Here is a 57,671-nt window from a genome sequence, read left to right on the forward strand (position 1 = left end):
GGGGAGGATGGGGAGGATGGGGAGGATGGGGAGGATGGGGAGGATGGGGAGGATGGGGAGGATGGGGAGGATGGGGGCGATGGGGAGGATGGGGGAGATGGGGAGGATGGGGGAGATGGGGAGGATGGGGAGGATGGGGAGGATGGGGAGGATGGCAGTCTACCCCTGAAATCCTTAATATTTTCTCTATTCGCAGTCACTCAAAATTGTGATTAAATCCAACCAGAGCTGTAGCGAAGACTCAGGAAACAAATTTTGTATCAATTGATACAAAATTTCCCCAAGTCAATCCCTAGGATGATTCAGGGATAACGCAACTGAATCTTGGAGCCTGACGAGCGATGGTGCTGTGCACCGGCTGACGTGCTGATGCACAAGCTGTTGCGATCGCCAACGCCATAAAGCAACAGAGGGATGCGCTACCAACTCAAGCAACAGAGGGGAATAATCATTGACCCTGCATTGTTCATGGCGATCGGCACCGACTTCGCCATCGAAATAGACCGATTGATCTGAATCCTTGAAGTTCGCGGGCGCAGACGAATGCCTCTCTTCCCAAACCTAACCCGGAAAGAGATCCGGCTAGATCTAGGTTCGTACCCAAACCGCTTTGACCTCCTGCCCCTTGTAAGCACGCTCGTTCCCTGACGTCGATTGACACTAACCTAGAACAGAGGAGATATTAATGTTCCAGACTCCACAAGAAGTTTTAAATTATATCCGCGAGCAAGACATCAAGATCATCGATCTCAAGTTCATCGATACGCCAGGAATCTGGCAGCACTGCTCGTTCTATCGCGATCTGATTGACGAAAGTGCTTTCGATGAAGGCGTCGCTTTCGATGGTTCCAGCATCCGGGGTTGGAAAGCCATCAATGAATCAGATATGTCGATGGTCCCCGACCCCACAACGGCCTGGATCGACCCCTTCATGGCTGAGAAAACTCTCAGCATGATTTGCAGCATCAAGGAACCCCGCACCGGCGAATGGTACAGCCGCGACCCCCGCACCATCGCTCAAAAATCCTTGGACTATCTGATTGCCACCGGGTTGGGCGATATGGCCTTTATCGGCCCTGAAGCTGAATTCTTCGTGTTTGATGATGTGCGCTTCGATCAAACTGAAAACACTGGCTATTACTACGTCGATTCCGTCGAAGGACGCTGGAACTCTGGTAAGCAAGAACCCGGTGGCAACCTCGGCTATAAACCCCGTTACAAGGAAGGGTATTTCCCCGTTGCACCAACGGATACTCTCCAAGATATGCGGACCGAAATGCTGCTGACGATGGCGGATTGCGGTGTTCCCATTGAAAAGCATCACCATGAAGTCGCCACGGGTGGACAAAATGAACTGGGGATTCGCTTTGCTCCCTTAGTCCAAGCGGCTGACTATTTGATGACCTACAAGTATGTCATCAAAAACGTTGCCAAGAAATATGGCAAGACCGTTACGTTCATGCCGAAGCCTTTGTTTAACGATAATGGCTCGGGGATGCACACCCACCAGTCCATCTGGCAAAATGGTCAACCCACTTTCGCTGGGAATGAGTATGCGAATTTGAGCAAGAGTGCACTGCATTACATTGGCGGTTTGCTCAAGCACGCACCGGCTTTGTTAGCCATTACGAACCCCACCACTAACTCTTATAAGCGGTTGGTTCCTGGTTTTGAAGCCCCGGTGAACTTGGCTTATTCCCAAGGTAACCGTTCTGCCTCCATCCGGATTCCCCTTTCTGGACCGAATCCGAAGGCGAAACGCATGGAGTTCCGTTGTCCCGATGCCACCTGTAATCCTTATTTGGCATTTGCGGCGATGCTCTGCGCTGGCATTGATGGGATTAAGAATCAAATTGATCCCGGTGATCCTTTAGATGTGGATATCTATGACCTCAGTCCTGAAGAGTTGGCGAAGGTCCCCTCTACTCCAGGGTCTCTGTTGGATGCACTGAAGGCTTTGGAAGCGGATCACGAGTTCCTGACGGCTGGCGGTGTGTTTACGGAAGATTTCATCACTAGCTGGATTGAGTACAAACTTGACAATGAAGTGAACCCGATGCGTCTGCGTCCTCACCCTTATGAGTTTGCGCTCTACTACGATTGTTAATCCCTTGGGTCAGATACCCTTTAGGAATTAATTAACTAGGGGCCATCCTAAGCGGGTGGCCCTTTTTCGTGAATTCACTGAAAACAAGCGGGTTAACTGAGGTTTTCGTTACAATTATTTATATAACAACATCATCGATCGCATTGATTTAGCCCTACCATGACGGATCATCTCACTAAAGTAGCCTACAAAACGGTTCAAAACAGCAAAACCTATTTTAGTCTGGCTCATAAATCCATCAGCACCCAGTTACTTAAAACCTTTGCACCTACCCGCGAATCTAAGACGAATCCTATCTCTCCCAAGCTTTTAATGCTGATTCGGGAACGACTCGATCGCCTGATTGAAACGGACTGGAAGGATGCAGAATCCGGTGTCTATCCGACGGATCTGCTTTTTGATCATCCCTGGGAAGATTTTTTGCGGCACTATCCGTTACTGTGTTTGGATATGCCCCAGGTCTGGATGCGATCGCAACAACACAAGCATCAGGAATTTGCCTCGGATATCGATACCACCAGCTATCCTGCCTACTACCTGCAAAACTTCCATCACCAAACCGATGGGTATTTAAGTGAAAATTCTGCGAACTTATATGATTTACAGGTAGAACTATTATTTAATGGATCTGCCGATGCCATGCGTCGCCGAATTTTAGCACCCTTAAAGCGATCGCTGAACAGTTGGAGTGGCCTTCCTCAAAATCAAGTCCGCATTTTAGATGTGGCCTGTGGCACTGGGCGCACCCTGAAATTCCTCCGAGGAATGCTCCCGAAAGCCTCGCTTTTTGGCATTGATTTATCCCCGGCTTATTTGCGAAAAGCTAATGAAATCCTGTCGCAAATTCCAGGGGAATTACCTCAACTCTCTCAGGCGAATGCAGAAGAAATGCCCTATCGGGATAATTATTTTCATGGGGTGACGAGCGTTTTCCTGTTTCATGAACTTCCGGCTAACACTCGACAAACTGTGATTAATGAATGTTTTCGCGTGCTGCAACCGGGGGGGAGTTTAACCCTTTGTGATTCAATTCAAGTGAGTGATTCTCCTGAATTGAAGGAGGTTATGGAGAACTTTCCTCAGATTTTTCATGAACCCTATTACCGGCATTATATCCAGGATGATTTAGTCCATCGGTTAGAAACAGCCGGGTTCACAGATATTCAAACCGAAACCCATTTCATGAGTAAATATTGGACCGCCCGGAAGCCTCACTTGAGTGAATAGATGGGGCGACTTTAACGGGGCGATCGCGTTCTGTAGAGGAGGCGATCGCCCCGTTTCAATCCCTGGCAACCCTAACTCATCCTTGAAAATATAGAAGCCAGCATTTTTGATGCTTCTATTTTGAAGGGGTAGCGGCTCAACTGGCGTTATGAGAATTATCCAGGCAACCGTAATATATCAATCCTTCGAGAGTAGACAGAAACGGCATGGATACGCTATACAAGGTTTAAGAAAAACCCAAACGATGCACCAGTAGGAACCTGATAATGACAACCGACTTAGAAACCCAATGCACTCCGATCCCTTCCACGGAAGAGTTATTAGAGGAGTCTTTAGAGACTACCCTCGTAGAGGAACTTGAAACCGTCATTGGCAGTTTGGCTCAGGACCAAAAGGTGATGTTCGCACTCAACGAATCGGGTCATCTTTGGAAATTCAAATACGGCAGCGTTGAAGTGTTCGTACAACTGACTGGAACCAGTGATGAGGATACCTTAACGGTTTGGTCCTTCGTCCTCCAACTTCCCGCGAAGAACGAACCGGAGTTAATGCGGAAGTTATTGGAAATGAACTGGTTGACCACTTATGAAGCCCACTTTGGCATTGTGGACGAACGAGTCACGGTCCTCTGTAGCCGCACCGTCATGGATCTCAATCCCAGCGAAATTTCGCGGTGTGTCACCATCGTAGCGGCGATCGCTGATGAAAATGATGAAAAACTGCTGGCGGAACACGGACAATAGGTGAAGAAGGAGGAAGGTCTTATGTCATTGGTCATTTGTCGTTTGTGGTTTGTTTGTCCAGAGTCTTCCAAAATCCAAAGGACAAATGACCAATGACATAAGACCCCTGACCCTCCCTTGTATGAATTACCAAATCGTCTGAATCGTCCTTAATGCCTGAATTTTCCGGTCACGGGTGATTAAGGGAAGATTTAAAGATAAAGCAGTGGCCGCAATAATCCGGTCTGGCATATCTGGCACGACATCTCGGGAAATCTGTCTTAAAGTTCGTGCCGTGATTAAATCCAGAGAAGCTACGGCTAAACCTGTTCCCGGATCGGATAGAGCATTAATCAATTGCCCAAATGCCTCCTCGGGTAAGCGATACCTTTCTACTAGATAGCTTACTTCTACCACAGAAATTGCAGACACATAAATTGGATACCCTTCGCCTAATGCCTTATCCAAAGCATTTATGGCTGATGGGGATAATAGAGCATTTTCACGCAAATACCAGATAATTGTATGAGTGTCGGCTACAACGGCTGTCATTAAATATCCTCTCTTGGAAAATTTCCCCACATTTCTTTTCGGGCTTGGGCAATGTCTTCTTCGGTAATATCAACTTTTAAATCAGCCCACAATCCTTTAACGCTCTTTAACGGTTGTTTAGGCGGGTTCTTTTGATGAAGAAATTCGGCAAAATCTAATACTTCTTGCTGCTTGTCAGGGGTTAATGTCCGAAACTTTTCTAAAACGGCCTGTTCTAAGTTCATGGGTTCAGTTGCTCCTCAATCCTGATCGGATAATTTTGACTCTTTGCTTAAATTAGTGTAACAAATGTTCCTTCCTCTGTTCCACTACCCATTCAAGGGGTTTCGGGGAGTTGTTCGCTTCAACAACAATAAGCCGTTAACCTTCACTCTGGAAGGAGTTGGATAAAGGGAGGTAAGATGTCCATGTTGTCCCAACGATCATGAGCCGGAACTCTCCCCTTTGTCTGTAGGCTCCTACCCTATCTTTGCACCCTTCACTCTTTACTAATGCACAGTCCCCTTTGGCGGTTGATTCCACCGATTCAGGTGAGCGGTTCCATGCAGATGGCAATCGATTTATGGTTACTAGATCAGTATGTTTCGGGAAATTATCCCCCGGTGTTGCGATTTTATACCTGGGACCCTGTGGCGATTTCTCTGGGTTACCATCAACGACGCTGGCCCCAACGGTGGGAGAATTTAATGTGGCAGGGAATGCCGATTGAGTTGGTCCGGCGTCCGACTGGGGGTCGGGCGGTGCTGCATCAAGGGGATTTGACTTATATGGTGGTGATGTCGGATCCGGATGCCGGGGGAGTAACAGGCTCGAAACGCTCTCCTGTGCCGGGATATGAGGCGATTTGTGAGTTTTTAATCGCGGGTTGGCGCAGTTTGGGGGTGCAGTTACAGTATGGTCGGGCGGGACGGGGATACCGTCAAACGGCGAATTGTTTTGCGACGGCAACGGGTGCGGATTTGGTGTTGCCTTCGGGGGAGAAGTTTATTGGCAGTGCTCAACTCCGGCGTAATGGGGCGGTTTTGCAGCAGGGTTCGATGCAGTTAAATCCCTCGCCGGAGATGTTTGCTGAGGTTTTTGGGACGGAAGGACGGTTACATTCGGGGTTGCCGGTTCTGTCTTTGCCGTTGGAGGTGCTCCGGGAACGGGCGATCGCCTCTTTGGTGGAATCTGCTGCCAGTTGTTTCGGGGTGCAGTTGATTGTTCAACCTCTTTCTGAAGGTGAATGGGAGGAAATCAACTGCTTGAAACACTCTAATCCGGTCTGTGGGGAAGAATTAAAGGAGGGTTATGAGGGGGGTTAACGACTAAATTCGTGACTACAAACATCGGATGAATGAGTTAAGTCTTAAGTTTGAATAGTGGAGTGGCTCACTTTTTGAGATGGCGTACCTCTTTTTCTGTAAAGGAGTTGGCGGTTGCTTTGGCGATCGCAGCAATCCCAAATCCTGCGGGATAACTTCCCTCTTCTTTAATCTGCTGAATTTGTTCGCGCTGGATTGGCAGATTCAATTTTTTCCCCACGGTTGCTACAATATCGCCGCGATCGATAATTCCGGAGACGGCACCGGCTGGGGAAAGCACGGTAATATACGGTAAATTGTCAATTTCCATCCGATTAATGACCTCGACCAAGGTGCTATTTTCCTGAACGGTAATAATCTCAGACAGGGGATGTACAATTTCTAACAAGGTTTGAGTTTGCCACTGACTCCGTTCGATTGAGCGTAAATCTTCTAGGGAAATCATGCCTCGATAACGGCCATCAGAGGCGGCAAAATAGGCGGCGTAACGCTGCTCTGTTTGCAGGTAGTCTGCGGCAAATTCATTTAAGGTCATTTTGGCATCAACGACCCGGAAGTGACGACTCATGGCATCTTGAGCTTGGAGTTGGAGTAGAGCCTGTTGTAAGGTAGCGAGGCGATCGTAGGCGTTGGCGTTGCGGACGGCAAACCAGCCCAGTAAGGCCATCCAAATGCCCCCTAAGCCATTGGCGAGTAACAAGATGGACAGTCCCAGGGCGATCGCCGTAAAACCGAGGGTTTTTCCCGCCTGGGCTGCCCAATGTACAGCTTGAAAGCGGTTCCCACTGATTTTCCAGATGATCGCTTTTAAAATTTGCCCACCATCAAGGGGGAGTCCGGGAAGCAGGTTAAATAATGCCAACAGGAGGTTAATGCCGGATAAATCCCGGGCGACGACGGCAACGGGTGAGGTCCCGGGTACGAGTCCGGCAATGACTCCGAGGAGGGCAAATAAGGTAAAACTCACGGCAGGTCCGGCGATCGCCACTTGAAAGGCTTCTTCTGGAGTCTTGGATTCCTGTTCGATGGCAGCTACACCGCCAAAAATAAACAGGGTAATCGAGTTGACCTTGATTCCTTGAGATTGAGCCACTAAACTGTGACCCAGTTCATGGAGTAATACAGAAGCAAACAATAAAAGGGCTAATCCTAACCCGGTTATCCAGGCGATCGCTGGCTCCCATTGTTGTTGTTCTGAATACTGCCCCGCATTTAATACCGTGACTAAAGAGAGGATAATCAACCATGAATAATCTATATAAAGCGGAATGCCAAATACCATCCCAACTCGCCAACCCGGTTGCATAAAATTTTCCTTAATTTTTAGTGATGTGGTTTGCCTTGCTCGGGCACATCGCGATCGAGCTAATCGGAGAATTCCATCCAGCTTTCTTCTATTCTACTAATTTTCAGGGCGCAACTGACGGGGAGGACGGGGTTACTGTGGAGCGGTTGCAGGGGAGAAGCTGGGAAAAAATCTAGGGCGCGATTCTTTTCTAATTTTTTGGAAAAGTATAGGTCAGTTTTTAGGGAGATGAACGATAATTTTTTTTAAGGAAAGCAGAAGCAATCCCAGAGTAGTTATTTCCTGGAGTTCCAGGGATGTTAGGGCGGTGGATTGCAGAGGAATGGAACCCTGGGGTTCCCCTAACCACTTTTCAGTTGTATTCGATGAAGCTTGCTATAGGTTTGTCTAAATCATGATGGCCATAAAATTCATCCGGGGGAGCATATTGCTCTCTTATCGGAGTACGGGGCACAGGCTGCTCCCCCTCCTTTGCCGAATTAGAATTGTCCAATTCCTACAGGAGGCGCTATAAATACTGAACTTCTGTCGGTGCGATCGCCTCAATCTGTATCCGAAAAACAAGAAGGACGCCCTAGGACTGGGTACAGGTTTAGATCAAAAGGATGCGGATTGCCCCAGTGCCAATCAGGCGATCGCCTGGTTCACACTGGGGCCCTCTCTGAATTTGAGGCACTTCTGGGCTGCACTGAGTCATCCCAGTTTTACGCATCAATGTTCCCTACAGAACTCCGGCATTGCTTAACCCTAAGATTAATCCGGTCCCTATAATGTGACCGAAACTGAGGGTAGCCAGCAGTTCAGGAAAACCAAATTTCTTGAGGAGGGGAGGAGTTCCCACGGGCAAACCTGGCCCTTTGCCTGGATTCTGGATGGCTCGGTAGCCAATGATGATGGCAAATAGATTAGCCAGGATCATCACCAGTCCAACCGATGGAGACCAGTTTGAGGTGGTTGATGCGTTCGTGCCAACTGCGAGTAAGGTTGTGTAAAGCAAGTTTGTATCTCCTTTGTGGATAAATGACTTCAATGACTGGAATTATAAGAATTTATCGGCAAAAAAGAAAATTTTGTATTAATCCTTTACAAAAGCTTACACTTTTGAAACAAATTGTAATAATTTGCAGGAGAAGAATCTGGGATGCGCGTTAAAATTTGCGGAATTACGAAACCCGAGCAGGGAGCGGCGATCGCCGATTTGGGAGCTACGGCGCTGGGTTTTATCTGTGTGCCGACTTCCCCTCGCTATGTCACCGATTTACAGATTCTGCGGGTGGTTCAGGCTCTTGAGGCTATGCCGGTCGATCGCATTGGTGTATTTGCTAACACCACAATTGAGATAATTTGTCAAACCGTTGAAGTAGGAAGATTAACCGGGGTGCAACTGCATGGCGGCGAATCCCTGGAATTTTGCGATCGCCTGCGGCAAGCGTTACCCGAAGTGGAAATCCTCAAAGCCATCCGCGTCAAAGCTGCAACGGACTTAAGTAAAGCCAGAGATTATCTCCCCGTTGTGGATACATTGCTGCTGGATGCCTACCATCCCGGACTTTTGGGGGGAACCGGGCAAACCTTGGACTGGAATCTGTTGAAACAGTTTAACCCCGGTTGCCCGTGGCTGTTGGCTGGGGGACTGACCCCGGAGAATATCCAAGGGGCGATCGCCCAAGTCAAACCCCCCGGTATCGACCTCTCCAGTGGAGTAGAGCGATCGCCGGGGGACAAAGACCTTGCCAAAGTGGCGGAATTGTTCTTCAAGCTCCAATTGACCGGCAGTTACCTACCCCAATCCGCTTGACAACTCATCCTTCACCCGGTATAATCCTTTTTTTAAAAGAAAGAGGGTTGATGACGAATCAGGTTGAGAAACTCTTCCCGAGTCTTTTGCTCTTCCTGGAATTGACCCACCATCGCACTCGTTACAGTCCAGGAACCTGGTTTTTGGACACCCCGCATGACCATACACATATGAGTCGCTTCCATGACTACTGCCACCCCTTTCGGCTCTAAAATGGTTTGAATGGCTTCGGCAACCTGGCGGGTGAGGCGCTCTTGCACCTGGAGTCGGCGGCTGTACATCTCGACAATGCGGGCGAGTTTGCTCAATCCCACAACTTTTTGATTAGGGATGTAGGCAACATGGGCGCGGCCCATAAACGGGAGCATATGGTGTTCGCAGAGGCTGAAGAAATTAATGTCTCGCACGAGTACCATCTCGTTATGCCCTTCGTCAAAGATGGCTCCATTCAACAACTCTTCTAACGATTGATTGTAACCACTCGTCAGAAAACGCATGGCATCTGCCGCCCGTTTGGGGGTCTTGAGCAACCCTTCCCGTTCTGGATCTTCGCCAACCCCCAGGAGCACTTCGCGGAACGCATCTTTCATCCGATCGGCGCTTTCTGCTGCGGGTTGATGGATGTTGGCTTGAGCACCATTTAAGGTATTGCGATCAGGCCGCGTCTGGATGTGGGGGGTTTTGTCTGAGGTTTGGGCGGATTTCATACCATTTCCGGTGTCGGGTGATTGGGATCCGTGGGAAGCAGCAATAGTCATAAAAGATGTATGAGAGTGAGAGAGGTTTACAGATACTTCAAGTCCAGACATTTACACTCATTTACACTATTGAGGTCGTCGGACATAGCACCACAAACAGTTAAACTGTTGGCGGAGGCTGTATCTCGCGGCGTTGATCAAGCGTGAAAATCAGTCCCAAAAGTGCCGGTGTCATCTCTAAGAAATCAACCTCGATGAGGAAGGACCTAGGGTCTGAGATTTCTCAGGAAATGGCTTGATCCTCTTTGCTGGATTAGTTCTTTCCCCTAGAAAAAACCGATAGGCGCATTTTTTCTTTCCAAGACAGAATCTGAGCGAGGGAATTTTGATCGCCGTTGGCGATCGCTGTATCGGATTAATCTTTGAATTTCAATCCCTGGCTTGATGTCGAGACGATCGCAGCCGGTTGAGTCGCGGTTTTCGTGACTCCCTAGGTTGCCGGAATAGCCAATCGTCCTGGGATAGTGATAAATCAGATAGCTCAAGGGGAGCAAAAAGAGTGAAGGTTAGCAAAGAAACAGGCTGAAATTTGGTGACTTAATTTCATTATGGATAGAGAACCAACCCCAGGGTTGATCTACATTTCTTGCTGAAAACTTGCCTAAGCAATGGCAGGAACGTCGGGATTGCCCGAACGTGGTATTTTCCCCTATAGCTTGGCGGGATTTATAGATGGAATTTCCCCTGAGTTTAGAGGGAAAGTTAAGGGCGTGGTTTGCCCAGGTAGAAGTAGAGGGAAGCGGTGAGTCCGTCATCTGGCATCTGGGGATGCACTGATGCGGTTAAGAGTCACCCTGATTACTCCTGGGTTAGCCGAGGTTAAAGTTTGAGAAATCCGCCCGGGTACTCTACCCAGTGAGTAAGGAATCATCGTCCAAGATAATTTGACTCAGAAAACTAACTAAACGTAAACTTTTGTTAGTGATGTAAAGTATATCATCCAACGGGATGGTTTGTTGATCACGCCCCAATTCTTTTCCAGTGGAAATTCAGAATTAGCAACCCGTAATGTAGGGGCGATCGCGCCGGTTCATGGGTGGAGTCAGGGTAACTGAAAAATGAACCAGGGACAAGGATTGACCCTAGTCCCTAGTCCATTGCCTGAGTTCTATAGTGCGATTTTTTTGAGCAATATAGAGTGAACTGATTGATCCGGCTTAGAAAAACGAATCGTCAATCGCCTCAATCTCCCAGTCCAAAATAGAGTTAACTTAGGCAGGCACTTCGGCAAAGACCCCGATCCGGCGAAACTTCTGATAGCGCAGTTCTCTGCGTTGCTGACTGGTCAAAGTGGACAGTGCATCTAAATTGCTTAATAACGCTTCCTTGAGACTTTCTGCGGCCTTCAGGGGATTGGAATGAGCGCCCCCCAAAGGTTCGGGTAGGATTTCATCGAGAATCCCCAGGTTTTTTAAATCCCAGGAGGTAATTTTCAGGGCTTCAGCGGCCCGGGGGGCCTTGGAGGCATCTTTCCAGAGAATTGCTGCACAGGCTTCGGGAGTGGCGACGGTGTAAACCGCGTGTTCAAACATCAAGAGGCGATCGCCCACCCCAATCCCCAACGCGCCACCGGAACCCCCTTCTCCAATCACGGTAGAAATAATGGGCACATCCAGACGGAACATTTCACGCAGATTGTAGGCGATCGCCTCTCCCTGACCTTGATGTTCTGCCTCTACCCCCGCCCAAGCGCCCGGGGTATCAATAAAGGTAAAAATTGGCATACCGAAGCGGTTAGCATGATCCATCAACCGCATCGCCTTGCGATAACCCCCAGGGGAAGCCATCCCAAAATTGCGCGTCACGTTATCTTTGGTATCCCGGCCTTTCTGATGACCCAGAATTACGACGGGGATGCCGCCAATGCGGGCCATTCCCCCCACTAAGGCTGGGTCATCATACCCCCCGCGATCGCCGTGAAGTTCCATCCATTCATCGGTAATTGCTTGAATGTAATCTAACGTACTGGGCCTACGGGGATGACGGGCTAACTGCAACCGCTGATACGGCGTTAACGTGGAAAAAATTTCCTGTCGCAGTTGGTTAGCGCGCGCCTCCAACTGGCGGATTTCCTCCGAGACATCCACCCCATTTTCTTCGGCGAGTTCTCGGATTTGTTGAATACGCCCTTCCAGTTCGGCTAGGGGCTTTTCAAAATCTAAAAGGAAAGTTCTGCGTTCGGGAGTTGCCATAACAGGTGAAGAGTTAGAGAGGTGGGGGAGATGGGGGAGATGGGGAGGTGGGGGGGATGGGGGAGGTGGGGGAGGTGGGGGGGATGGGGGAGATAGGGGAGATAGGGGAGATAGGGGAGGTGATGGGGGAGATAGGGGAGGATGGGGAGGTGAGGGATAGACGGGAGGTGAGGGAGATGGGGGAGAGGGAAACGACTTAAGTCGTGACGTTGAACATCCTCCCTATCTCCCCCATCCTCCCCATCCCCCCTATCTCCCCTATCCTCCCCATTCCCATCCTCCCCATTCCCATCCTAGAAACTAGCGAGGCTGAAGCAGCAGGGGTTGAAAGCCATGCTTAATCGACCATTCGCCGATCATTGCCATTTTCTGCACCGAAATTTGATTGCGTCCCCAGGAGAAATTCGTATAGATTTTTTCAAATTCCAGGAGCATAGACTCGGCAAAGCAAGCAAAAAGCTGACGTGCGGGGACATCCATACTGACGATTTGCATAATTCGCCAATCAATGTCGAGGGTATGTTCGACAATCCCGCCTTTGAGGACAGAAACCTCCGGGTGTTGAAACTGAGTTTCCAGGTTTTTCGGATACCCGCCATCAATGAGCAAACAAGGATGCTTTAAGGAATTGGCATCAATTTCGACCCCTTTGGGCATACTTGCCACCCAGACGACAATATCGGCTTGGGGGAGTGCTTCTTCCAAAGCCATAATTTTGCCGCGTCCTAAATCTTCTTGCAATAGCCGCAAGCGTTCGCGATCGCGGGCGATGAGCAGGAGTTCTGCAACATCCGTTCGACTGTTCAACCAGCGACAGACGGCACTCCCGATATCCCCCGTGGCTCCACAGACTGCCACTGTTGCTTTTGACAAGTTGATGCCAAGCTGTTTTGATGCCTGTTCTACCTGCTGACAGATAATATAGGCGGTGTGGGTGTTTCCTGTGGTAAAGCGTTCAAACTCTAGCTTGATATTGCGAACTTGCTCAAATTGCTGCAAGTTAAAGTTTTCAAAGATAATTGAGGAAAAACCCCCAAGTGCCGTGATGTTAATGCCATGTTTTTGGGCGTGAGCCATCGCGTTCAGGATTTTCCGCGTTGCCGCCTTGATCCGCCGGGAGGCGAGCATCTCTGGCAGAAAGCAGGATTCCACATACCGTCCTTCAATAGTCTGGCCGGTGGCACTGGTAACAGTGATGTTATCGACTATCTGCGGTGGGGCGGAACACCAAAAATCCAACCCTTGATCGGCATATTCCGGGTAACCCAGATCTCTAGCAACAGACTGGGCGTGAGCCAAACTGGTAAGGTGACCGATGAGACCAAACATTAAGCGTTTTAGGGTAGCCTTTGAATCAGGCGCAGTAGGGTTAAAGGAAAAGATTCATTAAGAATATCTTTAAATAGTACACCAAGACTGTACGGGAGTCCCCGACGGAAGTTGATTCCCTGGGGTTGATTCAGTCCCCCAAAGGAGACAGTTGTACCGGGTTGCGCGCAAAAAATAGCGATCGCCCTCAATTGCCGCAAAAACTTACAGATTCGAGGGCGATCGCCAGTGGGTTGAAGGGTTAAATTTAGGCTCCGGCTAGTCCATAAGCGGACATCCGCATGATATCGCGAGTGGTAAATCCAATCGTGCTGAGGGCTTCACCGTAAGCAATCATAAAGTCTTCCACGAGGGCTTCTTTTTCCATTTCCAGGACCTTAGCATCATCGGCTACCTGATTGAGCATTTTCCAAACGATGGGGAGGTTCTGGCGGTTGGCTTGCTCCAGTTCAGTTTTGGACTCCTCAAAATGGGCTTGCAGCCATTTTTCCCCAAAGTTGAGGTGGCTGTATTCGTCTTTGACGACGCCTTCGGTAATTTTCCGTGCAAAGGGGTCCGCTACGGGGATATAGATGTTATAGGCAGAGATGGCAAAGCTTTCGATAATCAAGGCTTGAATCAACAAACAGGTAACCACCTTACCTTCTGCTGCTGCGGTTTGGAAATTTTGGTGCAACCCGGAAAAAAATTCTCGGGCAAATTCCATGTCAGGCTCTACCTCTAAATTCCGCCCACAGGCTTGGAACCCTTTCTTGTGACGGAGCTCCATTTTGGCCAAGCCGAGCAATTCGTCTTTACAATCCGGCAGCATTTCAGCCAGTTTAATGTAGTTATCATTGGCTTCCTGTTCGCCTTCTATGACGATCGCATTAATTCGGCTGTAAGCGTCTTTATAGGTGGGGCTTTGGAAGTCAAGGGTTGCGCTGGTGGCCTCAAGCTGGGGCATAGCTCTGTTTTCTCCTGATGATATGGTTGCTGACGATCTTAGAACTGACCTTATTATTTGAGTTAAGGTAAAGAATAGACGGGTTAACACCATTTAAAGGTCTTTTATTTTACTTTACCGTTCGTCATATAACTTTACCATTTTTTCAGGGAATCGCCAACGAAGACAGACGCTGCTGGGGATCTAGCCCCAAGGGCTACAAAACTGAGGGGATGCTGCTGAAGGGGCGATCGCCACGGTTGCGCCTACTGCGGCTGAGAATCACTCAGAATTTGTAAGCGAATGGTGCGATCGCCCTCATCTCCCAGGGGAACCTCAATGACTTGACCCGCTAATCGGTCTAAACAAGTCAACAGCATTCGCAAATGGGGGGTACTTGCACCTGTATCCACATAGAGGCGATCGGTCAGACTCCCCAAACGCCGCCAAGTGGTATAAAGTTTGGCAACGGTTTGCTCAATTTGCGAGGCTTGTTTGACCAAATCTGCTGCGGTGTTCAGACAACCCATGCGCAGTGCTTCTTCTAAAGCCATTTCTACATCGATGGAACTGGCGGCGATCGCCTGAACCTGCGCCGCTGCATCTAAATATTTTGACAAACTCCGCGCATCGGAGGTCAGTTGCTTGACGGTATCCACATCCGGATTGATGGCTGCTTCCTCCCGAATCGAAACCTGGTGGGAGGGGGGGAGTTTCTCCATTTCTCGGACCAACGGTGCGAGATAACGCGGCGGCAGGGAACCGGCAGTAGCCTTTTCTTTCACCTCTTCCGGCAGCAATTCCGACGTCATGGCAGTCCATTCGTCCGAAAGTTGGCGCACTTCCCTGCGGGTGATGCGATCGCCATCTCGGGCCGCTTGGGTGACCATCTGCTGCACCTCGGGAGCAGATTTAGCCGTTTCCACAAAAGCCCGTTTGCTAAATTTATTAATGGTATCCGGGTCTAAATCCCCTTGTCTTAAGAGGGTATCGGCACTATTTGCTAGTTCAATGAGGGAATAAGCTTGACTTTTGCTGATTTCCCGGTCCTTGAGCCAGTTGAGAAACCCTCTGCCGCGTCCTTCTCCGCCAATTTTCTCGCGATCGCGCACGGCACTCAGGATCCGTCCACGCCAAATATCGGTTTGCAAATCAAAATGGTCGCAAACTTTCCAGGCATTATCTACCTGATGCTCGAAATCAGGCTCTGAAATGTCTTCATCTTCCGGGTCCGGAAGGTTAAAATTCAGGTCCGTGATGTTTTCTAAAACCGCAGCAAGTTCTTCCGGGGATTGGGGTCGTTCAGCCATTGACAGCAGCAATTTTGTTGGGCGACAGCCGACTTATTATGGCATGAGTTGGCTCTACTCCATGCATTGTTCTGGCGGAAGAAACCCCTGTGGGACCTTCAGTTGAGGCCCCGCTGAGTTCCGGGTCCCAGGGGCGATCGCCACCCTCTGTCCCTAATTGACGGATACGGAATCCGGCATTCCAAGGGCTATAAAAACCCGCAGGCTTCAGCCTGCGGGGTTTTTGGAGATTTTATTTTTTGGAGTTCTTTAATAGAAAAAACGGACTTTTGATACCCGGATTTGGTATGACCAACGTTTAAGAAGGGGCATAGAAGTCAGTTGGGACTTGAAACTCAAGACTATCCCGGTGTTTTTGATAGAGTGAGCGAGAATCCTTTGGCGGTTCAAGGTCATCAGTCCTGTCAAGGTTAAAAACCGGGTTTTTGGACAAAATCTCGGCCAAGAATGCCACAAAGTTGGATAGAAACCCGGTTTCTGGACTATTTGACTTAATCTCCGGGAGTCCTAGCGCGATTTCATTTCTGCTAACGCACCTCTGGCCATATCAGCGATCGCCCGGTCTGTGGCCTTGGGCAAACTATAATATCGACCCCCTGCCGCTTTGGCCAACTCTTTGGCAAATCCGGTGGAAACGAACTTATTCTCTGTATCAATCATCAACAACTGCATACCCACCCCGCGAATTTTTCCGGCAATTTCCAGCAATTCAGCCTTAATATCCGGTTTCTCACCTTCGATTTGCGGTTCACCCAAAGACCGAGATAAGGGAACATTCCCCCGTCCATCGGTAATGGCAACGATCGCCACCTGACCGATATCCCCGGATTGTTGAGCATTTAACCCCACCCGCACTGCGGTGGTTAACCCATGTGCTAAGGGAGATCCACCGCCACAGGGCAACCGTTCCAACCGTCTGCGGGCCGAAGTAATCGATCGCGTTGGAGGTAACAATACATCCGCTTGCTCTCCCCGAAACGGAATCAAAGCGATTTGGTCCCGGTTTTGATACGCTTCGGTCAGCAGTTGTAAGACAGCACCTTTGGCCGATTGCATCCGGTTGAGTGCCATCGAACCCGAGGCATCCACCACAAAGATAATTAAAGACCCGGCTTTTCTCGCCAAGCGCTTTGAGCGCAAGTCTCCTTGTTCTACAATCACCTTGCGGTCTGGTTGCCTTTCCCGACGGGCTTTTTGATAGGGTGCAGCAGCGCGTAATGTAGCATCGACTGCCACACGCTGTACCTTGCCCTTGGGTAACATGGGCTTAATATACCGTCCGCGATCGTCAGAAAAAATAATGCTGCGACTGCCGCTTTTGCCTTGCCGCTTCGCCATTTGTGCGAAATACAGCACACTTGGGTCCATGATCACCCCTTCAGGATCGAACAAAAACTCCTCGGGAATACTTTGTTCCTGTTCCGGTTGTTCCTGTTCTTCTTGTTCTTCCGGTTCTTCCTCGTCGGGTTCCTCTTGTTGCTGATCCGAGTTGTCTTGCGGCGGCGGTGGCGGTGGCGGTGGCGGTTGTTGCTCGTCTGGTGGGGTTTGGACAATGGTGGAACGGGGGACAATTACCAATTCCACCGCCCGACGCAGGTCCTCTGCATTCACTGTGGTTCGCCCATCCAGGGCCGCTGATGCCTTGGCGACGCGCAGGGCAAATAATTCGGCGCGATGACCCTGAACGCCGCCTCGAAGGGCTTCATTGACGAGATAGGCAATTTGGTCCGAGTTAATTTCCACATCCTTTAACCATTCTCGGGCGAGGAGAATTTGGGTTTTGAGGTTGTCGATGTCTTCGGTGTATTGGTGTAAGAACGCTTGGGGAGAGGCGGAGTAAGATAAGGCTTGTTCCACTGCTTCCACGCGCTGATCTAAGCCGAGGACCCCATCTGCTGAGAGGGTAATAGCAATGCGATCGAGCAGATGTTCGCGCAGGGACCCTTCCTCGGGGTTATAGGTGGCGATAAACAGGGGTTTGCAAGGATGTTGGAAGCTAATCCCTTCCCGTTCGATTTGGTTGCGTCCATCGGTGAGGACGCTTAAGAGCAGGTTGGCAATTTGGTCATCGAGGAGGTTGATTTCATCGATATAGAGCACTCCGCGATGGGCTTGGGCGAGTAAACCGGGTTGAAATATGGTGTCCCCTTGCTTGACCGACTGTTCCACATCCACGGACCCTAAAAGACGGTCTTCGGTGACTCCGAGGGGGATTTGGACGAAGGGGGCGGGAATGATTTGGGTGGGAACGCTGTCTGCAGTGGTGCCGTTGGTCCCGGAGTGGGGGTAGGCGTCTCGGGTGAGGTCGTCCCATTCATCGGGATTGGTGGGATTGCAGTTGGCGATCGAGTCTTTGACGACTTCAATGGGGGGCAACAGGGCGTGGATGGCACGCGCCATCACGGATTTGGCGGTTCCCCGACGACCGGCGATCGCCAGTCCTCCCAATCCGGGGTCTACTGCGGTTAACAGTAGGGCGAGTTTAATCGCCTCCTGACCGACAACCGCCGTCAGGGGAAATGCAGTGAGGGTAGAGGTGCTGGGCGCGGGCATGGTTTGAATAATTGCTAGTCCAATGGTTCAGAATATCAAAAAAGCGGGCGGGTCCGGGGATTTTTTACCGGGCAGGGGCAGTCACCTACCCTGAAATAGAGGCTCCTCTCGCCAATTGGAAGAGGTCATGGGCTATATTCCTAAAGGAAAGTCTATTATCTCCACGAGCAACACCTGTGAAATTTGGTCAATGGCTGGGGTTTGTTGCCATTCTGATTTCCCTTTATATTCTGTGGGAAATTCGGCAATTGTTGTTACTGTTATTTGTTGCAGTCGTTTTTGCCACTGCTCTCAATAGTATTGCCAAGCAGTTCCAGAAGCGATTACCTCTGAACCGCACGGTTGCTATTCTCATCACCCTGTGTCTGACAGTCTTGTTCAATGTGCTGTTTATTTGGCTGGTGGTTCCTCAGTTTCTGGAACAATCCCAACGGATGATTGAGCTATTGCCGCAAGTGTTTGTAGCGTTGCGGGTTTGGCTGCGATCGCTGGAAACTTGGTTGCCCCTTTGGTTACCTCAACCGCCGAGTCTGGCTGAGTTGATTGTGCAATTGCAGCCGTTCGTTCTGCAATCGGTGACGAATTTTTTAGATTTTTTCTCTAATTCCTTTAGAATTGCCCTTCAGCTTCTGTTTGTCCTGGTTCTGACTTTGATGCTGTTAGCCAATCCCCGGGAATATCAGGAGGCGTTTGTGCGGCTATTTCCCTCTTTTTATCGCCGCCGCGCCAAGGAGATTTTAGCCGAGTGCGAAATTGGGTTAGGGAACTGGTTTGCTGGAATTGCGATTAATTGTATTTTTATTGGGAGTTTGAGTGGAATCGGACTCTGGATATTACAAGTTGATTTGGTTTTAGTTCATGCGTTAATGGCTGGATTATTTAATTTTATTCCTAATATTGGTCCGACCATAAGCGCTGTGTTTCCGTTGATGATTGCGTTATTAGATGCACCTTGGAAAGCCTTGGCTGTGTTGATTTGGTATATCCTAATTCAACAGATTGAAAGTTATTGGTTAACGCCAACGGTGATGGCAAAACAAGTATCTCTGTTACCGGCGGTCACTTTAGTGGCCCAAATTTTCTTTGCTAGTGTTTTTGGGGTTTTGGGATTATTGTTAGCTCTCCCCCTGACCGTGGTAGCTCAGATTTGGATTCAAGAGTTATATTTTAAGGATATTATGGATAAATGGAAAAATCACCCCTATTAATATGAAATGGAGGGGGGCGATCGCCAGGGGGAAAGGGCTACAGAGTTTGTATGAGATCAGACTGACTGATCAACAACAAACCTCTGGCTTTCATTGGGCGATCGCTCCCCCAACCCCCCTGACCAACACCAATCGGCTTTTTAAAATTCTGCAACCCGTATCAAGCTGGTTGGGGTTAACTCTGGGGCGGAAAATGAGCCACAATCGTTGCTGCATCAGGATGTGCACGCACGATCGCTTCTGGTTCTACTAATCCCCCAGATAATCCAAACGCTTGATATTGATGGGAACCGGAGGTTAAAACTAACAAATCATCGGTTTGTAGCATTCTGGAGACTTTTTTAACAAAGTTTCCCCGTAAGCGTTGAACCGGAGTCGTTTCAATCAATCCAAAGGCGCTGAGGTCAAACTCACTCTCTTTAGATTTAGACCCCCCAGTGACAATCAATAATAACTGTAAGTTGGCCTTGAGTTCCGTGGCGATCGTGTTGGCAATTTCTAGGGTTTGTTTAAATTCCCAAGAGGTGGTTTCCTCTTCTGTTGCTGCAACAAAGATGCGGGCCGTATTCTCAATAGGCTGAGGAAATCGAGTAATCAAAACCGGCACCGGCGATTGTCGCACAATCCGATCAATTACGTTGCCAAAGAAATTTTCCCGATAGCTAGAGAATCCTTTCCACCCACAAATAATTAAGGTGGCATTGCGTTCCGCCGCGCTACGAACGATGCCCCCGGCAATCTCTGCATCAATTCGACCAATGGGTTCCACGGCTACAGTTGCCGCATGAGCAATGGTCTCTGCTGTGGCTAGTAACTGGTTCTGTTGAATTTTTTGATCCGAAGAGATTTTGACATTTTTATCAGAAAGAACGTGCAAGGGAAGCAAAGTTCCTTTAGATTTTTTGGCTAGTAAAATCGCCAAATTCAATAAATTATCTTCTGTACTGGGGTTAGCAACGGGAACTAAAACGCGAGCAGTCAACCCTATGGTTTCACTGGTGGTTATTTTTTCCTCGGGTTTCACCCCTTTCCCCCACTTGGCAGTAATCCAGGGAGAGGCTATACAACTCACCAGAATCATCGCAATAATGCCATTGACGGTGACTTCATCCACCAGCTCTATCTCATAAGCAACGGTAATCGCTGCTAAGGTAGAAGCAGCTTGGGCAACGGACAACCCAAAGGTGACCATCGTACTAGGGAAGGGCCAGCCAAATATCTTCCCTGAACCCCAAGCGGCTAGATATTTAGAAAGAAATTCAGCCCCAATCATCACTGCAGCCACGACGAGCGATCGCGGTTCACTAATGAGAATCTTTGGATCAATTAACATCCCCACGGAAAGGAGAAAAAATGGCACAAAGAGCGTATTTCCAATAAACTGAATTCGATTCATTAAAGGGCTCAAAGCCGGAATCAGTTGAGTAATCGCTACCCCCGCTAAAAATGCCCCAATAATTGCTTCGATTTCAATCAATTGAGCCACATAAGAAACCACCAGTAAAGTGGCCACAACAAAGGTAAATTCTGCTCCTTCATCATGGCCAAATTTCCGAAAAAACCATCGCCCGATTTTGGGAACTCCCCATAAGGTAGCTACGGTATAAATTACCAAAGCAGGGATAAGAAAGAGCCAAAATTGTAGGGTTAATTCACCCCCATAAGCTTTGACAACTACGGCTAAAACTAACAACGCCAGGACATTCGTGATTAAGGTTCCCCCCAAAGTTGCCGTCACCGCTTGAGCTCGCATGATTCCCAGGCGGGTCAAAACCGGCAATGCCAGTAGGGTATGAGAGGCAAAGCAAGAGGCAACCAGAATTGCGCCTAACCAACTATATCCCAACAACAACATCGCCACAGTTCCCAACCCCATCGGAATGGCGAAGGTTAACAACCCAAAAACAATGGCTTTATCTGCATTGAGTTTTAGGTCATCTAAACTGGTCTCTAACCCCGCCATAAACATTAAAAATAACAATCCCACTGTGCCTAACAGCACAATTGTTTCATCTCGGGCTAATAATCCTAAACCGTAGGGTCCGATGACGACTCCAGCCAGAATTAGACCCACAATTCCCGGCAGTTTTAATCGTTCAAAAACCAAAGGCGCGATGAGCATCATCGCCATGATAATCAAAAAAATAGCAACGGGGTCTTTAATTGGACCGCTTAAAACTTGAGCCAAGGGAGTTCCCATCAACAACTGGGTGATGTCTCCCCCATGTGTTTCAATCAACGGCCAAAGATTTGCCATAAAATAGCTCCTGTAATGGTATTGGTAAGAGGTAATTTTGTATCCGTCAGTTTATAACAGATTTTTTGTGATTTTGCCCTTTTGTAAAATTTAGGGTGTCTGCCGTAAAAATCAGGGATTATTTCTACGGATATATTTACCCTAATATTCGGCAGGATATAGCGAGCCTTAATACATTTAGCAAGGGCTCCTAACCTGATATTTTTGGAGTGCTGCACATCTTTCGCTATGCCAAGCGTCTTGGCATCAGGCGGCGCATTCCTTAATAACAAAGGACAGGCGAGGCTAACTTTAGCCTAATCAATAAGTATTTTATTGATTAGGCTAAAGTTAGCTGTTTGGCACTTAAATTGGATGAGGTTAGCCAGCAAGATTGGATGCATCCGGCACGCTGTGCTTTCTTCAGTCCAAGGGATTGATAATTTTTTAATCTCTCCTTCAAACAGGCAAAAGCTTAAAGGGGAGAATAAACTTTTATAGTTATAAAGTTAAAATACCCAAATTAACTCTCCCTAGAGGAAGATTTACAAAGTTTAGGTCTTAATCCCAATCTTTAACAGAGCAGGAAAGGTCCGGGAGAAGTAATCGAATCAACGGGAGTAAAATTGTTTCTTAAATGATGATGAGGCGACTGGGGTAAGCTAGAAAGCGAGCTGGTTGCCTGGGGTAAGCCAGATTCAGGTGCGATCGCCCCTGACTTCATCCCGGGTGGAGTACCCTGGGCTGAAATGTACAAGTTAGAGGAGCGATCGCCCCTAAGTTGGATCAGCTTTGTTAAACTGAAACTTAGGACTTCGATAGAGGATGCGAGCAAGGGGACAAGACAGCGGGTTTCTGACGCAGATTGGCTGCTAATTCCTACAGATTTTGTAAACAAATCCAGTTGGTGTTGCCGATACGATACCGATGCTCTAAATACCCCAATGTCCTAGGGGAAGCGATCGCCTCCAATGGCATCCAGTCAAAGTTGATCGCCTCCGAACCTCTACGAATGGCAGTACAAAGGGATGACTGAGTAGGAACATGAAGATTTCCGAGCTAATACAATGGTTTGAAGGCTGGGTGAACCCAGCATGGCAAGAAAAGTGGGATAATTGTGGTTGGCAAATCGAACCGGGAATCTTAACGGAACCGGCGGGGGTTTTAGTTTGTTTAACCCCTACCTTAGCCGTCATGCAAGAGGCGATCGCCCTCAAAGAAACAGGTGAACCTGTTAATTTAATCTTTGCTCACCATCCTCTAATTTTTGGCGGAGTTGATCGCCTCTGTAGCGGTGAGGCAATTGGCGAAATGGCAAAACTCGCCTTTACCCATCGCATCGGTATTTACAGCGCTCACACTAACTTTGACCAAGTGAATCATGGAACCGCTGATGTCCTCGCGCAACTGTTAAAACTCAAACAAGTCAAGGCAATAGTTCCTACCCAAACTGGACTCGGCTATGGACGAATCGGACAACTGGAACCGGCTCTACCCCTGATGGATTTGTTAACGTTAATTCAAGAAAAATTGCAACCTCCCGAACTGATTTTTTCTCCGGCAAAACCCCAGCAGCGCATTCGCAGGTTAGCCGTTTTAGGCGGTTCGGGAGCCAGTTATATCGATGCGGTTGTCCAAGCCGGTGCCGAGGCTTATCTCACCTCTGACTGCAAATTTCATCAATTCCAGGAAGCGCGCGATCGCGGCTTAGTCCTGATCGATGCGGGTCATTATGCGACGGAACGCCCCGCCTGCGATCGGCTGGTTGAAAAATTAAGAAAAGCGGGAGCAGACTGGGTAAAATTGAGTAACCAAGATGAAGATTTCCGCCAGTTTTTTCGCGGATAGAGCAGGCAAATTGAAAATCCTTCTAAAATTTTCCTTACCCCGTAAGCGTTACAAGCCAAGGGTTTTCGGCTTGATTTCCTCAGTTGAAACGAAGGACCACCCCGCCCCTGCGGGACACCCCTCCAAGGGAGGGGAATGAGGCTGTATTCCCCGGGAGATAAAAGGACTGAACAATGCAAAAATGAATTGAGCCAGGAGAATGAAACAGCCCTAGGTTTAAACCACTGCCTGTTCTGAACAGGTTACCCGTGAGAAATTGCTGCTTCGGGTAGCGCACCTTTCATGCGTCCTAACCAATCAATCAGGGTCTCTAATTGATACTCTGGACGCATAATTCCAATGCCGCGAACGGTAACTTTACCCGGTCTGTAGACAAACTTTTCTTGGATATTGGCAGGCAAATTTTCGGCGAGTAAGTTCCAGGCGGGTTCCTCCATTGGGGTTTCTAAAACGATGTTTTGGGTTCCTTCCGGTTTGATTCGGGAGAATCCTAAAGGTTTGGCAATTTGTTTGAGTTTCATGACTTGCATGAGTTGAGTGACGGGTTTGGGAATGGGTCCGTAGCGATCGCGCCAATCGGCTTCGATTTCTGCCAGTTCTTTCTCCGAGGTTGCCAAGGCTACTGACCGATATGCACTCATCTTTTGGTCCAAATCCACGATATAATCCCCAGGAATAAAGGCGGTTAAGGTGAGGTCGATTTGTGTCTCTTCTACGGTGGGAATTTCTTGGCCGCGAATCTCTCGAATCGCTTCCTCTAACATTTCCATATAGAGGTCAAACCCGATCGCATCCAGTTGTCCTGACTGTTCCGCCCCTAACAAATTGCCGACGCCTCGGATTTCCATATCTCGCATGGCGAGTTGATATCCTGAACCTAATTGAGCAAACTCTTTAATAGCCCTTAACCGTTTCCTGGCTTCATCGGTTAATCGGCCACTTTTGGGGTAAAATAACCATGCATGAGCTTGAATTCCAGACCGTCCCACTCGTCCCCGTAATTGATACAATTGGGACAATCCGAAGCGGTGGGCATCTTCAATTAAAATCGTATTCACCCGAGGAATATCTAACCCCGATTCGATAATTGTAGTACAGACTAAAATATCTGCTTCTCCCGAACTAAAAGCAATGGTAATCGCTTCTAATTCTGATGGGTTCATTTGACCATGAGCGATCGCCACTCTTGCACTGGGAACCATTTGTTGCAATGCCGCGCCCACTTCCTCAATCCCTTCTACCCGAGGCACAACGTAAAACACCTGTCCCCCTCGGTCCAACTCTTGGCGAATCGCCGATCGCGCGGTTTCTAGGTCGTAGGGTGCCAAGTGAGTCTGAATTGGGCGACGAGAGGGCGGGGGTGTCGCAATCAAGCTCATTTCTCGCACACCGGATAAAGACATATATAATGTGCGGGGAATAGGTGTCGCTGTTAAAGTTAGCACATCCACTTGGGTTTTTAATGCTTTGATTTTTTCCTTCTGATTCACCCCAAACCGTTGTTCTTCATCCACTACTAATAGTCCCAAATCTCGGAACTGAATCGATTTACTCAGAACTGAGTGAGTTCCCACAACTAAATCTAATTCCCCTGTAGCAAGGCGATTTTGAATATCTTGGCGTTCTGCTTGACTGCGGAAGCGATTGAGCAATCCAATTTGAATCGGATAGGGAGCAAATCGTTCTTTAATGGTATGATAATGTTGTTGGGTTAAAATCGTAGTCGGGGCCAACAAGGCTACCTGTTTTCCTGCGGTAATCGCTTTAAAAATTGCACGAATTGCCACTTCTGTTTTGCCAAATCCCACATCCCCACAGACTAAGCGATCCATTGGTCTCTCGCTCTCCATATCCCGCTTCACATCGTGAGTTGCCTTCAACTGATCCGGCGTCGGTTGATAGGAAAAAGAATCTTCTAACTCTTGCTGCCAAGGCATATCTGGGGGATAGGCAAATCCTTGTTGATCTGATCGCTTGGCATATAAATTCAACAAATCCACCGCCAGTTTTTTCACCGCTTTGCGGACTTTGTTGCGGGTTGTTTCCCAGGATTTACTGGTGAGTTTATTGAGTTCTGGCCTTTTCCCTCCAGTGGTCCGGAAGCGGGAGAGGGATTCGAGTTGGTCTACGGGAACTCGCAGAATTCCATCGCTATATTTAACAACTAAATATTCCCTGTTTTGGAGTTTTTCCAGTTTAATAAATTGGCCGATGCCATGATGGCGATGAACGACAAAATCTCCTTGACGTAGTTTATTGGGGTCTACCTGTTTAGAAGCGGCGCGACGACGTTTGCGGACGTAGGTAGGGGTGGCGAGGGTATGTTGTCCATAAAATTCGCGATCGGTGATAATCACAATTCTAAAGGCGGACAAAATAAACCCTTCGAGTTCGGCAAGTCCGCTATATTTCAAGGCAACGGGAATATGTTGGACTTGCAGTTTCTCGATCGCCCGATAGTCCCGATGATTGGGAATAAATTGGGCGGGACAGTCATGTTCTTGCAACAAGGAAACTGATCGACTCGGTTGGGCGGAAATTAGAAAGACATTAAACCGGCGATCGCGTTCTTCTCGTAACAGTTCGGCCAGTTTGGCAAACTGGTGAGGCAAGACGGGAACGGGACGACTATCCAAGTCAAAACTAATCTTAGGACCCTCTGTTTTGCTATGAATCACCAATTCCGAGAGGGAAATGCGGTCAAAGGATTCAGCAGTGGCGAGGGATTCGCTAAAGTTGCGGTGTACCCGAGACAGGGGAATGGGTTTAGACGGGAGGGTTCGGAAATGTTCTTCTACTTGTTCCGCCCAGCGATCGCCATGTGCACTACAGCGATCGGGTTCATCAATGGCAACAATGGTATCTGGGGAAAGATAGTCCAACAAGGAAGCGGGTTGCTCAAATGCCACCCCCAGAAACCGATGCAGGGACGGCAACTCGGGGGAGTCTTCCAGTTCTAAATCATTCGAGATAGCTGTGCCTGCATTTCTCAATGCCTCCGGTAAATGGGCCTGAATCAGGGGACTGAAGGAGGTGGGAGTCAGGACCAGTTGCTCGATTTTATCCAGGGAACGCTGGGTAGAGGGGTCAAATTCCCGAATATTCTCCAGTTCGTCCCCAAACCAGTCCAGGCGGACGGGAAGTTCAGCAGAAACGGGAAAAATATCCACAATATCCCCCCGGCGACTCCATTGCCCTTCGGTTTCCACAAGGGCCACGCGCTCATATCCCATGCGGGCGAGTTGTTCGTCCAGGGTTTTGGAGTTCCACTCGCTTTTGGCAGTGAGGGTGAGGCAGTAGGGTTTAAACTGATTTACCGGGGGTAAATGGGGTTGTAAGGCCCGTTCCGTGGTGACAATGGCGAGATTGTTTTCTCCTCGGACTAAATCGGCAAGGACTTGCATTTGCCCCCAGGTGGTTTCTTCTTCCGGGTCAAAGAGTTCGTAGGGAGATGCTTCGGAGGTTGGGTAAAAATGCACTGTAGGCCATCCCATTGCTTCGAGTTGGGCGGCCCATCGCCCTGCTTCTTCCAGGGTGGCGGTGACCACCAATAAACTCTGGTCTCGTTTTTGAGCGATCGCCGAGGCGACCAATCCTTTCGGGAAGCGGGAGATGCCGTTGAGTTCGATATGGTGATGCCGATCGAGTTTCGTGAGGAGTTCGGTCGCTAACGGCGATCGCCCCAGGGTGCGGATGATGGAAGAACAGGCCATGACTTGTCACAAATGCGATAGCTTGGGTTGAAAAAAATCCCCGGATCTTTTCTTGTATTTATTTTAGAAGCCTGGGGACCAACTGTGCAGCCGCCCCAGACAGAGAAAGTTAGGATCACAATTTCTAGGGTGGGGATGATTCTGCTATTGCCGAGAAATGTTAAGTTAGCTAGAATCTGGCACTAAATGCTTATGTCCACTGTGGCGATCGCACCCAATCACCCGGGCGATCGCCATATTCGCCGAAACCCGAGGCAAATTCCACACAACATGAATTCTTTTTCCCTCGAAATTCTGCTCATCTTACTCCTGATTCTCCTGAATGGGATATTTGCCATGTCTGAAATGGCCCTCGTTTCGGCAAGGAAGGCAAGACTGCAACAATGGGCGAATCAGGGAGACGTCAAAGCAAGGGTCGCCTTAGAATTGGCTAATTCCCCCAATCGCTTCCTCTCGACGGTACAAATTGGGATCACTTTAGTGGGGATCTTCGCCGGGGCCTTTGGCGGTGCCACCATCGCCGAAAAAGTGGTGGTTCAGTTGGATCGTCTTCCGGTGGTAGTTCCTTATAAAGGGGCTATTGCACTGTTAATTGTGGTCGTTAGCATTACTTACCTGTCTCTGATTCTCGGGGAACTGGTCCCAAAACGCCTCGCCTTAAACAATCCCGAACGAATTGCCACCCGGATTGCGGTTCCTATGCGCTTGCTGGCAAGCATTGGGTCACCCGTGGTTCATCTGTTGAGTGCTTCTACGGACTTGGTGTTAAAAATATTGAGAACCCAACCCTCTAATGAACCCCAAGTCATCGAAGAAGAAATTAAAATTTTACTCGAACAAGGTACGGAAACCGGCGCATTTGAGCAAGAAGAACAGGCGATGGTTGAGCGAGTTTTTCGCTTAGATGAACGCCGTCTGAGTTCCCTAATGACCCCGCGACCGGATGTAATTTGGCTGAATTTAGATGATGCGGTTGAAGAGAACCTCAATAAGATTATTAGCAGTACCCACACCCGGTTCCCGGTCTGTCAAGATGTGCTGGATAATGTCTTGGGGGTGATTCAGATTAATGATTTATTAACTCGTTCTCTCCTCTCCCAACCCATCGATCTCACCGCTGCTTTGCGTCAGCCCTTGTTTGTTCCAGAACATACCAAAGCCCTCAAAGTCTTAGAGCTATTTAAACAAACCGGCACTCATATTGCCTTAGCCGTCGATGAATATGGCGTCATTCAGGGATTGGTGACCTTGAATGATATTTTAGAGGCGATCGTGGGAGATTTACCCTCCATGAATCAACCGGATGATTTGCAAATTCTCCAGCGCGAGGACGGTTCCTGGTTATTAGATGGTATGGTCTCTATTGAAAAATTCCGGGAAGTTTTTAATTTGGAAGAGTTACCCGGTGAACCCGAAGGGAACTATCACACCTTGGGAGGATTTGTCATCACTCATCTGGGACGGATTCCCATTGCTGCGGACCATTTTGAATGGGCGGGATTCCGATTTGAAGTCATGGACATGGATGGGAATCGTGTTGATAAAATATTGGTAATGCCCATCCAGGGGAATTCCCAAACTTCTTTTCCAATGAGCTAAAATTGACCGGGATTAAAAAAGCGAGTATCTTGCTTCTGATGAACAGTAGGGAGCCTTTCGCTCCCTCTCCTGAACCAATTAATTAGCAAGGGAATAGCCCACCCAACTTGCTTTAAAAATCAGGTAACTAAACCGTAAATTTTTTAGAATTAACAAGTCTAAGCCCGGTTGAACCATCGGTATAGCAAATTATTTCCAGCGATTTTTTAATTCCGGATTTTGATTTAAAACCCCCACAATTGAATCGGCAATATAAGTTGTAAATACTTGATTGCCCGTTTGGTTATAATGACAACAACTATCAATGTAAACAATTTCATTCACATTGTCGAAGATTTTTGTCGCATTAAAAATCGGGATATTTTCGGTTTTTAACTGTTCTATCGTTTGGAGTAAAGCCGGATATCCCTTCTGCACCCCACCTTGATATGGATGATTTTCAATAATGGCTAATTTTCGCTCATCCTCACTAAACGATCGCCCGGTGGGATAATACTGATTGGGCTGAATAAAATGGAAATACAGACTATTTTGATTTTCCAAAGATTGCTTCATCAACCGCGATGAATTTCCCCATAACTCTGCCATTTTCTTAAATGCTGTGTCTACATCCACCACTTCCTGGGGATTTTCAATTTTGAGGATAAAATCTTGTTCGGGATTTTGTTGTTTTTGCCCTCGAATTTTCTCAAATGCCATTAAATTTTCTTGATATTTCCTCGCCGCTGCCTGAGTGGAAACAACTCGGAATAAATAAGTAGAAGCTAATTTACTTTCTTGTAAACTTTCCTGCCTTTGTATTAACTCTTCTCGATTTTCCACAATTTTGGCGATCGCACTCAGTTCATCCACCCCTAAATTATTACTGGCAACATCCCGCAGCGGCAACAAATGCTGAACACTCGGCATAGAAAGCGCAATATTTTCCTGATAATTCAGATGAGATAAGGCGACTTCATTAAATCCATCAATATTAATGACAAAATCAAATTCTTGTCCCAAAGACAAGATATAATTTAAAATAAGTAGTTGTTGCGGTTGCTTATATCCCCCCAAAGCAAAGGGCAGAATAATAATTTCTTTATTGGCTAACTCGGGAATTTTCTCTTTCAGGGTTTTAGTCAGCACTTGATTTTCACTTTCATACATCGCAAAGTTACTCGCAACCGAACCCCCGAAGACCCCGATAATCACTTGATTCGGGTTTTGCCGGATAAAGGGATAGTCATAATCCGAAGGAAACCCCCAATTATTAGCCGGGAAAACCCGGGTAGAAAACTCTAAATTTACAGGCTGGTTTGGTTTTAGAACATATCCAAAAAAGGGATGAAGTCTTTCCAGGATCGTTTCATCCGTGGCAGTTTGATTCAGCGGTAATCCCAACTGGGCGATCGCCTCATTCGTTGAGCGATCGCTGCGAGTATAAAACAGTTGTTTATATTTACTCCAATATAAAGCCGCCGCCCCTAACTCGATAAAAATAGCCAAAAAAACCAGATTAATTAAAGTAATTTTAACAATTTCTGGTAATTTTTTTGGTAATTCAGTCAATTTTTTCATAAATTTATCAGCTAATTTCACTGGATAGGATAAAGGTTCTCCCCAGGAGTGGGAGAATCTTGCTCCCAATCTCCTGGAGTAATCCCAGACAGGCAACCGTTAAAACAACGTGTAAATAAAGGGGGCGATCGCCGATGCCTGAGTCAACACAATCACCCCGCCCAGTAACACCAAAGTAATAATTAAAGGAGCCATCCAGTATTTTTTACGCTCCCTTAAAAATCCCCATAAATCCTTGATAAAATCCCAAATTGATTCAAACATTAAAACGGTTTCTCCATACTTTCGCGATTTCTCCGGGTGCTAGAAACCCGGTAACTCTCTAGCTTCGCATCCAAGCGGCGTGCCATCGGGTCTTTTTTAAACACTCCCCGCATGACTAATCCCATCGGCATCAACAACAAATAGTAAATAATCCCTAAAATAATCCGGCTATTAATCGCCCCTAGAAACAGTCCAACTTTCATCCAACCGTGATAAACCGGGTCTAAAGTTTTGGGAGCAATTAACGCCCAAGCCCACAACACCCCCGCCACAATCCAAGGCCAAATTGGCAGAGAATGAGCGCGAATCCAAGGAATTAATAACCCAAATAACCCTACAAAAATTGCTCCAGTAACCAGTCCAAATTCACGCAATCCTTTTTTATCCAGCTTCGGAATCGTATGAGTCATAACCAAGGCATCAGCCATCAAAAATAACAGAGCTTTTTCTCAAAATAAGCCCGCGCAGGCGGGCTTCGTCCGGATAGCCCCACCCTTGAGGGTGCGGGCTTTTCCCAAATAGCCCGCGCAGGCGGGCTTCGTCCGGATAGCCCCACCCTTGAGGGTGCGGGCTAATTCCTAACTTAATCTAATTCAAATTCTTGCTTCCAAGACTCATCCTTTTTCCAAGGTATTTGCTCACTCTTCGGTAACAAGAAATTCTCAATCACCAAATAATCCATCTCGGTCCGCATAAAACAGCGATAGGCATCTTCTGGGGTACAAACAATCGGTTCACCGCGCACATTAAACGAGGTATTTACCAATACCCCACAGCCAGTTTTTGCTTCAAATTGACGGATTAACTCATAGTACCGAGGATTGGTTTCTTTGTGCACCGTTTGGATCCGGGCGGAATAATCCACATGAGTCACCGCTGGGATTTGCGATCGCGGCACGTTCAGTTTCTCAATCCCAAATAATAACTCCTGTTCCGCCGTCATGGGAATCCGTAACCCCTCTTTCACTGCTGCCACCAGCAACATATAAGGACTCGCCGAATCTATCTCAAAATAATCAGAAACGCGATCGCTTAATACCGAAGGGGCAAAGGGTCGAAATGACTCCCGATACTTAATTTTTAGGTTCATCACAGACTGCATTTTAGCACTGCGCGGGTCACCAATAATCGATCGCCCACCTAACGCCCTGGGACCAAATTCCATCCGTCCTTGGAACCATCCCACCACATTTTCATCGGCTAAAATTTCCCCTAATCGAGGCAACAATTCCTCATCATCCAACCGATAATATTTTGCCTGGACTGCATCCAAATAGGACCGGATTTCCTCATCCCCAAACTTCGGCCCTAAATAAGACCCTTTCATGCGATCGCCCACGGTCAAATTCTGCTTAGGCGAGTCTTCAATCTCCGAATTGACTACCCGAGGTTGCTCACCATACTGATACCAACCCGCTAATGCCGCCCCTAATGCGCCTCCGGCATCTCCTGCCGCTGGTTGAATCCAAATTCCCTTAAAAGCGCTTTCCCGCAATAGTCTACCATTAGCAACACAATTTAACGCCACTCCTCCAGCTAAACACAAATAATCCGCTTCTAACTCTTTATGCACCGTTTTCGCCAGACGCAATACCACCTCTTCCGTGACATATTGAATCGAACTGGCGATATCCATTTCTTTCTGAGTTAACTTCCCTTCTGGAGGGCGCGGCGGTCCTCCAAATAACTCATCAAACTTGCGATTAGTCATAGTTAAACCCGTCGCATAGTTGAAATAATCCATATTTAAACGGAACGTGCCATCATCCCTTAAATCAATTAAATGATTCAGGATTTTATCAATATATTTGGGTTCCCCATAAGGCGCTAACCCCATCAATTTATACTCCCCCGAATTTACCTTAAATCCGGTGTAGTAAGTAAACGCAGAATAGAGCAATCCTAAAGAGTGGGGAAAATCAATTTCCCATTGGGGAATCAGTTGATTGCCATCCCCTAACCAAACCGAAGTCGTTGCCCATTCCCCCACCCCGTCCAAACACATCACTGCCGCCCGTTGAAACGGGCTCGGAAAAAAGGCACTCGCCGCATGAGCTTGATGATGTTCAGTAAATAAAAGCTGAGGCAATTGGGAGGTTTTACATCCGGCAAACTTCGCCAATTCTTGTTTTAAAATAGTTTTTAAATAGAGTTTTTCTTTTAACCAAACAGGCATAGCAGTAATAAAGGAACGAAACCCTTTCGGCGCATAAGACAAATAGGTTTCTAACAGCCGCTCAAATTTAACCAGCGGTTTATCATAAAATATAATTTGGTCTAACTCATTGAGGGAGAGATTGGCCTCTTGAAGACAATAAGAAATTGCACTTTGAGGAAATCGAGCATCATGCTTTTTCCGCGAAAATCTTTCTTCCTGTGCCGCCGCAATAATATCGCCCTCAATCACTAAAGCCGCTGCGCTATCGTGATAGTAACCGGAAATTCCCAGAATTTTCATAGATCGTCTTTTTGCCCTTTTTGAAAGATGAGATAGAGATGAGATTCAGTCAACTCGCACCCTCGATTCTGCACTCCAAGTCCCTGGTTTCTATCGGTTTATACCTTGGTCAGGGAATTATCGCCGCCAATTAAACCAAATGTCAAGCAGGGTCTGCCACCCTGTATTTTGCTTGAACCGTCCCTCCTGCCAGAGTTGGGCCGTTTGTTGATTAATCTCCGACAGACTGGGCCAAATATGGGGTAAAGTGGCGATCGCCTCAACCTTCAATTTGTTTTGCATCCCTAACGCAAAACTGTGAATTAGTTCCGATGCGCCCGGTCCCAAAATATGAGCGCCCAAAATTTCTCCCTTTTTCCGGACCAAGACCTTACAAAAACCCGTTGTTTCCTCCTGCAATCGACCCCCAGCAATCCCTTTAAAATATTGCCTCAAAACAACCACATCATCATATTGATGTTTTGCTTGGGGTTCAGTCAGTCCGACTCGGGCAATTTCCGGATAGGTCTGGAAGGCCCAGGGAATGCCCCAATAATTAACCCGATGACGGGGTAAAAACAAGGCATTTTTTACGGCGATTTTAGCTTCATGTCGGGCTACATTAACGAGGGGATAGCCCCCTGCTAGGTTCCCACAGCCATAGATACGCCGGTTTGTTGTTTGTAATTTAGAGTTAAGTTGCACTCTTTGACCTAGGGGGGTCCGGTAGAATTTCACGCCCACGCTTTCTAAGTTTAATCCGTGAATATTGGATTGGAAACCACAGGCGAGGAAAATTTCATCGCAGGCGATCGCCCGGTTTTCCGTCTGGACAATCTTTTTCCCTTGCCTCGATTCCACCGCCCTTACTGGGGTATCGGTCAAGACAAGAATCCCATCTGCTTCGAGTTGTGCCTGAATTAATTGCGCCGCTTCAGGGTCTTCTTTCGGCAAAATCTGGGGTGCAGAAGTAATCAGGGTCACGGCAATTCCCAACCGGACGAGGACTTGTGCCAGTTCAATCCCATTCGGATCGCTGCCAATAATTGCAATCGTATTCGGGAGAGCTCCTTCGGTGAGGTGATGGAAGGTTTCCCGGGTGAGGTATCTCGTGGTTGCCAGTCCCGGGATGTCAGGAATCGCTGACTGAAAACTGGGGGCTAATAAATAATGGCGAGAAATTAGGCGTCTACTCTTAATATCTAGCGCTAGTTGTGGTGTAGAGCAAAACTCTCCGGCCTCCGCAATCACATCAATGCCCTGAGAAGCGAGAACTGCCGGGGACCATTCCTCCCCTAGGGATGCGAGGGCCTGGGTCGAGCGGTCTAGGGCGCGGGCCAGTTCCGGAACGTCCTTGGGAAATGGCGCACCCCAGAGAATCGAAGGGGAATCAAATAACTCCGCTGTTTGTACAGGTCCGGTCCCCTCAAAGAATGGAGGGGCATTCACTGCCTGTTGAGGCGGTTGGACCAGGGCCACTCGCGCTTGCAGTTTGGCGGCTGCGATCGCCGCTTCTATTCCCGGGCGAGTGCCGCCAATAACGACTAAATCGTAATCCAAGGTCACGGTGTTCGATTCCCCAATCTAGGACAAAATATCGGTTAAGGCGGCAATCAGGCGCTGGTTTTCTTCCGGGAGACGCACCGCCACTCGAAAATAGGCGTCGCCGAGTTCGGGAAAACTCAGACAGTCCCGGATCAGGATGCGGTGACGGGTGAGTAGGTCCCGTTGCAGTTGGGAACAGGAGGTCCGCGATCGCACCAGTAAGAAATTCGCCGCTGAGGGCAGGGGCTGCAATCCGGCTATTCCGGCTAACCCGTCAAACAACTGCGATCGCGCCGGAGGCAACCAGGCCCAAGTTTGTTCCTGAAAGGCCGTATCCTGCACCACCGCTTCCCCTGCTGCTGCTGCTAGGATATTGACCGGCCAGGGGTCGCGCCACTGTTGCCAGCGTTGCAGGCGATCGGGATGGGCGATCGCATAGCCCAAGCGGAGTCCAGGCATAGAGTAAAACTTCGTCAGCGATCGCAGAATCACTAAACTAGGATAATCCTGGACCACCGTCACCAAACTTTCCTGGTCCCCTGGGGGGAGAAAATCCATAAAGGCTTCATCCACCACCACCAGAGCAAAATGCTCCAAATAGGGCAGAATTGCGGTTTTTGAAAACAGTTGACCCGTCGGATTGTGCGGATTATTCAGCAACAAACCCCCCGGGGCTTTCTGTTGCTGCAATTTAGGAATGAGGCAGTCCAGTCCCGGGGGGGTTTTAGCAGTCGCTTCACCCACCCCCAGGAATCCCCCTTCCTCATCTCCCAAAAGGGGACAATCCACCACCGTTGCACCAAAAGTTTGCAGACAGCGACGGTAATCGCCAAAGGCGGGGGTTAACAGAAACGTGGTAGGGAGGGTGGATAATTCCCATCCGGCCCAGGTTAACAACTCTGCCGCCCCATTACCGGGCAGGATCCACTCCAGAGGAAGACTGCAAGCCTGACCCAACTGCGATCGCAAGGAAGAGTAGCTGGGGTCAGGGTAGTTTCGCAGTTCGCCCAAGTGGCTGTGAATCGCTGTATTGACCGATGGGGGCGGCCCCAACGGACTGATACTGGCCGAGAAATCCAGGATAGAGGAAGGGGGACAGCCTGCCAGAGTTGCGGCCCAGGCTAAATTCCCCCCATGCTTTGGCTGATTCAAAGGGCAGTCGGGATGTGACTCCCTTATTTAGGAGCCACTTTTTCTTTAAAGAACTTACCAGCAGAGAAGGCAGGGACCTTGGTTGCCGGAATTTCCATTTTGTCGCCGGTTTTGGGGTTGCGACCTTCACGCGCTTTGCGCTCACGAGCTTCAAACGAGCCAAATCCCACCAGGGTCACTTTATCCCCAGAGGAGACCGCTTCGATAATGGCATCGAGGGCCGCAGTCAGGACCGCATCCGCTTGTTTTTTGGTGACGTTAGCCTTCTCAGCTACAACATCGACGAGTTCACCTTTGTTCATTTTGTTACTCCGTACAGGTTAATTTGAGTGAATCTAAGGGACCTGAATTGCCACGGCAATTTGGTAGGTCTCTTAGGTAGTTTAAGGGAGGAATCAGAAATAAATCGCTGAAACTCCCACTGATTCGACTTTTCACTGCATTATTCTAAAGGGTGTCAACCCAATATGGATCGGTGAAACCTTTAATTTATATAGATTTGAGGATTTTTTTTTCATTTTTCCCCCGGTGGGGTCAATGGATCCATCAAAGAGTTGTCACGGCTCCTAGAACAATTGTAGCTACAGGTGATTTCCGGAAACTGCTTAAAACAATAAAACCACCTGTTTTTTAGGGAACAGGAGGTTTTATTTTGTCTCCATTCTAGTCTGGGAAGTCACCCCAAAAAATAAATCTAAAGGAATAGAAGCCAGCAGTGGGGTCAGATCAACCTACAAAATTACTGATTTTGATTCAGCATTTGCTGGACCTCCTGCCCAGGGGAATACCCATAACCGAAGTTGCCATTTTCCGAATCATCCAGAATCTGAGGCGTCACCAGGACAATCACCTCTTGTCGCCGATTCTCCCGTTGAGTGCTTCGGAACAAAGAGCCAATGATAGGCAGGTCCCCTAAAATCGGGATTTTACTGACGAAAGAGCGATCGATATCTTGAATAATCCCTGATAAAATCAAGGTTTGTCCGTCCCGAATCCGAATAGTGCCTGATTGCAGAGTTCTCGTGGACAATAAAGTCCCACCTGTATTCGATCTTCCCGTTGGTGCCGAGACACTCGGAATGATGTTGATCGTAACAAATCCATTGTCATCAATTCTTTGGACGTTTACGGATAATGTTAAACCCGCATCTCCAATCCGCCCCGGTTGAGAAAACAATTCTACGACTCCAGTGTCTTCATTGACTTGCTGATAAACACCAGGCTGATCTATTTCCTGAGTTAAAGATAACCGGGCAGTCTCCCCTTCTTGAACGACCATTGTGGGGTCAGTAAGGATTTTAGCATTGCCGCTAACAACCTGAGCTTGTAGAAGCGCCAAAAACTTCTGGGGGTATTGGAATAAAGTGGGCAAACTGAAATCCGCTGTACCAGGTGTAATGACTCCGGTTGTCGGATTGACTTCAAACACCGTATATTCTGAAACGCGAACCTCTCTAGGATTCGAGCTAATCCCTGGAACCGGACGAAGAAAGAGCGCCCCTGCTCCAGGACCCGTAAGCGGAACTTGAGTGGTTTGGTTGGGATCAAACTGGAGTCCGGCCCCTCCCAATGGATTAGCCAAGACCGGGGGAACGAGGGTACTCTCAGTGATTGTATTAGCGGAAGGAGGATTGATCCCTCCAAAGTTAGCAACTGCTGCACCTCCATCATTGACAAAGAAACTGTCATTAATTCCGAAAGAAAAGCTGGTGCTAAAGTTTTCCGTTGCCAATAGGTCTACATCAACAATTTTGACGTTGACGGCCACTTGCCGACGGCGTAAATCTAACTGACTCAAGAATGATGTAGCAATTTCAACTTTGTTCGGGGGACCTACTAAGGTAATCCCATTGATTCTTTCATTAGTTAGTACGGATAAACCACTCAGCAATAAAGGACCGTTTCCTTGGGTAGCTCGCAGTGCTAAAATCTCCGGGGTTCTCGATTCAATGGTTCGAGCGGCTGGCCCTTCACCAATGGTAATAATGTCTAACCGTTCCCTAGAAATTTGAGTTTCCGCACCTTGTGCCGTTAAAAAACCTGCTGCATCGGTGGCTGGAACTTGATTCATCCTGAGAGTCCGAACGACTACATTTCGGGCCTCGTCTGGAAGTCGAGTTCCGACAAAAATTGTGTCTCCAACACGGTTGGCCTCTAAAGCACTCAGACGAATAATGTAATTAAAAATGTCTTGAACTGACTCATTTTCAATATCTAGAGAAATTTTGGGACTCGCATCAGCTACTTCCGCCCCAGGTTGTGGAGTCTGACCATCTGCAGCCGGTGCGACACCCGGTGTATAGGCCAAATTCAGTCCAGCAGTTCGGGCCAAAAGGGACAGTACATCTCGCACCGATGCGTCGCGTAACACTAAACGGGGAATAATTTCTGTGGATCCCGTTCCCAGATCGATCGCAGCGGTAGCAGGTGGAATGTTAGAGACTGCAATATCTCCCACCGGGGGGGCAACGGCTCGCGGCTGAAATGGGGGGGCTGATGCCTGGTTCGGTCTGGCAATAGGAGGAGGGCCACCCTCAATGGTGATTTCTGGATTGGGCACGAGTACGTTTGGACTCGATGGAATGCCAGGGGGTGGCGTCATGCCAGGGGGTGGGGGTGGTGCGGAAGGGCTGACATTCGGTAAGCTGGCAACGCCTCCTCCTGTATTGAATCCCAGATTAATTCCAGAGGCGTCAGCTTGGTTGATGGCTACTTCTGGGGCGCTGCTGCTACCACTGACGATCACCCGGACGCTATTGGCATCGAGGGGGGTGACAACAATGGAGGCAATCCCTGGGGCGGGGTTAATTTGACGGAAGCTCTGCCCCCCGGGTAAGCTGAGCTGAGTATTGATAATATCTGCAATAACGTCTGTACCTCGGTTGACGGTAAAGACTTGGGGCCGATCGCCCCCCTGGGTATCCAAAATCACCTGGACTCCGCCACCGCTGGTATTGACGTTCACTCCTGTGATTTGCGTGACTGCCATTGCCGGTGCGCTGGCCATGATCACGATCGCACTAGCTCCGAATAAGCACCCGAGTGCATGAGGCTGTTTCACCGTTCCCTCCTCCCTTAAAAAAAGTCCACTCTGATTAAACTGCGATTAAAGTCTTATATAGCCCTTCAATCCCTAACTGTCAAAAAACGGATAGGTTTGATTCATCTTTCTTCCCCCTTGGAGACCCCCACCATATCTGTACCCAGATTGGTGATGGGAGTCCAAGGGGGGCGGGGTCTAAGCAACATAAGCGTAGCCATCTTTTTTATGAATGTGTTTGCAGTATTTGTGGCTAATTCCTTGAACTAGCCCATCGGTTGTTGAGATGTTGAAATGACCAGTGGCACGAGTAGCTACTCGACCCCAGTGCGTCCCAACCTTCTTACCAGAGGTGACAACGGCTTTAACAATGTCACCTGTTTGAAAACCTTTGTGAAACTTGCTTCGGGAACAGTAGCGAACAGGGAAACCAAACTTGTTAGTGCGGCATTGCTGACGAGTTCCATGCCCTTTAGCCGTAATCAGCAAGGGTTTTATTCTAGTAGTGATTAGCTGCTCCGGAGTCGATTCTCCAACGCAGGCCGCGTCCCAGTAATGAGTCTTTTCCAATCCTCGGATGGTGCGGTTGTACTTGGTCCTCCCTCCCGTGCCAACCTCAACAGGTAAGCCCAATTTTTTAAGGTTGAAGTACAAATTCCACCGAGTGACGTTGACTGCTGCTGCATCAGCTAACGGTCTTTTAGCTTGCCCCAAAATTTGCTTCATCAGGTCAGGCTTGCCTTTGAGAAAGTCTTTGATGTCCTGGTTGCCCTTTTCTCGATTGCAAGGGACACAAGCTAAACATAGGTTACTGACTCTGTTCGAGCCTCCTTTTGAGCGAGATTGGATATGCTCAACCTCAAGTTTAGTGTCCTTCGCACCACAGTAGGCACAAGTTCTATTCCACTTGGACAGCAAGAACTCACGAATCTCGTAACCTACTAGAGTTCCTTGCTGGTAGGTAATCCCACTAATTTCGGGATTCTCCATCTTTTGTGTGTCAAACCGGACCAGTTCTTGAGAAATAGCATTGATTTGGCATAGCAAGGACAGTCGTTTGACCCAAGTCAGAATGTTCGCAACTCGACTATTTAAAGATGGTGGCAACCATCCTGTAGGGCGGGTGCGGTTCAGTCCGCGAGGTTTTCGATAACGGGTTTTACGGTTACGGCGTGACCTCCTTAACTGGCGACGTGAAGTTAATGCGTCCCGAATTTGGAAACCACGATGTTGCAGTTCAGCAACCCAAACAACTTCACCAGTTTTGTCATTGACCAGAGCTAATCCAGTTGTTTTGGCCCCTGGGTCAATCTTAATACGAAGTGGCTCTACGTCAGGATTTAATACCTCCTCTTTCAGAATCAACGTGAAAGGATAGCGTCTAAAAACCGCAGCTTTTCTTTGGGACAGCAGCATTCTGGCCCTACCTGGATGGATGGGGTTAAGAGGCTGCGATTTTGTGTCTAGAACGAAAACTTTACTCAACGGGTGAGTCTCCTTGCGGGTAATGTTAGCCTTGACAAGGTTTTAGAAGTTTGTCGCGTTAACGACACTGGCTTCGACCCGATATGCCTGTTTAATCGTTAACCACAGAGCTACAGACTGGCTTCGTATCTGTAGGTGTGATGACTTCCAAAACGTAGTACACGAGGTACTTAGTCGGGTAAACTCTAGGCTTCTTTAAAAGTCCCCACCATAGCTGTACTCAGCTTGGTGGCAGGTAGTTTACACTCCCCTATCCGGATTTTGACTTTAAATTTTTGTAAAGGGACACGGCTGTAGGGAAATGGGTTGCGATCGCCCTCCCCAGTTTTCCGGTGCCGTGACCTTTATGTTCTGAAACTCCTGCAACTGCGATCGCCATTCTTAGGCTTATTCCCTTATGGTGGTGGGGCTGCCGCCGGTGGAGCCGCTGGGGGCGGCGGTGGAGCTGCTAAATTTTTAAGCTGCTCCGGTGGTAACGGCATCACCGCTATCAAATTAAAATTAGTTTCGAGACTGGCGGGTGCCTGTTCGGTAATTTTACCATCAGGATTGACAAAAATCGTCTGAGTTCCTTCACCCAATTGACTACTCAATTCACCGAACACAACCATTTGTTGCAGCCGTTCAAGCCGTCGCAAGGTATCTAGGGTTTGCTGATAGCTTCCGGCCATTTCCAGGGCCATTGTCTTCCCTTCCACCGCTTGGGACAGGGTTAACGAAGGTGTAGGCGGGGGGGGAGCAGCGGCGGGGTCAGTTGGGGGAGTAGTAGCGGCTGGGGGAGCAGCGGCTGGGGCCGCTGGGGGAGGAGCTGCTGCGCCTCCAGCGGCTGCGGGAGCTTCGGTAAAAATCCACTCGTTCGGACTGGGTTCTATGGGCTTGAAGGATTCTAACTTTCCGCCACTTTGCCGGACAATTTGGTTAACATCCAAAAGCAAGGTTTCTAAGGTAGCCCCCTGAGCAAATAAGGCTAAGACATTTTCCTTTCGCTCTTGGGTTGTGGCTAAATTCGCTTTAGCCTCTTCCATTTGCCTGATTTTCGATTGTTGATTGGCGATTTCGGCTTCTTTTGCAGCAATTTGCGTCTTTAAGTTCGTCTGCTCTTCCATCGCAGGCAATAGCATTTTAAAGGCTGCAAAACCCGCGAGTCCCAACCCGAGAACGGCAATTAAAATCCCTTGAATTTGCGGGGTGAGGACAAAGCTACCAATTTTATAACTTCCTGGTGGTGCAGCCGCCTCAGCCCGGGCTGCCTCCATTGCCATAAACTGTTCGCTGACGGTCATCGTTGAATTACCCCCTGTTGTTCGAGTGAATTGATGCGAGTGGTCAGTCCTTCAGCCCTAGTTCGCTGGAGATCAGCGAGAATTTCTGAAGCCAGAACGTTGCTCACCGTGGCATTAATGTTATATTCCACAACTTTTGGCAGTTGAAACTCTTCTGGGGGACAGGTGACTTGTTGACCCTGGAAGCTGGGGTCGCATTCCACCGTCACCGGATTGTCTACCAGGGTGGCGTCAACTAACTGGGTTTGGCTCTCGTTAAAGAAGGGCGATCGCTTCAGGGTCAGTACAAAATCATTAACATCATCAAAGGTTTTGGCATATCCCTGAATCGCAATCTTTTGTTTAACTTTCGTCCAGGGTGAGGAGGCTTGAATTTCTTCTGGAGGCGCTTGTTCAATCTGATGATTCAGATTAGCTACTTGTACCCCGGGCGGTAGGCGATCGCGCAGTTCTTGTAACAGCGCTGACATCGGCTTGACTGAAGTATTGAAAATATTGGCAAAAAATGTAATTTGGGTGTCTAACTGCTGAATTTCAGCATTGATGGCTTCAACCTCTTGAACTTGCGCCCCTAAACTCCCGGATTGAGTCTCCAGGTTAGCCAACTGTGCCTTCAGTTCGGTATTTTGGTTATTCACCACAAACCAGCCCCCCATCACCACGGCGATCGCCGAGACTCCTGCCGCCAGTCCCCCAATCAACATCGTCGTTTGTTGCCTGGAAGTTGCACCGGGCGCTTTTTTCACAACTGGGGGCTTATAATCAGCGCGATCGTTGAGAAAATTAATTTCTAGACTATACATTTCACTTGGCCTCCCGCATGGCTAACCCCAGCACAACTCCCAATCCTGGGCGCTGCATTAGGGGCATTTTTTCTTCATCTACTTCCAGGGCTAAATTCTCCACTGGATCCACTACTATGCTTAATAAACTTAATCGCTGATTGAAAAAGTCATCCAACCCTCCAATCGATGCACCCGGTCCTGCCAGCAGGAGCTGTCCGACCTCCAATCCTTCGCTCTGATTCATATAAAAATCGATTGAGCGCCGCAGTTCGTCCCCTAGCTCGGAAAACACTTTAATAATAGCCTGAGTTCCGGGGCTATTTCCCCCTCCCATTGTACCTGACCCTGTACTTTCTGTTGGGTTAGCCGGAATCGTCATCCCCTGTAACATATCCGTATTGCGAGAGGGGGGTAAATTCATCGCTTGGGACAGGGCCGTTTGCACCTGATAGGTCCCGATCGGGATAGTTCGGGAAAATTGCGGAATCCCATCCACCACGATCGCAATTTCGGTACTATCAAACTGAATATCTGTCAGCACCACCGCCTCTTCTGGCGGTAACTGTAGCAGTTGTTCGCGAATGGTCCGTAACAGGGCAAAACTAGAAATTTCCAAAATTTCTATCCCTAAACCGGCTTCTTGAAAGGTACTAATATAAGTATCCGTGACTTCCTTGCGCGTCGCCACCAGCAGCACCTGGACCTTTTCGATGCCATCCTCATCCATGAACTCCCCTAATTTTTGGAAGTCCACATCCGCCTCTTCTCGGGGAAACGGCAAATAGAGTCCCGCCTCTTGGTTCATGTACTCTCGCAATTCCAAATCATTCAGTTCTTTAGGAACTGGAATAATCCGAATCACCCCTTCCCGCGCCGGTACAGCCGTTGCCACACGCTTGATATTCGTTAAATTGTGTTCGGCGAGGGTTTCTTGGATCAGTTGAGCCATTTCCGGGGGGTCCGCAATCAACCCTTCTTCCACAATGCCTTCGGGGACTTCCGCCGTAGCATAAGTTTCTAGCTGATAGGAGGAACCCTGTTGACGCAGTTGCACGATATTGAGTCGTTCTGGAGCAATTTCCAGTCCAATTCCATTGGATCCTTTAGACAGGAATTTTTTAAAGAAATTAACCACGGTTTTGTCCCATAGTGAATGAAAGGGTGTGAGTTTGAAGTCATCAAAACCAGTGTAGACAGAAGGCGGTGCTTCTCCCTAATCTTAGCAAGCAAGCCCAGACTGGCATCGCCCAAGGCGTTCCCAAACTGGGAGTCCAAAGAACAGTCCCCTAGGGGGATAGAGTATTCATAATCTAACCAATTTAAGTTACGATCAGCACGCTTTGCCTGGGTCAAATTCCCTTCATGCGCGTTATCTCACCAGACCCTATGGGTCCTATCCTAATTAGGCTATGAGAGTAAGAATCAACCGTTGGAAACGCTTTGGACTATTTGTCTTGTCGGGGTTGTTACTGAGTTGGGCGATCGCCTGCACTCCCGGTACTGGCTCCAATTCGGGAGAACCCGCATCGGGGACCTCGGAAGTTGAATTTTGGACGATGCAACTCCAGCCTCAGTTTACGGACTATTTCAACAGCTTAATCGCCACATTTGAATCGGAAAATCCTGACATCAAAGTGCGTTGGGTTGACGTCCCTTGGTCCGCAATGGAAAGCAAGATTTTGGCCGCAGTTTCCGCCAAAACTGCCCCAGATGTGGTCAACCTGAATCCTAATTTTGCCACGCTTCTTGCCAGTCGCAATGCGTGGCTCACTCTGGATGATCAGGTCCCGGCTGAAATTCGCCAGCAGTATCTTCCCAATATCTGGAAAGCAAGTACCTTAAATGGCACAAGCTTTGGTATTCCTTGGTATTTGACCACGCGAATTTCTATTTATAATACCCAACTCTTCAAGGAAGCTGGCATTGAAAAGCCTCCCAGCACTTATGCTGAATTAGCACAGGTGGCCCAACAAATTCGCGACAAAACAGGCAAATATGCTCTATTCGTGACATTTGTTCCCGGGGATTCCTCGGAGGTCCTCGAATCGATGGTCCAGATGGGAATGCAACTGGTAGATGAGCAAGGCAAAGCCGCTTTTAACACCCCAGAAGGGCGCGCCGCCTTTCAATATTGGGTAGACCTTTATAAAAAGGGTCTGTTGCCTCGGGAAGTGCTCACCCAAGGGCATCGCCAAGCGGTCCAACTGTATCAAGCGGGAGAAATAGCTATCCTAGGTTCCGGACCCCAATTTTTCAAGACGATCGCCGAAAATGCCCCCAGTATTGCCGAAGTCTCTGCGGCGGCCCCCCAAATTACCGGCCAAACCGGGAAGAAAACGGCGGCAGTGATGAATTTGGTGGTACCTCGGGATACGGATGTTCCAGAGGCAGCGGTTAAGTTTGCTTTATTTGTTACTAATGATCAGAATCAGTTGAGCTTTGCCAAGGATGCAAATGTCTTGCCTTCTACCCTGCAAGCCCTCCAGGATAGTCATTTCCAAGCATTACCCGCTGATGCTTCCGAAATTGATCGCGCCCGAATTATTAGTGCTGACGAGCTCAAGAATGCAGAGGCCCTCATCCCGGCGATGGAAGATATCCAGCAACTGCAACGGATTATTTACGACAATTTGCAAGGGGCTATGTTGGGGGAACAGTCGGTGGATCAAGCGGTTACCAATGCGGCGCAGCAGTGGGAGGCCCGCAATTAGACGGTTGAGGGGATGAGATGGCGATGAAAACCTCAATGGGTCTCCCCAGTTTTAGGCTGGGGAAGAGGTTTTCTCACACCTCCCAATTCATCCTTTTTCCTTCTGGGTATCAGCCAAAAAATAGCCGAGCAAATAAAGAGACCCACATAAGACGGTGAGGTTACTCTCTAGTTGTAAGGCTTCGGTTAACGCGGGAAAGAGGTCAGAATAACAGCGAATGTCCTCTACCTCGGGACAGATATTTCGGGCAAGGGTGGCTAACTCTTGCGGTTTAGCCGAGTCATGGTCAGGGACGGGAACTAAGTATAAGTTGTCTCCGGGTTGCAGTAAGGCGCTGAATATACCGGCATGATCTTTTGTAGAGAGCATTCCCATCACCCAGGTTACCCTCGGTCGGGAAGCCCCTTCGGGAATGTTGGGAGGGGTCTCAGGGGCCTTGAGACTTTCAACATAATTACTGAGGATTTGGGCCGCCGCCGCATTGTGAGCACCATCAATCAACAGGGGACGATGGTCTCGAATCACCCACTGAAGGCGTCCCGGCCATTGGGTTTTAGCCATTCCCTGGGCGATCGCCTCGTCAGAAATTTGCCACCCCTGCTGTCGGAGGGTTTGCACCGTGGCGATAGCTAGGGCAGAATTAATCAATTGCGCTTCACCGGGGAGGGTCTGAGGATAGGAGAGTCCTTGACTCTGGACCCATCCTGCTTGCATTGTGAGAGGGGTGGCGGGTTCCGGAAATAGCGTAGGACAGTTGAGTTCAGCAATCCGGCGATCGACTACAGTTTTTGCGTCTGGGGGTAAGGGTCCGACGACTGCGGGACATCCCGGTTTGAGAATTCCCGCTTTTTCCCGGGCAATATCGGCCAAGGTAGGGCCAAGGCGTTGCCAATGTTCCCAACTAATTGAGGTAATCACAGTCACCAGAGGGCGATCGCACACATTGGTCGCATCCAATCGACCCCCGAGTCCAACTTCCATCACTACCACATCTAGCTGTTGTTGGGCAAAATATAGCCATGCTGCGGCGGTAATCACTTCAAACTGGGTAGGAGAAGGCGCTGCGGGGTCGATCGCCTCGGTGACTTGGATGAGGACTTCCTGCAACCCTTGTTCAGAAATTGGACTGTCATTGACACAGATTCGTTCTGTCCAATCCACCAGATGCGGCGAGGTATAGCGCCCGACTCGATACCCCGCTTCCATGAGAATGGCCGAAAGATAGGCACAGACAGACCCTTTCCCATTGGTTCCGGCGACATGAATCAAGGGAATGCTGTTGTGCGGATTGCCTAAATCATTTAAAAGTCGTTTGATGCGATCGAGGCCGAGTTCGACGCCAAAGCGTCCAAAGGAGGACAAGAGAGAATCCACAGTTGCCAGTGCCATTACCACCCAATCTCGTGAAAGTTACACCCATTTTGGTTAAGAAATTCCACTATATCAAGCAAGAGGGCTGCCGAAACCAGATATTTTTACTTAGCTTGTTCCCGAGTAATCAGGTCCCCCTGTAGCGATTTCTGAAACACTACTGACGATCGCCCTCAAGAGAGGTTACGGTAGCAGATAAGTCACCCTTTAACGATCTCAACGTCCAGCACTTATGGCAACAGAACTGGCAATCGATACTCGTGGACTCACTAAGCAATTTGACCGGCATATCGCCGTTAATGATGTTCATTTACAAGTCGGTCCCGGGGAAGTTTATGGACTCATAGGACCAAACGGTGCCGGGAAAACGACCTTAATCCGAATGCTGGCGACGGCAGAGGAACCCACAATTGGGGAAATTTATATCAATGGGGAACGCTTACTCCGGGATAGTCATAACCCCACTCTGAAGCGTCGTCTGGGGTATTTGCCTGATGATTTTCCCCTGTATGATGATTTAACGGTTTGGGACTATTTGGACTATTTTGCCCGACTTTATTATCTGCGGGAACCCCGGCGCAGTCAGCGTCTTTATGAAGTCTTAGAATTAGTTCAGTTAGAGAATAAACGTCTGAGTTCCATTGCTACCTTATCCCGAGGCATGAAACAGCGGCTTTCTCTGGCGCGAACCATTGTCCATGAACCCATTTTACTGCTACTGGATGAGCCAGTTTCGGGGTTAGATCCCATCGCCCGAATGCAGTTCCGGGAAATTATCAAAACCTTGCGTGAAGCGGGGATGACCATTTTGATTTCCTCTCATGTGTTGAGTGACTTGGCGGAATTGTGCACCTCCGTGGGAATTATGGAACTTGGGTATTTGGTGGAAAGTGCGCCTTTAAAAGAACTTTACCAACGCTTGAGTCGCCAGCAAATTTTAATCTCGACTTTGGGTAAGTTAGAGGCATTGGAAGGGGAACTGAAACAGTATCCCCAAGTCGAGGGATGGGAGGTAAATCCCGATGGCAAAACTTTACGGGTGCATTTTGCCGGAACACCGGAAGATACAGCAACTTTGCTGCGATCGCTTGTGGATGCTGGGATTCCCTTGCATGAATTTCACTCGACCCAGGAAGATTTGGAAACTATTTTCCTGAAGTTAGGCCATAAACAGGCATCTTAAACCCTAGCCAGCGGTTTGGTTGAGTCTGACTCAACTTTTAACCGAAAGCTAGGACTTCGATGTCTAAGTTTTAATAATTCTCAAAGAAGGTCGCCAATGTTGACACAATTATTAGATAAAGTGGGGGAAATAAATCCCCAACTTCTTCGCGAATTAAAAGGACGATTAAATCGCCGTTCGGTGGGAATTATTTTGTTTCTATCGGCCATTAGTCAATGCGTCCTTGTGGGGGTTTCTTCTCAGAGAAATTGTCTCGGTTGGTCCGAGGAAATTGTTGGCGGATACTGTCAACAGTATGAAACAGTGATTCAGTGGGAATTTGCCTTTCATACCCTCAGCTTTATGCTGCCGTTACTGTTATTCGCCGGAGGCGTCTATTTATTAAGTAGCGATTTGGTGAAAGAACAACGGCGCGGAACCCTCAATTTCCTGCGGTTGAGTCCCCGAACCAGCCAAAACGTTTTACTCGGTAAATTGCTAGGGGTTCCGGTTCTCTTGTACCTGGGAGTTGGGTTGGCAATTCCCTTACATTTGAGCTGTGCGATCGCCGCAGGTGTTCCCCTGGATTGGATTTTTGGGTTTTATGCCGTCATCGCTGCCTCGGCTACTTTTCTATATACGGCATCTCTTCTAAATGCCTTATTTGTGGGTGAAGTGCAATATCAAGCGATCGTCAGTAGTGCTTTAGCCGGTTGGTTAGGTTCCAGTTTTGTTTCCTTTATTTTGTACTTTTTGAAGTGGAAAGAAAGCCCATTTAACGAGTTTGTATTTAAGTGGTTTTTCTGGGACTATCAAAAAACCAATTATGGCTTAGTATTTGGCTGGCTATTTGTCAGCTTACTTATGGGAAATTACTGGATTTGGCAAGGGCTGAATCGCCAGTTCAAAAACCCGAAGGGGACGTTATTAAGTAAGACTCAAAGTTATGGGTTAGCAGCCAGCCTTCAAATCTGGATGCTGGGGTTGTTCTATCCCTGGATTTCTCCGATGGCTATCAAAGAGGATTTGATGCCGATGATGTTAATTATGTCCATCTTAACGGTAATCATGTTTTTGTTGATTATTCCGGCGATTTCTCCCCAAGGCCAAACCCTGTTCGATTGGGCGCGGTATGCTCATGAAAAGCGGGGGCGAGGGCTTAAATATCCCTCCTCTAAAGGGCAGGATTGGATTTGGGGAGAAAAAAGTCCGTCTGTAGTGGCGATCGCCATTAATTTGGGCATTGTAGCCGTAATTTGGATACCTTGGATTCTCCTCTGGCATGGCAGTTTAGAGGCTACCTTAAAAGCTGGATTAGGGCTGGTGATGACGTTAAATTTAATCTGGATTTACAGTGCGATCGCCCAGTCTTTGTACTTTATCAAATTTCCCAAACCCGGACTCCTTTCAATGGGAATGGTGATGGTTACCCTGAGTTTACCGGCCCTGGCGTTCACCTTATTCTTCAAGACTGTTTCTGTCAACACCACGTTATGGATGCTGCTCGTTTTCGGTTCACCCTGGTTTGCTCTCACCGAAGCATCGGCAATGGCGATATTTCTGAGTTTGTTAGGTCAGTTTGTGGCGATCGCCGCCTTAACCCTCACCCTAAACCATCAAATCCATAGAGCCGGTGCATCCCATTCTAAATTGCTTTTTGCTGCCCATCAAAGCAATTTAGCTCCCAAAGTTTAAGCCCGGAGTCAACCTCCCTTTATCCTCCCTTTTTTCAATAATGTTGTTGTTCCTTAAGGAAATACTTCAATGACCAGTCGTTTAATGGATTATCTTGGGGAATGGAATCCCCAATTTGTTCGCGAATTAAAAGGTCGATTGATAAGCCGTAACGTTACCTTAGCAGTAGGGCTTTCCCTCCTGGCTCAACTGGTGATTTTTCTCGCTTTCATTAGCCAAATTCCTTCCCCTGACGCCCCCTATGGCTCTTATTGTATATACCAAGACACTAACCCTTGCGTCATCAATTGGACTCAGTGGAAGGAAGACTTACATCAGGTGTTTTATTGGGTTTTGCCCCTGGTGCTAGTCTGCGGGGGAGTCTATATGCTGATTGCCGATTTGGCACGAGAAGAACAACGGGGCACTTTGAATTTTATTCGCGTCAGTCCCCAGTCGAGTCAGAGCATTTTAATCGGGAAATTGCTCGGGGTTCCGGTGTTACTTTATCTGGCCGTGGCGATCGCCTTACCGAGTTATGCAGCCACCGCAATTGTTGCTCAAATTCCCCTCTTAGAAGTGTGGAGTTTCTATGTCATCCTAGCCGCCCTTTGCGCTGTATTTTACAGTGCGGCGGCGCTTTTTACCTTGATGGGAGGTCATCAAGCCTTGGTGGGGGCCGGGATTACCCTCATGATGCTGTTCTGGTTAATGCATCAGGAATGGTATTCCTATGGAAAAAATTGGGTTTCACACCAATGGTTTGGCTTGAGCTTAAATGGAGATAATCTCTTCAACGTTCGGCTATTTGCTTTAGTCAATGGTGCCATTTGGACCTACTGGATTTGGCAAGGATTGCATCGACGATTTCGCAATCCTGCCGCGACTGTGATCAGCAAAAAACAAAGTTACGCCTTGGTTTTTTGTGTGAATGTTTTATTCTTAGGATTAGTGACATCCTATTTGGGTTCAGAGTATGACCCCAAATTATCGGGGGCTTATCTCTGGTTTGACAGCCTGCGTTTTATCGCCAACCTGAATTTATTCTTATTTTTGGGTTTAATTGCCGCCCTCTCCCCGCCGCGACAAACCCTCTTGGATTGGGCTCGTTATGCTCACCAAGCGCGCCCTCAAGCCGTGTTACAAGATTTAATTTGGGGAGAAAAAAGTCCCGCACCTGTGGCGATCGCCACAGGTGCCACCATCACCGCCCTCGTCTTCATCCCCTGGGTCCTCTTATGGCCCGTGGGAATGCTCTCCAAATTGCAGGCGATCGCCGCGATCGGCTTCTACATCATTTTGGCGAGCATTTATGCAGTCCTAGCCCAGATCATGCTGTTAATCAAATCCAAAAAGCGCGCATTGTGGGCCACGGGCGTTGTTGCAGCAGCGATCGGCCTCCCCCTGCTCACCCTAGCCCTATTAGGAGGACAAGCCGAAACCATCCCCGAGCTCTATCTGCTCTCCATCCTCTCCTTATCCGGCCTAGAATACGTCACTACCACCCCCATCTTCATGGCATTCCTAGGGCATCTCGCCATGTTAGCTGGACTCTCTCTCAAGTTACGTCAGCAACTCAACCGCGCTGGAGAGTCAGCCACCAAAGCCCTCCTCATGGGTAGAAAAGTTAGTTAACCCCACAGGAAGATAGCGAGTAGTTTGGACGTCCAAGCTACTCCCTTGGCTCATTCCGCTGTCCGTCAGGGTTCAATTGGATGAACTCCTGCCGGTGCGTTAAGAATGTAACATTTTATTGCTAGGGCCGATCGCCCAGGCACAGACTGGGTAATAATAAGAGTTTTGCTTAACAGACGTCACCGGAAACTATCGTCATTCAAACCAGCCTCAACCGTCATATCATCGATCCCCCCCAAAGCGTGAATCCGGTTTTTGCCCGTCATGAAACCTTTCACCCTCGGTTTGGCTGGCTGAAAAAGGGTTTTGATAAAGCTAAGGAAGATCCTGGGGTATTTCTAGTCGAGGATGCACCGGTGCGTCTCGGGGTGGGAAAAAATATGGTGCGATCGATTCGCTACTGGTGCAAGGTGTTTAAGCTGTTGGCAGACGATCGCCCCACGGAATTCGGCTACAACCTTTTAGAAGATGATGGCTGGGATCCGTTTTTGGAGGATCCGGCATCCTTGTGGTTGCTGCACTGGAATTTGCTCAAACCCACCTGCGACGCGGCAGCATGGCATTACACCTTTAATCAGTTTCGGCGGGTGGAATTTTCCCAAAATGATTTGTTCTTGGCGGTGTCCGACTATGGACAAACCCTGAAAAAGAATATTGCGGAATCTTCAATTAATAAGGATGTGAGCTGCATTCTTCGGATGTATGTCAAACAGCGATCGCAGACGAAAGTCAGTGAAGATTCAATTGACCAAACGCGCTTATACGAAGCGTTTGGCATCAGAAGTCCCGAAACCAAACTGCGGGAAGACTTGCGAGTCCGTGCCAGTTATATTGGCGGTCAATCTCTGGAACGCCGCCTGACCAGTTTTGCTCAGGCGGCGGCGGATGAGAGTAAGAGCGATAAGCAGTGGTTAGAAGCACTGGTGATGATAGTTGCCGATAAACCTGGCGAATCCTGGACCGATGAAGATGCCACCGGGTTCGAGATTAAACTCAGCGACATCGCCAGACGGTTCAAGAACCTGGAAGCCTTGCAGAAAGAAGTGGCTGCCAAAGGAGAGGGATTTGATGCGCGCCGGATTACCGTCACCCGTCCCGACGGCGAAGAAACCCACCTCATGGTCTGAGTTGAGCGCGAATCCGAAGGGAAAATCGAGGCGTTAGTTGAAGAAATATTGCAAAACTCGATTTTGCGAGATAATCCTCAACTCCAGCAAGCCTTTGTTGCTAAACTAACCGAAAGAGTTTTGGGAGCAACATCCCTGGAGAATATTGCTCAAATGCAGAAAACCCGTCACCATCGGAACAATGAGCGTGCGTAAGGCAAAGCATCTGCTTTTATCTTCTAAAAGCCGTGGCAATTAATAACAAAAAACACGAGATTTTCCATGAATCTAACGAAAATTTCAAATATTGAAAATCATCCCTTGGTGCTGCATATTCATCCGGCAATAGAGCTAACCCCAGAGCAATTTTTTGAAATTTGTCAACTCAATCGAGACTTACGCCTCGAACGGACGGCAACAGGAGAATTAGTGATTATGCCCCCGACTGGCAGCGAAACGGGTGGACGAAATTTTAGACTGGTCGGTCAGCTTTATAACTGGACTGAACAAGACGAGACAGGAATTGGGTTTGATTCGAGTACGGGTTTTACCTTACCGAATGGAGCGCAAATTTCTCCCGATGCTGCTTGGGTGAAGTGGGAACGATGGAACGCCCTTACACCAGAACAACAGGAAAAATTTGCGCCCATTGCTCCTGATTTTGTGGTGGAACTGCGATCGCTATCTGACCCATTAAAACTACTCCAAGACAAAATGCAACAGTACCTCGATAATGGAGTGCAACTTGGATGGCTGATAGACCGCAAACAACGTCGAGTTTACATCTATCGTCCTGTAAATGCCGTAGAATGCCTCAATAATCCGGCTACGGTTACCGGCGATCCAATCTTGCCCGGGTTTGTTCTGGATTTAAGCAAAATTTGGTAAAAAACCGCTCTAACAACTTGCTAGAGTAGGGCAATCGGGGCGAAGTCGGGCACAATTAGAAGAGGTCGGTCACAAAATCATGCCACAGCTTCTAGGTCGTTGCTACAGTTCCGTTTATCCCTTGTAATTATATGACCTCACTTCCTCCCTGTGAAACGCTAGATATTTCTGCCGTTGGTAAATTTTTCCAAAATACAACAAATTCCTACAAATACTTACTGTTTTTATCCTTGTTAAAAATTATAAATTCAAGAAAATTTGAAGTGTCATGCCCGATTGAGTTTCGAGAATTAACCATTGAAATGCTGGTGAATGCGTGGTATCCTTATGCTTATTATAAATTATCTTTAGGTTCCCAAGACACCATTGGGGAACAGTTAGAGGCGATCGGGTTAGGGAGAAGCCGACTCTCGGCAACATTGCCCAAGATAAATCCAACAGAAATTCGGAAAACTATTGCAACTAAGGCATTAGAAGAACAGATTAAAACGCTGATGAGATTTGTTCCGTATCGTCTCATCCGACCCTTTTTTGAATCGGAATTAAGAGAAAAAAAGGATGTAAAGATAAATCCGTTAATTGTAGAACTAGCACAAGCCGAATTTGAAAGTCGAAAACCACTTTACTGGATCGATACGGACGGCAAAGCTATTTTCGTACATCCAGAATGGGCTAATTATATAAACCTCCACTACAATACCCTAAAAAATTGGACATTTTGGGAATGGGTGGATTATATGCAGCGTCGCAATCCGAAAATTTCCGATGTAGGGAGTAAATTATTGCCGCCACAGACGGAATAGTCATTACCCACTACCCAGGAAGGAGGTCGCGATATGAAACCGATTAGATATAGTCCAGATGTGGATGCTTTGCTGATTGAACTATCAGACGCACCCATTGCCTATGCTGAAGATGAAGGCTCGCTGATCGTTCACTATTCTCCTAGTGGAGAGGTAGTGACAATCGGGGTTTTAGATGTCAAAGAATTTATTGCCAAAGACTCCATGATTGAAGTTAGTTTCGAGACTTGACGTTTAGCTTGATGTCAAAATTTTAAATGCGTGAGTTCAATGTAATCATTCCCGATTCCTTGTACCAACAAGTGGCAGAATTGGTAGAACAAGAAAGTATCTGTCTTGACCAATGGGTTGCGATCGCCCTTTCGGCTCAAGTTTCCGCTTGGATGACTCAAGATTATGTGGTGGAGCGAGCAAAACGGGGGAATTGGGAACAATTTAAACAGGTTTTGATGAAGGTTCCCGATGTAGAACCGGAGGAATTTGATAAGCTGTAGTTGTCAGATTGCTGAAGTTGCGATCGCGGACTCTAGGGAGTATAAGGCAGACCTCTAGAAAGGCGATCGCAGCTTTCCCCATTCACCAAGAGAGAAACAAAGGACAAAGGACAAAGGACAAACCCATGACTTTTTCAATTACCCTCGAACCCGTTCCCTTAGAATTGCATCCTGATGGAGTGGTGCGCGTTGGCGGAACGCGAGTCACGCTAGATACGGTTGTTGCTGCTTTTAACCAAGGCGCAACGGCAGAGGAAATCACCTCTCAATATCCGTCGTTACAACTCGCTGATGTGTATAGCGCGATCGCTTTTTACTTACGGCGACAGGAGGAGGTTGAGCAGTATTTGCAGCAACGACAACACCATGCCCAAGAAATTCGTCACCAAAATGAGCATCGATTTGACCCCGAAGGAGTGCGCGATCGCTTGTTAGCGCGTCGGAGGTGATAGTCACGGATGCTAAAATTTGTTGCTGATGAAAATTTCAATAACAATATTGTTCGGGGTTTATTGCGTAGGCAACCCGATCTGGATATTGTCCGAATTCAAGATATAGGTTTATCTGGGGCAGACGATCCAACCGTTTTAGAATGGGCAGCACAAGAAGAGCGAATATTACTAACCCATGATGTCGCAACTATTACGCTATATGCCTATCAACGAATTCAAGCAGAGCAACGAATGCCTGGAGTTTTTGAAGTTAGCCCAACTTTGGGAATAGGTCGTGCTATTGAAGACATTTTGTTACTAGCCGAATTAAGTTTAGACAACGAATGGGAAGGGCAAATTCGTTACCTCCCCTTGTAACATCAACAGATTTTGATGAAACTGCCCGATTTAAAACCGGAGGAATTTGATAAGCTGCAGTTGTAGATTGCTGAAGTTGCGATCGCCCACTCTAGGACGGATCAGGCAGACTTCTAGAAAGGCGATCGCAAGACTCCCCTCCAAATTTGCTATAATCGAGGCACTATTTTCTTAGAAGTTCTCCAATGTCTATCATTCCCATTGAAGTTCCCGACGAACTTTGAGCACAACTGACACAAATGGACTCTCGCCTTTCATTCCTGTCAATCTAAACCGGAGGCGATCACTTTGACTGCGGAGAAAAGTATAGAACTAAGTCAACACGCCCTACTAAAAATTGAAGTCTTAGCAACTCACGGAATTACGATTGCTCCCGAAATAATTATAGAGACAATCCGATCGCCAGACAAAGTAGAGTTTAGCGGAGGAGAAAAATACATCGCTCAAAAAAGATTAAATGAGACTTTAGTTCTCAGAGTCGTCTACAGAGAATATGCCGATCGCATTTTAGTCATTACCCACTACCCAGGAAGGAGGTCGCGATATGAAACGGATTAGATATAGTCCAGATGTGGATGCTTTGCTGATTGAACTATCAGACGAACCCATTGCCTATGCTGAAGATGAAGGCTCCCTAATTATTCACTATTCTCCCAGTGGAGAGGTGGTGACAATCGAGGTTTTAGATGTCCAAGAATTTGTTGCCAAAGGCTCCCCGATTGAAGTCGGTTTCGAGACTTGACGTTTAGCTTCATGTCCAAACTTTAAATGCGTGAGTTAAATGTAAACATTCCCGATTTTTTGTACAACCAGGTGACAGAATTGCCAGGGAGAGAAAATATCTCCCTTGACCAATTAGTTGCGATCGCCCTTTCGGCTCAAGTTTCCGCTTGGATGACTCAAGATTATTTAGTAGAGCGAGCAAAACGGGGGAGTTGGGAACAATTTCAAGAGGTTTTAATGAAAGTACCCGATGTAGAACCGGAGGAACTTGATAAGCTGTAGTTTTAGATTGCTGAAGTTGCGATCGCGGACTCTTAGGAGTATAAGGCAGACCTCTAGAAAGGCGATCGCCGGTTTTCCGTTTCTCTGATAAAATATTAACCCCCCTTTAAAATATGACCCTAAAAGAACTAGAACCCCAACTCCTAGCCTTAACGCCAGAAGAAAAAGCCCAAGCGATTCAACTTCTCGCCCAAAGTTTAAGTAACACTTGGAAAGGGATTGAAAAAAACCCCGGAGTTTGTGGCGGCGATGCTAGAATCGCCAATACGCGCATCCCCCTTTGGTCTCTCGTCAACTATCGTCGATTAGGCGCGTCTGATGGTCGTATTTTACAGGATTTTCCTCAACTCAGTGCCGAAGATTTAGTCAATGCTTGGAACTATTCCCAGGCACACCCAGAGGAAATGGAAGCGGCAATTCAAAGAAATGAGGAAGACTGAAACAGGGCGCGTCTTGATGCCGATGAAAATTTCCCTCTTCCTATTGTCGAATTCCTGCGTTTAGCGGGTCACGATGTCCTCCCAGGGCACGATTCTATTCCTGGATGAGTCACAATCACTTTCACCCTGATATAATAATGAATAAACCAAAAATGGAGAGACTCCATGAGCATTGTTCAGACCATTGTGAAAAAATTGGAAAATTTACCTCTTGAAAAACAGCAGGAAGTGCTTAACTTTGTAGAATTATTACACTTAAACAGTGGAGCCGATACAGATGTCTCTGAAGAAGATGAAACTCCGGAATCAGTTCTCACCAAAGCGGCACAATTTATTGGCTGTCTGGAAGGTCCTGCGGATCTCTCAACCAACAAAAATTATCTGGAGGGATACGGCAGGTCATGAGACGGCGAATCATCCTTGATACGGGGCCATTGGCTGCATTACTTAATAAACGCGATACTTGGCATGAGTGGGTAAAACAGGAGTTGGCTCAAGTTAAACCGCCTTTATTGACTTGTGAATCGGTAATTTCAGAGGCTTGTTTTCTTTTAAAAAACCTCCATAACGGTCAAGAGTCAGTTATTTTTTTACTGAATAACGGCACGATTCAAATCCCTTTTCGCTTGAATGAAGAAGCGGCTTCCATACAAGAACTGTCGAGGCGATACCAGTCGATACCGATGTCTCTTGCAGATGCTTGTATTGTTCGGATGGCTGAGTTATATCCTGACAGTGTGGTGTTAACGCTCGACAGCGATTTTACGATTTACCGCAAAAACAGAAATCAAGAAATTCCTGTCATTATGCCTCCCAGCTAGTCCTGACTGTGTGTAGGGAGTGTTCGCAGGAAAGTTCCTCTTCTATTTCTCTTAATGTATTGGATGAGTATGAACCATTGAACATCTAATTATTATCCTGAAAGCTGGCAATCTTCATGATTTAACCCGGGTAAATGAGTGAACAATATATCAGCGCATCACTTCGCCGTTTGATGGTGCAATAGTTCAGACTTGATTTGATGGATATCCGATGACTGACTCTTATCCCATCTATCTCGACTACCATGCTACCACTCCAGTTGACCCGAGAGTGGCCGAGAAAATGCTGCATTATATGACGACAGAATTCGGTAATGCCAGCAGTATCGACCATTGTTATGGCGATCGCGCTCAAAAAGCAGTTTCTCAAGCAGCAACTCAGGTGGCAGAATTAATCGGCGCATCTCGCAAAGAAATCGTTTTCACCTCCGGCGCAACGGAAAGCATTAATCTGGCCATTCAAGGGACCATTTTCGCCCATACCCCCGCTACAGGTAAACCACGAATTGCCGTT

Annotated in this window: 55 protein-coding genes and 1 pseudogene (1 of these 56 running past the window's edge); 30 read left to right on the forward strand and 26 right to left on the reverse strand. The window is 48.0% G+C overall.

All coding sequences use genetic code 11. The features are described 5' to 3' along the window. From NG792_RS22520 to NG792_RS22535, 4 genes are all read left to right on the forward strand, one after another. On the forward strand, positions 1-216 hold a 216-nt coding region (locus NG792_RS22520), incomplete at its 5' end, for a hypothetical protein (RefSeq protein ID WP_261236870.1). A 469-nt stretch (positions 217-685) separates the two neighbouring features. Continuing rightward, positions 686-2,107, forward strand: coding sequence for a type I glutamate--ammonia ligase (glnA, locus tag NG792_RS22525; RefSeq protein ID WP_261198733.1), 1,422 nt, complete (start codon positions 686-688; stop codon positions 2,105-2,107). 159 nt (positions 2,108-2,266) lie between these two features. Continuing rightward, a complete protein-coding gene (locus tag NG792_RS22530) occupies positions 2,267-3,334 on the forward strand; it encodes a class I SAM-dependent methyltransferase (protein ID WP_261236871.1) in 1,068 nt (355 codons plus the stop codon). Between the two features lie 266 nt (positions 3,335-3,600). Next, positions 3,601-4,077: a YbjN domain-containing protein gene (locus NG792_RS22535; protein ID WP_261198735.1), complete on the forward strand. Its 477-nt coding sequence runs from the start codon at positions 3,601-3,603 to the stop codon at positions 4,075-4,077. A 126-nt stretch (positions 4,078-4,203) separates the two neighbouring features. On the opposite strand, the gene NG792_RS22540 is transcribed toward NG792_RS22535, so the two are convergent. Together NG792_RS22540 and NG792_RS22545 are read right to left on the reverse strand one after the other, a co-directional pair. Further along, positions 4,204-4,608, reverse strand: a complete 405-nt coding sequence (locus NG792_RS22540; RefSeq protein WP_261236872.1) for a type II toxin-antitoxin system VapC family toxin — start codon at positions 4,606-4,608, stop codon at positions 4,204-4,206. Then, positions 4,608-4,832: a DUF2281 domain-containing protein gene (locus tag NG792_RS22545; RefSeq protein ID WP_261236873.1), complete on the reverse strand. Its 225-nt coding sequence runs from the start codon at positions 4,830-4,832 to the stop codon at positions 4,608-4,610. Before NG792_RS22545 ends, NG792_RS22540 begins: the two co-directional genes overlap by 1 nt. A gap of 267 nt (positions 4,833-5,099) precedes the next feature. On the opposite strand from NG792_RS22545, the gene NG792_RS22550 reads away from it, so the two are divergent. Then, positions 5,100-5,912 carry a lipoate--protein ligase family protein gene (locus tag NG792_RS22550; protein ID WP_261236874.1) on the forward strand — a complete coding sequence of 271 codons (813 nt, stop codon included), beginning with the start codon at positions 5,100-5,102 and terminating at the stop codon, positions 5,910-5,912. A gap of 67 nt (positions 5,913-5,979) precedes the next feature. On the opposite strand, the gene NG792_RS22555 is transcribed toward NG792_RS22550, so the two are convergent. After that, positions 5,980-7,218: a site-2 protease family protein gene (locus NG792_RS22555; protein ID WP_261236875.1), complete on the reverse strand. Its 1,239-nt coding sequence runs from the start codon at positions 7,216-7,218 to the stop codon at positions 5,980-5,982. A 721-nt stretch (positions 7,219-7,939) separates the two neighbouring features. Further along, complete coding sequence (gene psaK, locus NG792_RS22560; protein ID WP_261236876.1) at positions 7,940-8,215, reverse strand: photosystem I reaction center subunit PsaK; 276 nt, start codon at positions 8,213-8,215, stop codon at positions 7,940-7,942. Positions 8,216-8,359: 144 nt separating this feature from the next. Between psaK and NG792_RS22565 the strand changes: the two genes are divergently transcribed. Further along, the gene (locus tag NG792_RS22565; protein WP_261236877.1) at positions 8,360-9,016 is read left to right on the forward strand and encodes a phosphoribosylanthranilate isomerase; all 657 of its coding nucleotides are present in this window, start codon (positions 8,360-8,362) and stop codon (positions 9,014-9,016) included. Between the two features lie 32 nt (positions 9,017-9,048). Here the strand turns inward: NG792_RS22565 and folE are convergent, their stop codons facing one another. Beyond that, positions 9,049-9,774: a GTP cyclohydrolase I FolE gene (gene folE, locus NG792_RS22570; RefSeq protein WP_261236878.1), complete on the reverse strand. Its 726-nt coding sequence runs from the start codon at positions 9,772-9,774 to the stop codon at positions 9,049-9,051. A 1,211-nt stretch (positions 9,775-10,985) separates the two neighbouring features. Continuing rightward, on the reverse strand, positions 10,986-11,966 hold the full coding sequence (accA, locus tag NG792_RS22575) for an acetyl-CoA carboxylase carboxyl transferase subunit alpha (RefSeq protein WP_261198745.1): 981 nt from the start codon (positions 11,964-11,966) through the stop codon (positions 10,986-10,988). A 56-nt stretch (positions 11,967-12,022) separates the two neighbouring features. On the opposite strand from accA, the gene NG792_RS22580 reads away from it, so the two are divergent. Then, on the forward strand, positions 12,023-12,166 hold the full coding sequence (locus tag NG792_RS22580; protein WP_261236879.1) for a hypothetical protein: 144 nt from the start codon (positions 12,023-12,025) through the stop codon (positions 12,164-12,166). Between the two features lie 100 nt (positions 12,167-12,266). Here the strand turns inward: NG792_RS22580 and NG792_RS22585 are convergent, their stop codons facing one another. The 4 genes from NG792_RS22585 to bchD form a co-directional block, all read right to left on the reverse strand. Further along, a complete protein-coding gene (locus tag NG792_RS22585; protein ID WP_261198746.1) occupies positions 12,267-13,295 on the reverse strand; it encodes a long-chain acyl-[acyl-carrier-protein] reductase in 1,029 nt (342 codons plus the stop codon). A gap of 247 nt (positions 13,296-13,542) precedes the next feature. Further along, positions 13,543-14,241, reverse strand: coding sequence for an aldehyde oxygenase (deformylating) (locus NG792_RS22590; RefSeq protein WP_261198747.1), 699 nt, complete (start codon positions 14,239-14,241; stop codon positions 13,543-13,545). Between the two features lie 245 nt (positions 14,242-14,486). Further along, positions 14,487-15,530 carry a hypothetical protein gene (locus NG792_RS22595; RefSeq protein ID WP_261198748.1) on the reverse strand — a complete coding sequence of 348 codons (1,044 nt, stop codon included), beginning with the start codon at positions 15,528-15,530 and terminating at the stop codon, positions 14,487-14,489. 507 nt (positions 15,531-16,037) lie between these two features. Continuing rightward, on the reverse strand, positions 16,038-18,083 hold the full coding sequence (bchD, locus tag NG792_RS22600; RefSeq protein WP_261198749.1) for a magnesium chelatase ATPase subunit D: 2,046 nt from the start codon (positions 18,081-18,083) through the stop codon (positions 16,038-16,040). A 176-nt stretch (positions 18,084-18,259) separates the two neighbouring features. On the opposite strand from bchD, the gene NG792_RS22605 reads away from it, so the two are divergent. After that, entirely contained in the window at positions 18,260-19,291 is a 1,032-nt protein-coding gene (locus tag NG792_RS22605) for an AI-2E family transporter (protein WP_261198750.1), read from the forward strand. A gap of 175 nt (positions 19,292-19,466) precedes the next feature. Here the strand turns inward: NG792_RS22605 and NG792_RS22610 are convergent, their stop codons facing one another. Continuing rightward, on the reverse strand, positions 19,467-21,548 hold the full coding sequence (locus NG792_RS22610; protein ID WP_435387605.1) for a cation:proton antiporter domain-containing protein: 2,082 nt from the start codon (positions 21,546-21,548) through the stop codon (positions 19,467-19,469). Positions 21,549-22,101: 553 nt separating this feature from the next. After that, entirely contained in the window at positions 22,102-22,425 is a 324-nt protein-coding gene (locus tag NG792_RS22615; protein ID WP_261236880.1) for a hypothetical protein, read from the reverse strand. 9 nt (positions 22,426-22,434) lie between these two features. On the opposite strand from NG792_RS22615, the gene NG792_RS22620 reads away from it, so the two are divergent. Both NG792_RS22620 and NG792_RS22625 read left to right on the forward strand, forming a co-directional pair. Then, the gene (locus tag NG792_RS22620) at positions 22,435-22,563 is read left to right on the forward strand and encodes a hypothetical protein (RefSeq protein ID WP_261236881.1); all 129 of its coding nucleotides are present in this window, start codon (positions 22,435-22,437) and stop codon (positions 22,561-22,563) included. Between the two features lie 8 nt (positions 22,564-22,571). Further along, positions 22,572-23,375 (forward strand): Nif3-like dinuclear metal center hexameric protein, encoded by an 804-nt coding sequence (locus NG792_RS22625; protein ID WP_261236882.1) that lies wholly within the window; start codon positions 22,572-22,574, stop codon positions 23,373-23,375. Between the two features lie 242 nt (positions 23,376-23,617). On the opposite strand, the gene mfd is transcribed toward NG792_RS22625, so the two are convergent. Then, positions 23,618-27,088 (reverse strand): transcription-repair coupling factor, encoded by a 3,471-nt coding sequence (gene mfd, locus NG792_RS22630; RefSeq protein WP_261236883.1) that lies wholly within the window; start codon positions 27,086-27,088, stop codon positions 23,618-23,620. 270 nt (positions 27,089-27,358) lie between these two features. On the opposite strand from mfd, the gene NG792_RS22635 reads away from it, so the two are divergent. Then, entirely contained in the window at positions 27,359-28,687 is a 1,329-nt protein-coding gene (locus tag NG792_RS22635) for a hemolysin family protein (protein ID WP_261198769.1), read from the forward strand. 189 nt (positions 28,688-28,876) lie between these two features. On the opposite strand, the gene NG792_RS22640 is transcribed toward NG792_RS22635, so the two are convergent. The 12 genes and pseudogenes from NG792_RS22640 to pilM form a co-directional block, all read right to left on the reverse strand. Then, entirely contained in the window at positions 28,877-30,247 is a 1,371-nt protein-coding gene (locus NG792_RS22640; protein WP_261236884.1) for a hypothetical protein, read from the reverse strand. A 99-nt stretch (positions 30,248-30,346) separates the two neighbouring features. Then, a complete protein-coding gene (locus tag NG792_RS22645) occupies positions 30,347-30,511 on the reverse strand; it encodes a DUF5989 family protein (protein WP_261198771.1) in 165 nt (54 codons plus the stop codon). Then, entirely contained in the window at positions 30,511-30,939 is a 429-nt protein-coding gene (locus tag NG792_RS22650; protein ID WP_261198772.1) for an SxtJ family membrane protein, read from the reverse strand. The genes NG792_RS22645 and NG792_RS22650 overlap by 1 nt, the downstream gene beginning before the upstream one ends. A 155-nt stretch (positions 30,940-31,094) precedes the next feature. After that, positions 31,095-32,969, reverse strand: coding sequence for a carbamoyltransferase family protein (locus tag NG792_RS22655; RefSeq protein ID WP_261236885.1), 1,875 nt, complete (start codon positions 32,967-32,969; stop codon positions 31,095-31,097). A 117-nt stretch (positions 32,970-33,086) separates the two neighbouring features. Then, on the reverse strand, positions 33,087-34,514 hold the full coding sequence (locus tag NG792_RS22660; protein WP_261236886.1) for a dihydrolipoyl dehydrogenase family protein: 1,428 nt from the start codon (positions 34,512-34,514) through the stop codon (positions 33,087-33,089). Positions 34,515-34,532: 18 nt separating this feature from the next. After that, positions 34,533-35,645 carry a threonine-phosphate decarboxylase CobD gene (gene cobD, locus NG792_RS22665; protein WP_261236887.1) on the reverse strand — a complete coding sequence of 371 codons (1,113 nt, stop codon included), beginning with the start codon at positions 35,643-35,645 and terminating at the stop codon, positions 34,533-34,535. 23 nt (positions 35,646-35,668) lie between these two features. Then, positions 35,669-35,950: pseudogene (locus tag NG792_RS22670) on the reverse strand (HU family DNA-binding protein); the annotation flags it as partial. A 434-nt stretch (positions 35,951-36,384) separates the two neighbouring features. After that, complete coding sequence (locus NG792_RS22675) at positions 36,385-38,706, reverse strand: secretin GspD/PilQ domain-containing protein (RefSeq protein ID WP_317618895.1); 2,322 nt, start codon at positions 38,704-38,706, stop codon at positions 36,385-36,387. 177 nt (positions 38,707-38,883) lie between these two features. Next, positions 38,884-40,170: an RNA-guided endonuclease IscB gene (iscB, locus tag NG792_RS22680; RefSeq protein ID WP_261198776.1), complete on the reverse strand. Its 1,287-nt coding sequence runs from the start codon at positions 40,168-40,170 to the stop codon at positions 38,884-38,886. A 395-nt stretch (positions 40,171-40,565) separates the two neighbouring features. Beyond that, the gene (locus tag NG792_RS22685; protein ID WP_261198777.1) at positions 40,566-41,453 is read right to left on the reverse strand and encodes a hypothetical protein; all 888 of its coding nucleotides are present in this window, start codon (positions 41,451-41,453) and stop codon (positions 40,566-40,568) included. Further along, positions 41,450-42,256 (reverse strand): PilN domain-containing protein, encoded by an 807-nt coding sequence (locus NG792_RS22690; RefSeq protein WP_261198778.1) that lies wholly within the window; start codon positions 42,254-42,256, stop codon positions 41,450-41,452. The genes NG792_RS22685 and NG792_RS22690 overlap by 4 nt, the downstream gene beginning before the upstream one ends. Position 42,257: 1 nt before the next feature. Continuing rightward, positions 42,258-43,373 (reverse strand): type IV pilus assembly protein PilM, encoded by a 1,116-nt coding sequence (gene pilM / locus NG792_RS22695; RefSeq protein ID WP_261198779.1) that lies wholly within the window; start codon positions 43,371-43,373, stop codon positions 42,258-42,260. Positions 43,374-43,647: 274 nt separating this feature from the next. On the opposite strand from pilM, the gene NG792_RS22700 reads away from it, so the two are divergent. Further along, the gene (locus NG792_RS22700; RefSeq protein WP_261236888.1) at positions 43,648-44,949 is read left to right on the forward strand and encodes an ABC transporter substrate-binding protein; all 1,302 of its coding nucleotides are present in this window, start codon (positions 43,648-43,650) and stop codon (positions 44,947-44,949) included. Positions 44,950-45,036: 87 nt separating this feature from the next. Here NG792_RS22700 and NG792_RS22705 read toward each other — a convergent pair whose 3' ends face one another. Then, positions 45,037-46,338 carry a bifunctional folylpolyglutamate synthase/dihydrofolate synthase gene (locus NG792_RS22705; RefSeq protein WP_261236889.1) on the reverse strand — a complete coding sequence of 434 codons (1,302 nt, stop codon included), beginning with the start codon at positions 46,336-46,338 and terminating at the stop codon, positions 45,037-45,039. A 214-nt stretch (positions 46,339-46,552) separates the two neighbouring features. Here NG792_RS22705 and NG792_RS22710 point away from each other — a divergent pair, with 214 nt between their 5' ends. From NG792_RS22710 to NG792_RS22795, 18 genes are all read left to right on the forward strand, one after another. Further along, positions 46,553-47,503, forward strand: a complete 951-nt coding sequence (locus NG792_RS22710) for an ABC transporter ATP-binding protein (RefSeq protein WP_261236890.1) — start codon at positions 46,553-46,555, stop codon at positions 47,501-47,503. A 96-nt stretch (positions 47,504-47,599) separates the two neighbouring features. Next, a complete protein-coding gene (locus tag NG792_RS22715; RefSeq protein ID WP_261236891.1) occupies positions 47,600-49,177 on the forward strand; it encodes a hypothetical protein in 1,578 nt (525 codons plus the stop codon). Between the two features lie 69 nt (positions 49,178-49,246). After that, on the forward strand, positions 49,247-50,791 hold the full coding sequence (locus NG792_RS22720) for an ABC transporter permease (protein ID WP_261236892.1): 1,545 nt from the start codon (positions 49,247-49,249) through the stop codon (positions 50,789-50,791). Between the two features lie 242 nt (positions 50,792-51,033). After that, a complete protein-coding gene (locus NG792_RS22725; RefSeq protein ID WP_261236893.1) occupies positions 51,034-51,918 on the forward strand; it encodes a DUF4007 family protein in 885 nt (294 codons plus the stop codon). A 48-nt stretch (positions 51,919-51,966) separates the two neighbouring features. Further along, positions 51,967-52,113: a hypothetical protein gene (locus NG792_RS22730; protein WP_261236894.1), complete on the forward strand. Its 147-nt coding sequence runs from the start codon at positions 51,967-51,969 to the stop codon at positions 52,111-52,113. Positions 52,114-52,179: 66 nt separating this feature from the next. Further along, positions 52,180-52,785 carry a Uma2 family endonuclease gene (locus NG792_RS22735; protein WP_261236895.1) on the forward strand — a complete coding sequence of 202 codons (606 nt, stop codon included), beginning with the start codon at positions 52,180-52,182 and terminating at the stop codon, positions 52,783-52,785. A gap of 131 nt (positions 52,786-52,916) precedes the next feature. Next, entirely contained in the window at positions 52,917-53,588 is a 672-nt protein-coding gene (locus NG792_RS22740; protein ID WP_261236896.1) for a hypothetical protein, read from the forward strand. A 33-nt stretch (positions 53,589-53,621) separates the two neighbouring features. Then, positions 53,622-53,819, forward strand: coding sequence for a DUF2283 domain-containing protein (locus tag NG792_RS22745; RefSeq protein ID WP_261236897.1), 198 nt, complete (start codon positions 53,622-53,624; stop codon positions 53,817-53,819). A gap of 26 nt (positions 53,820-53,845) precedes the next feature. Then, entirely contained in the window at positions 53,846-54,082 is a 237-nt protein-coding gene (locus tag NG792_RS22750; protein ID WP_261236898.1) for a hypothetical protein, read from the forward strand. 125 nt (positions 54,083-54,207) lie between these two features. Next, positions 54,208-54,531: a DUF433 domain-containing protein gene (locus NG792_RS22755; RefSeq protein WP_261236899.1), complete on the forward strand. Its 324-nt coding sequence runs from the start codon at positions 54,208-54,210 to the stop codon at positions 54,529-54,531. A 9-nt stretch (positions 54,532-54,540) separates the two neighbouring features. Continuing rightward, positions 54,541-54,891: a DUF5615 family PIN-like protein gene (locus NG792_RS22760; RefSeq protein WP_261197874.1), complete on the forward strand. Its 351-nt coding sequence runs from the start codon at positions 54,541-54,543 to the stop codon at positions 54,889-54,891. A 288-nt stretch (positions 54,892-55,179) separates the two neighbouring features. Then, positions 55,180-55,449 carry a DUF4258 domain-containing protein gene (locus tag NG792_RS22765; RefSeq protein ID WP_261236900.1) on the forward strand — a complete coding sequence of 90 codons (270 nt, stop codon included), beginning with the start codon at positions 55,180-55,182 and terminating at the stop codon, positions 55,447-55,449. After that, positions 55,436-55,633, forward strand: a complete 198-nt coding sequence (locus NG792_RS22770; protein WP_261236901.1) for a DUF2283 domain-containing protein — start codon at positions 55,436-55,438, stop codon at positions 55,631-55,633. The genes NG792_RS22765 and NG792_RS22770 overlap by 14 nt, the downstream gene beginning before the upstream one ends. Before the next feature lie 26 nt (positions 55,634-55,659). Continuing rightward, positions 55,660-55,896, forward strand: a complete 237-nt coding sequence (locus NG792_RS22775) for a hypothetical protein (protein ID WP_261236902.1) — start codon at positions 55,660-55,662, stop codon at positions 55,894-55,896. 113 nt (positions 55,897-56,009) lie between these two features. Next, entirely contained in the window at positions 56,010-56,336 is a 327-nt protein-coding gene (locus NG792_RS22780) for a DUF433 domain-containing protein (RefSeq protein WP_261236903.1), read from the forward strand. Positions 56,337-56,501: 165 nt separating this feature from the next. Further along, positions 56,502-56,741: a DUF2281 domain-containing protein gene (locus NG792_RS22785; protein WP_261197879.1), complete on the forward strand. Its 240-nt coding sequence runs from the start codon at positions 56,502-56,504 to the stop codon at positions 56,739-56,741. Continuing rightward, positions 56,738-57,157, forward strand: a complete 420-nt coding sequence (locus NG792_RS22790; protein ID WP_261197880.1) for a type II toxin-antitoxin system VapC family toxin — start codon at positions 56,738-56,740, stop codon at positions 57,155-57,157. Before NG792_RS22785 ends, NG792_RS22790 begins: the two co-directional genes overlap by 4 nt. A gap of 211 nt (positions 57,158-57,368) precedes the next feature. Then, positions 57,369-57,671, forward strand: the beginning of a protein-coding gene (locus NG792_RS22795; protein WP_261236904.1) for a cysteine desulfurase family protein. Its footprint extends 867 nt past the window's final position; the window shows 303 of its 1,170 coding nt (coding positions 1-303); it begins with the start codon at positions 57,369-57,371; its stop codon lies beyond the right edge, outside the window.

This window comes from Laspinema olomoucense D3b, from assembly GCF_025370785.1.
In the GTDB taxonomy this organism is placed as follows: Bacteria; Cyanobacteriota; Cyanobacteriia; order Cyanobacteriales; family Laspinemataceae; genus Laspinema; species Laspinema olomoucense.

What these genes read in the sequence shown, in the direction of transcription:
- glnA (WP_261198733.1), top strand. Translation starts at nt 686, where the DNA reads ATGTTCCAGACTCCACAAGAAGTTTTAAATTATATCCGCGAGCAAGAC.
- NG792_RS22530 (WP_261236871.1), top strand. Translation starts at nt 2,267, where the DNA reads ATGACGGATCATCTCACTAAAGTAGCCTACAAAACGGTTCAAAACAGC.
- NG792_RS22535 (WP_261198735.1), top strand. Translation starts at nt 3,601, where the DNA reads ATGACAACCGACTTAGAAACCCAATGCACTCCGATCCCTTCCACGGAA.
- NG792_RS22540 (WP_261236872.1), bottom strand. Translation starts at nt 4,608, where the DNA reads ATGACAGCCGTTGTAGCCGACACTCATACAATTATCTGGTATTTGCGT.
- NG792_RS22545 (WP_261236873.1), bottom strand. Translation starts at nt 4,832, where the DNA reads ATGAACTTAGAACAGGCCGTTTTAGAAAAGTTTCGGACATTAACCCCT.
- NG792_RS22550 (WP_261236874.1), top strand. Translation starts at nt 5,100, where the DNA reads ATGCACAGTCCCCTTTGGCGGTTGATTCCACCGATTCAGGTGAGCGGT.
- NG792_RS22555 (WP_261236875.1), bottom strand. Translation starts at nt 7,218, where the DNA reads ATGCAACCGGGTTGGCGAGTTGGGATGGTATTTGGCATTCCGCTTTAT.
- NG792_RS22565 (WP_261236877.1), top strand. Translation starts at nt 8,360, where the DNA reads ATGCGCGTTAAAATTTGCGGAATTACGAAACCCGAGCAGGGAGCGGCG.
- folE (WP_261236878.1), bottom strand. Translation starts at nt 9,774, where the DNA reads ATGACTATTGCTGCTTCCCACGGATCCCAATCACCCGACACCGGAAAT.
- accA (WP_261198745.1), bottom strand. Translation starts at nt 11,966, where the DNA reads ATGGCAACTCCCGAACGCAGAACTTTCCTTTTAGATTTTGAAAAGCCC.
- NG792_RS22580 (WP_261236879.1), top strand. Translation starts at nt 12,023, where the DNA reads ATGGGGGAGGTGGGGGAGGTGGGGGGGATGGGGGAGATAGGGGAGATA.
- NG792_RS22585 (WP_261198746.1), bottom strand. Translation starts at nt 13,295, where the DNA reads ATGTTTGGTCTCATCGGTCACCTTACCAGTTTGGCTCACGCCCAGTCT.
- NG792_RS22590 (WP_261198747.1), bottom strand. Translation starts at nt 14,241, where the DNA reads ATGCCCCAGCTTGAGGCCACCAGCGCAACCCTTGACTTCCAAAGCCCC.
- NG792_RS22595 (WP_261198748.1), bottom strand. Translation starts at nt 15,530, where the DNA reads ATGGCTGAACGACCCCAATCCCCGGAAGAACTTGCTGCGGTTTTAGAA.
- bchD (WP_261198749.1), bottom strand. Translation starts at nt 18,083, where the DNA reads ATGCCCGCGCCCAGCACCTCTACCCTCACTGCATTTCCCCTGACGGCG.
- NG792_RS22610 (WP_435387605.1), bottom strand. Translation starts at nt 21,548, where the DNA reads ATGGCAAATCTTTGGCCGTTGATTGAAACACATGGGGGAGACATCACC.
- NG792_RS22625 (WP_261236882.1), top strand. Translation starts at nt 22,572, where the DNA reads ATGAAGATTTCCGAGCTAATACAATGGTTTGAAGGCTGGGTGAACCCA.
- mfd (WP_261236883.1), bottom strand. Translation starts at nt 27,088, where the DNA reads ATGGCCTGTTCTTCCATCATCCGCACCCTGGGGCGATCGCCGTTAGCG.
- NG792_RS22635 (WP_261198769.1), top strand. Translation starts at nt 27,359, where the DNA reads ATGAATTCTTTTTCCCTCGAAATTCTGCTCATCTTACTCCTGATTCTC.
- NG792_RS22640 (WP_261236884.1), bottom strand. Translation starts at nt 30,247, where the DNA reads ATGAAAAAATTGACTGAATTACCAAAAAAATTACCAGAAATTGTTAAA.
- NG792_RS22645 (WP_261198771.1), bottom strand. Translation starts at nt 30,511, where the DNA reads ATGTTTGAATCAATTTGGGATTTTATCAAGGATTTATGGGGATTTTTA.
- NG792_RS22650 (WP_261198772.1), bottom strand. Translation starts at nt 30,939, where the DNA reads ATGGCTGATGCCTTGGTTATGACTCATACGATTCCGAAGCTGGATAAA.
- NG792_RS22655 (WP_261236885.1), bottom strand. Translation starts at nt 32,969, where the DNA reads ATGAAAATTCTGGGAATTTCCGGTTACTATCACGATAGCGCAGCGGCT.
- NG792_RS22685 (WP_261198777.1), bottom strand. Translation starts at nt 41,453, where the DNA reads ATGACCGTCAGCGAACAGTTTATGGCAATGGAGGCAGCCCGGGCTGAG.
- NG792_RS22690 (WP_261198778.1), bottom strand. Translation starts at nt 42,256, where the DNA reads ATGTATAGTCTAGAAATTAATTTTCTCAACGATCGCGCTGATTATAAG.
- NG792_RS22700 (WP_261236888.1), top strand. Translation starts at nt 43,648, where the DNA reads ATGAGAGTAAGAATCAACCGTTGGAAACGCTTTGGACTATTTGTCTTG.
- NG792_RS22705 (WP_261236889.1), bottom strand. Translation starts at nt 46,338, where the DNA reads ATGGCACTGGCAACTGTGGATTCTCTCTTGTCCTCCTTTGGACGCTTT.
- NG792_RS22710 (WP_261236890.1), top strand. Translation starts at nt 46,553, where the DNA reads ATGGCAACAGAACTGGCAATCGATACTCGTGGACTCACTAAGCAATTT.
- NG792_RS22715 (WP_261236891.1), top strand. Translation starts at nt 47,600, where the DNA reads ATGTTGACACAATTATTAGATAAAGTGGGGGAAATAAATCCCCAACTT.
- NG792_RS22720 (WP_261236892.1), top strand. Translation starts at nt 49,247, where the DNA reads ATGACCAGTCGTTTAATGGATTATCTTGGGGAATGGAATCCCCAATTT.
- NG792_RS22735 (WP_261236895.1), top strand. Translation starts at nt 52,180, where the DNA reads ATGAATCTAACGAAAATTTCAAATATTGAAAATCATCCCTTGGTGCTG.
- NG792_RS22740 (WP_261236896.1), top strand. Translation starts at nt 52,917, where the DNA reads ATGACCTCACTTCCTCCCTGTGAAACGCTAGATATTTCTGCCGTTGGT.
- NG792_RS22745 (WP_261236897.1), top strand. Translation starts at nt 53,622, where the DNA reads ATGAAACCGATTAGATATAGTCCAGATGTGGATGCTTTGCTGATTGAA.
- NG792_RS22750 (WP_261236898.1), top strand. Translation starts at nt 53,846, where the DNA reads ATGCGTGAGTTCAATGTAATCATTCCCGATTCCTTGTACCAACAAGTG.
- NG792_RS22755 (WP_261236899.1), top strand. Translation starts at nt 54,208, where the DNA reads ATGACTTTTTCAATTACCCTCGAACCCGTTCCCTTAGAATTGCATCCT.
- NG792_RS22760 (WP_261197874.1), top strand. Translation starts at nt 54,541, where the DNA reads ATGCTAAAATTTGTTGCTGATGAAAATTTCAATAACAATATTGTTCGG.
- NG792_RS22770 (WP_261236901.1), top strand. Translation starts at nt 55,436, where the DNA reads ATGAAACGGATTAGATATAGTCCAGATGTGGATGCTTTGCTGATTGAA.
- NG792_RS22775 (WP_261236902.1), top strand. Translation starts at nt 55,660, where the DNA reads ATGCGTGAGTTAAATGTAAACATTCCCGATTTTTTGTACAACCAGGTG.
- NG792_RS22780 (WP_261236903.1), top strand. Translation starts at nt 56,010, where the DNA reads ATGACCCTAAAAGAACTAGAACCCCAACTCCTAGCCTTAACGCCAGAA.
- NG792_RS22785 (WP_261197879.1), top strand. Translation starts at nt 56,502, where the DNA reads ATGAGCATTGTTCAGACCATTGTGAAAAAATTGGAAAATTTACCTCTT.
- NG792_RS22790 (WP_261197880.1), top strand. Translation starts at nt 56,738, where the DNA reads ATGAGACGGCGAATCATCCTTGATACGGGGCCATTGGCTGCATTACTT.